Source organism: Ruegeria sp. BF8, assembly GCF_056538625.1.
This window is the reverse complement of the sequence record NZ_JBQFTL010000001.1, coordinates 55,543-113,213: the sequence shown is the minus strand read 5'-3', so window position 1 is coordinate 113,213 and position 57,671 is coordinate 55,543. Positions and strand designations below refer to the sequence as shown.

Annotated in this window: 46 protein-coding genes, 2 tRNA genes and 1 pseudogene (2 of these 49 only partly in view); 23 read left to right on the top strand and 26 right to left on the bottom strand. The window is 59.4% G+C overall.

Annotated features, from left to right (window positions below):
* Together ACR0LD_RS00515 and ACR0LD_RS00510 are read left to right on the top strand one after the other, a co-directional pair.
* A protein-coding gene (locus tag ACR0LD_RS00515) for an autotransporter assembly complex protein TamA (protein ID WP_480635243.1) crosses the window boundary here: on the top strand, positions 1 to 464 show its 3' portion. It extends 1,219 nt beyond the left edge of the window; 464 of the gene's 1,683 nt are visible here — the last part of the coding sequence; the start codon falls outside the window, past its left edge; the stop codon is at positions 462 to 464.
* The gene (locus ACR0LD_RS00510; protein WP_480635241.1) at positions 461 to 4,552 is read left to right on the top strand and encodes a translocation/assembly module TamB domain-containing protein; all 4,092 of its coding nucleotides are present in this window, start codon (positions 461 to 463) and stop codon (positions 4,550 to 4,552) included. Before ACR0LD_RS00515 ends, ACR0LD_RS00510 begins: the two co-directional genes overlap by 4 nt.
* A gap of 20 nt (positions 4,553 to 4,572) precedes the next feature.
* On the opposite strand, the gene dnaE is transcribed toward ACR0LD_RS00510, so the two are convergent.
* The gene (dnaE, locus tag ACR0LD_RS00505; RefSeq protein ID WP_480635239.1) at positions 4,573 to 8,073 is read right to left on the bottom strand and encodes a DNA polymerase III subunit alpha; all 3,501 of its coding nucleotides are present in this window, start codon (positions 8,071 to 8,073) and stop codon (positions 4,573 to 4,575) included.
* A gap of 345 nt (positions 8,074 to 8,418) precedes the next feature.
* Here dnaE and xdhA point away from each other — a divergent pair, with 345 nt between their 5' ends.
* From xdhA to ACR0LD_RS00470, 7 genes are all read left to right on the top strand, one after another.
* Entirely contained in the window at positions 8,419 to 9,780 is a 1,362-nt protein-coding gene (gene xdhA, locus ACR0LD_RS00500; RefSeq protein WP_480635237.1) for a xanthine dehydrogenase small subunit, read from the top strand.
* Positions 9,777 to 12,179: a xanthine dehydrogenase molybdopterin binding subunit gene (xdhB, locus tag ACR0LD_RS00495; protein ID WP_170443590.1), complete on the top strand. Its 2,403-nt coding sequence runs from the start codon at positions 9,777 to 9,779 to the stop codon at positions 12,177 to 12,179. The genes xdhA and xdhB overlap by 4 nt, the downstream gene beginning before the upstream one ends.
* On the top strand, positions 12,179 to 13,114 hold the full coding sequence (xdhC, locus tag ACR0LD_RS00490; RefSeq protein WP_170366695.1) for a xanthine dehydrogenase accessory protein XdhC: 936 nt from the start codon (positions 12,179 to 12,181) through the stop codon (positions 13,112 to 13,114). Before xdhB ends, xdhC begins: the two co-directional genes overlap by 1 nt.
* Complete coding sequence (locus ACR0LD_RS00485) at positions 13,111 to 14,628, top strand: ABC transporter ATP-binding protein (protein WP_170370916.1); 1,518 nt, start codon at positions 13,111 to 13,113, stop codon at positions 14,626 to 14,628. The genes xdhC and ACR0LD_RS00485 overlap by 4 nt, the downstream gene beginning before the upstream one ends.
* Before the next feature lie 62 nt (positions 14,629 to 14,690).
* Positions 14,691 to 15,773, top strand: coding sequence for an ABC transporter permease (locus ACR0LD_RS00480; RefSeq protein WP_170337792.1), 1,083 nt, complete (start codon positions 14,691 to 14,693; stop codon positions 15,771 to 15,773).
* A 2-nt stretch (positions 15,774 to 15,775) separates the two neighbouring features.
* Positions 15,776 to 16,696 (top strand): ABC transporter permease, encoded by a 921-nt coding sequence (locus ACR0LD_RS00475; RefSeq protein ID WP_170337474.1) that lies wholly within the window; start codon positions 15,776 to 15,778, stop codon positions 16,694 to 16,696.
* 32 nt (positions 16,697 to 16,728) lie between these two features.
* On the top strand, positions 16,729 to 17,802 hold the full coding sequence (locus ACR0LD_RS00470; RefSeq protein ID WP_170337473.1) for a BMP family ABC transporter substrate-binding protein: 1,074 nt from the start codon (positions 16,729 to 16,731) through the stop codon (positions 17,800 to 17,802).
* 53 nt (positions 17,803 to 17,855) lie between these two features.
* Here the strand turns inward: ACR0LD_RS00470 and ACR0LD_RS00465 are convergent, their stop codons facing one another.
* The 3 genes from ACR0LD_RS00465 to ACR0LD_RS00455 form a co-directional block, all read right to left on the bottom strand.
* Entirely contained in the window at positions 17,856 to 18,476 is a 621-nt protein-coding gene (locus tag ACR0LD_RS00465; RefSeq protein WP_480635234.1) for a CDP-alcohol phosphatidyltransferase family protein, read from the bottom strand.
* Positions 18,477 to 18,546: 70 nt separating this feature from the next.
* The gene (locus ACR0LD_RS00460) at positions 18,547 to 19,779 is read right to left on the bottom strand and encodes an HlyD family secretion protein (protein ID WP_480635232.1); all 1,233 of its coding nucleotides are present in this window, start codon (positions 19,777 to 19,779) and stop codon (positions 18,547 to 18,549) included.
* A gap of 3 nt (positions 19,780 to 19,782) precedes the next feature.
* Complete coding sequence (locus ACR0LD_RS00455; RefSeq protein WP_409233602.1) at positions 19,783 to 20,184, bottom strand: hypothetical protein; 402 nt, start codon at positions 20,182 to 20,184, stop codon at positions 19,783 to 19,785.
* A 126-nt stretch (positions 20,185 to 20,310) separates the two neighbouring features.
* On the opposite strand from ACR0LD_RS00455, the gene ACR0LD_RS00450 reads away from it, so the two are divergent.
* The 4 genes from ACR0LD_RS00450 to ACR0LD_RS00435 all read left to right on the top strand — a co-directional run bounded on the left by ACR0LD_RS00450 (position 20,311) and on the right by ACR0LD_RS00435 (position 23,371).
* Positions 20,311 to 21,252 carry an aldo/keto reductase gene (locus ACR0LD_RS00450; RefSeq protein ID WP_480635230.1) on the top strand — a complete coding sequence of 314 codons (942 nt, stop codon included), beginning with the start codon at positions 20,311 to 20,313 and terminating at the stop codon, positions 21,250 to 21,252.
* Complete coding sequence (locus tag ACR0LD_RS00445; RefSeq protein WP_480635228.1) at positions 21,249 to 22,313, top strand: NAD(P)/FAD-dependent oxidoreductase; 1,065 nt, start codon at positions 21,249 to 21,251, stop codon at positions 22,311 to 22,313. The genes ACR0LD_RS00450 and ACR0LD_RS00445 overlap by 4 nt, the downstream gene beginning before the upstream one ends.
* On the top strand, positions 22,313 to 22,966 hold the full coding sequence (locus tag ACR0LD_RS00440; protein WP_170358090.1) for a DUF938 domain-containing protein: 654 nt from the start codon (positions 22,313 to 22,315) through the stop codon (positions 22,964 to 22,966). Before ACR0LD_RS00445 ends, ACR0LD_RS00440 begins: the two co-directional genes overlap by 1 nt.
* A gap of 69 nt (positions 22,967 to 23,035) precedes the next feature.
* Complete coding sequence (locus tag ACR0LD_RS00435; protein ID WP_170362836.1) at positions 23,036 to 23,371, top strand: carboxymuconolactone decarboxylase family protein; 336 nt, start codon at positions 23,036 to 23,038, stop codon at positions 23,369 to 23,371.
* A gap of 40 nt (positions 23,372 to 23,411) precedes the next feature.
* Here the strand turns inward: ACR0LD_RS00435 and ACR0LD_RS00430 are convergent, their stop codons facing one another.
* The 4 genes from ACR0LD_RS00430 to ACR0LD_RS00415 form a co-directional block, all read right to left on the bottom strand.
* Positions 23,412 to 25,919, bottom strand: a complete 2,508-nt coding sequence (locus ACR0LD_RS00430) for a GcvT family protein (protein ID WP_480635226.1) — start codon at positions 25,917 to 25,919, stop codon at positions 23,412 to 23,414.
* A gap of 176 nt (positions 25,920 to 26,095) precedes the next feature.
* Positions 26,096 to 27,493, bottom strand: coding sequence for an FAD-binding oxidoreductase (locus tag ACR0LD_RS00425; protein WP_170443604.1), 1,398 nt, complete (start codon positions 27,491 to 27,493; stop codon positions 26,096 to 26,098).
* An 89-nt stretch (positions 27,494 to 27,582) separates the two neighbouring features.
* The gene (ggt, locus tag ACR0LD_RS00420; RefSeq protein ID WP_480635225.1) at positions 27,583 to 29,376 is read right to left on the bottom strand and encodes a gamma-glutamyltransferase; all 1,794 of its coding nucleotides are present in this window, start codon (positions 29,374 to 29,376) and stop codon (positions 27,583 to 27,585) included.
* Between the two features lie 138 nt (positions 29,377 to 29,514).
* Complete coding sequence (locus ACR0LD_RS00415) at positions 29,515 to 30,501, bottom strand: 2-hydroxyacid dehydrogenase (protein ID WP_170337463.1); 987 nt, start codon at positions 30,499 to 30,501, stop codon at positions 29,515 to 29,517.
* A gap of 182 nt (positions 30,502 to 30,683) precedes the next feature.
* On the opposite strand from ACR0LD_RS00415, the gene ACR0LD_RS00410 reads away from it, so the two are divergent.
* A complete protein-coding gene (locus ACR0LD_RS00410) occupies positions 30,684 to 31,157 on the top strand; it encodes an SH3 domain-containing protein (RefSeq protein WP_260066315.1) in 474 nt (157 codons plus the stop codon).
* An 8-nt stretch (positions 31,158 to 31,165) separates the two neighbouring features.
* On the opposite strand, the gene ACR0LD_RS00405 is transcribed toward ACR0LD_RS00410, so the two are convergent.
* On the bottom strand, positions 31,166 to 32,074 hold the full coding sequence (locus tag ACR0LD_RS00405; RefSeq protein ID WP_480635223.1) for a haloalkane dehalogenase: 909 nt from the start codon (positions 32,072 to 32,074) through the stop codon (positions 31,166 to 31,168).
* An 89-nt stretch (positions 32,075 to 32,163) separates the two neighbouring features.
* Between ACR0LD_RS00405 and ACR0LD_RS00400 the strand changes: the two genes are divergently transcribed.
* Together ACR0LD_RS00400 and ACR0LD_RS00395 are read left to right on the top strand one after the other, a co-directional pair.
* Entirely contained in the window at positions 32,164 to 33,153 is a 990-nt protein-coding gene (locus ACR0LD_RS00400; RefSeq protein ID WP_480635221.1) for an NADPH:quinone reductase, read from the top strand.
* A 91-nt stretch (positions 33,154 to 33,244) separates the two neighbouring features.
* Positions 33,245 to 33,319 (top strand) — tRNA-Gln (locus ACR0LD_RS00395).
* Positions 33,320 to 33,483: 164 nt separating this feature from the next.
* Here the strand turns inward: ACR0LD_RS00395 and ACR0LD_RS00390 are convergent.
* Positions 33,484 to 33,672, bottom strand: a pseudogene (locus ACR0LD_RS00390) (DUF6538 domain-containing protein); the annotation flags it as partial.
* An 829-nt stretch (positions 33,673 to 34,501) separates the two neighbouring features.
* Between ACR0LD_RS00390 and ACR0LD_RS00385 the strand changes: the two are divergent.
* Genes ACR0LD_RS00385 through ACR0LD_RS00370 form a run of 4 tightly spaced genes read left to right on the top strand, consistent with a single transcriptional unit; the run spans position 34,502 to position 41,971 of the window.
* Positions 34,502 to 36,010, top strand: coding sequence for an ATP-binding protein (locus tag ACR0LD_RS00385; protein WP_480635220.1), 1,509 nt, complete (start codon positions 34,502 to 34,504; stop codon positions 36,008 to 36,010).
* Positions 36,011 to 36,022: 12 nt separating this feature from the next.
* Positions 36,023 to 38,878, top strand: coding sequence for a Z1 domain-containing protein (locus ACR0LD_RS00380; RefSeq protein ID WP_480635218.1), 2,856 nt, complete (start codon positions 36,023 to 36,025; stop codon positions 38,876 to 38,878).
* Positions 38,875 to 39,882 carry a PD-(D/E)XK motif protein gene (locus ACR0LD_RS00375; RefSeq protein ID WP_480635216.1) on the top strand — a complete coding sequence of 336 codons (1,008 nt, stop codon included), beginning with the start codon at positions 38,875 to 38,877 and terminating at the stop codon, positions 39,880 to 39,882. Before ACR0LD_RS00380 ends, ACR0LD_RS00375 begins: the two co-directional genes overlap by 4 nt.
* Position 39,883: 1 nt before the next feature.
* On the top strand, positions 39,884 to 41,971 hold the full coding sequence (locus ACR0LD_RS00370) for an AIPR family protein (RefSeq protein ID WP_480635215.1): 2,088 nt from the start codon (positions 39,884 to 39,886) through the stop codon (positions 41,969 to 41,971).
* A gap of 22 nt (positions 41,972 to 41,993) precedes the next feature.
* On the opposite strand, the gene ACR0LD_RS00365 is transcribed toward ACR0LD_RS00370, so the two are convergent.
* Complete coding sequence (locus ACR0LD_RS00365) at positions 41,994 to 43,550, bottom strand: DNA cytosine methyltransferase (protein ID WP_480635213.1); 1,557 nt, start codon at positions 43,548 to 43,550, stop codon at positions 41,994 to 41,996.
* 67 nt (positions 43,551 to 43,617) lie between these two features.
* Between ACR0LD_RS00365 and ACR0LD_RS00360 the strand changes: the two genes are divergently transcribed.
* Positions 43,618 to 44,061 (top strand): very short patch repair endonuclease, encoded by a 444-nt coding sequence (locus tag ACR0LD_RS00360; protein ID WP_480635211.1) that lies wholly within the window; start codon positions 43,618 to 43,620, stop codon positions 44,059 to 44,061.
* Between the two features lie 116 nt (positions 44,062 to 44,177).
* Positions 44,178 to 45,104 (top strand): HNH endonuclease, encoded by a 927-nt coding sequence (locus ACR0LD_RS00355; protein ID WP_480635210.1) that lies wholly within the window; start codon positions 44,178 to 44,180, stop codon positions 45,102 to 45,104.
* Positions 45,105 to 45,689: 585 nt separating this feature from the next.
* Here the strand turns inward: ACR0LD_RS00355 and ACR0LD_RS00350 are convergent.
* The 10 genes from ACR0LD_RS00350 to ACR0LD_RS00305 all read right to left on the bottom strand — a co-directional run bounded on the left by ACR0LD_RS00350 (position 45,690) and on the right by ACR0LD_RS00305 (position 53,173).
* The gene (locus tag ACR0LD_RS00350; RefSeq protein WP_480635208.1) at positions 45,690 to 47,696 is read right to left on the bottom strand and encodes a Hint domain-containing homing endonuclease; all 2,007 of its coding nucleotides are present in this window, start codon (positions 47,694 to 47,696) and stop codon (positions 45,690 to 45,692) included.
* A gap of 119 nt (positions 47,697 to 47,815) precedes the next feature.
* The gene (locus ACR0LD_RS00345) at positions 47,816 to 48,022 is read right to left on the bottom strand and encodes a helix-turn-helix transcriptional regulator (protein WP_480635206.1); all 207 of its coding nucleotides are present in this window, start codon (positions 48,020 to 48,022) and stop codon (positions 47,816 to 47,818) included.
* A 97-nt stretch (positions 48,023 to 48,119) separates the two neighbouring features.
* Positions 48,120 to 48,698 (bottom strand): hypothetical protein, encoded by a 579-nt coding sequence (locus ACR0LD_RS00340; protein WP_480635205.1) that lies wholly within the window; start codon positions 48,696 to 48,698, stop codon positions 48,120 to 48,122.
* Positions 48,685 to 49,899, bottom strand: a complete 1,215-nt coding sequence (locus tag ACR0LD_RS00335) for a tyrosine-type recombinase/integrase (RefSeq protein ID WP_480635204.1) — start codon at positions 49,897 to 49,899, stop codon at positions 48,685 to 48,687. The genes ACR0LD_RS00340 and ACR0LD_RS00335 overlap by 14 nt, the downstream gene beginning before the upstream one ends.
* 150 nt (positions 49,900 to 50,049) lie before the next feature.
* A tRNA-Phe gene (locus tag ACR0LD_RS00330) sits at positions 50,050 to 50,124 on the bottom strand.
* A 79-nt stretch (positions 50,125 to 50,203) separates the two neighbouring features.
* Positions 50,204 to 50,386 (bottom strand): DNA gyrase inhibitor YacG, encoded by a 183-nt coding sequence (locus tag ACR0LD_RS00325; protein WP_170337460.1) that lies wholly within the window; start codon positions 50,384 to 50,386, stop codon positions 50,204 to 50,206.
* Positions 50,383 to 51,405 (bottom strand): ribonuclease E/G, encoded by a 1,023-nt coding sequence (locus ACR0LD_RS00320; protein WP_480635203.1) that lies wholly within the window; start codon positions 51,403 to 51,405, stop codon positions 50,383 to 50,385. The genes ACR0LD_RS00325 and ACR0LD_RS00320 overlap by 4 nt, the downstream gene beginning before the upstream one ends.
* Positions 51,402 to 51,980 (bottom strand): Maf family protein, encoded by a 579-nt coding sequence (locus tag ACR0LD_RS00315; RefSeq protein WP_170337458.1) that lies wholly within the window; start codon positions 51,978 to 51,980, stop codon positions 51,402 to 51,404. The genes ACR0LD_RS00320 and ACR0LD_RS00315 overlap by 4 nt, the downstream gene beginning before the upstream one ends.
* An 11-nt stretch (positions 51,981 to 51,991) precedes the next feature.
* Positions 51,992 to 52,210 (bottom strand): translation initiation factor IF-1, encoded by a 219-nt coding sequence (gene infA, locus ACR0LD_RS00310; protein WP_005978431.1) that lies wholly within the window; start codon positions 52,208 to 52,210, stop codon positions 51,992 to 51,994.
* Positions 52,211 to 52,297: 87 nt separating this feature from the next.
* Entirely contained in the window at positions 52,298 to 53,173 is an 876-nt protein-coding gene (locus tag ACR0LD_RS00305; protein WP_480635201.1) for a carbon-nitrogen hydrolase family protein, read from the bottom strand.
* 195 nt (positions 53,174 to 53,368) lie between these two features.
* Here ACR0LD_RS00305 and ACR0LD_RS00300 point away from each other — a divergent pair, with 195 nt between their 5' ends.
* Positions 53,369 to 54,544, top strand: coding sequence for a S41 family peptidase (locus tag ACR0LD_RS00300; RefSeq protein WP_480635199.1), 1,176 nt, complete (start codon positions 53,369 to 53,371; stop codon positions 54,542 to 54,544).
* Positions 54,545 to 54,599: 55 nt separating this feature from the next.
* On the opposite strand, the gene ACR0LD_RS00295 is transcribed toward ACR0LD_RS00300, so the two are convergent.
* The 5 genes from ACR0LD_RS00295 to hisD form a co-directional block, all read right to left on the bottom strand.
* Positions 54,600 to 55,193 carry a GNAT family N-acetyltransferase gene (locus ACR0LD_RS00295; protein ID WP_480635198.1) on the bottom strand — a complete coding sequence of 198 codons (594 nt, stop codon included), beginning with the start codon at positions 55,191 to 55,193 and terminating at the stop codon, positions 54,600 to 54,602.
* Positions 55,186 to 55,584: a ketosteroid isomerase-related protein gene (locus ACR0LD_RS00290; RefSeq protein ID WP_170443646.1), complete on the bottom strand. Its 399-nt coding sequence runs from the start codon at positions 55,582 to 55,584 to the stop codon at positions 55,186 to 55,188. The genes ACR0LD_RS00295 and ACR0LD_RS00290 overlap by 8 nt, the downstream gene beginning before the upstream one ends.
* Positions 55,581 to 56,039, bottom strand: a complete 459-nt coding sequence (locus tag ACR0LD_RS00285) for an arsenate-mycothiol transferase ArsC (protein WP_170358064.1) — start codon at positions 56,037 to 56,039, stop codon at positions 55,581 to 55,583. The genes ACR0LD_RS00290 and ACR0LD_RS00285 overlap by 4 nt, the downstream gene beginning before the upstream one ends.
* Positions 56,040 to 56,042: 3 nt before the next feature.
* Positions 56,043 to 56,522, bottom strand: a complete 480-nt coding sequence (locus ACR0LD_RS00280; protein WP_093962859.1) for a UPF0262 family protein — start codon at positions 56,520 to 56,522, stop codon at positions 56,043 to 56,045.
* A gap of 94 nt (positions 56,523 to 56,616) precedes the next feature.
* Positions 56,617 to 57,671: the 3' portion of a histidinol dehydrogenase gene (gene hisD, locus ACR0LD_RS00275; protein ID WP_480635195.1), read on the bottom strand. Its footprint extends 247 nt past the window's final position; 1,055 of the gene's 1,302 nt are visible here — the last part of the coding sequence; its start codon lies off the right edge, out of view — the gene reads right to left on this strand; the stop codon is at positions 56,617 to 56,619.

Below are 57,671 nucleotides of genomic sequence, written 5' to 3'. Positions count from 1 at the left end.
TGTTTTTCGACGGTCGCGCCTATACCAGCCTGGGCACTGGCGGCCGGATCGTGCTGGCCGGGCGGGTGCAACTTGGATCGATACTCGGCCCCCCGCCGGATGGTGTCACACCGGATTTCCTGTTCTTCTCCGGCGGCGCGGGCACCGTTCGCGGTCAGCCCTATGAAAGCCTTGGTGTCCCCGTCGGCACGGGCATTGCCGGCGGCAAGTCCTTTCTTGGCCTGTCGGGCGAGGTGCGCGGCAAGGTCACCGAAAAGCTGTCTCTTGTTGGGTTTTACGACTACGGTATCGTGGACACGTCTTCGTTCATTGGCAGTGGCGCCGAGTACCACGCGGGCGCGGGCCTTGGCGTTCGGTACGATCTGGGCGGCTTCGGCCCGCTAAGGCTGGACCTGGCGGTGCCTGTGCAAGGTGACACGGGCAACGGGCTGCAGTTCTATATCGGGATCGGGCAAGCATTTTGAGGCGTTACCTTTCATATCCTCTGACGGTCGGGGCAACCGCCTTTGCCCTGTCCGGCCCCGTGGCCGCGCAAGAGGAAGAGAGCGGCGGTCTGCTGACCGATTTCCTGCAGAACACGTTATCCGGAGACAACCGAAATATCCGGGTCATCGGCTTGGAGGGCGCGCTGAGCTCTCGCGCACGCATCCAGGAGATCACGGTGGCCGACGACGAAGGAGTCTGGCTGACCATCAAGAACGCCGAGCTGGATTGGAACCGGCTGGCCCTGATCCGCGGCCGGTTTTCCGTGAACGCCCTGACCGCCGAAGAAATCGACATCGCACGCGCACCCGGCAAGACCACCACGGACGAACCGGCCGCCACCGCCGAGACCGAACCCTTTCAACTGCCAGAACTGCCCGTGGCGATTGAGATCGGTGAACTGCGCGTCGACGAGTTGTCCCTGGGCGAACCGCTGATCGGCGTTGCAGCAGACCTTTCAGTGGACGGAAACCTGAATCTTGCCGATGGCGCGCTGGACACCAAGCTGGATATCAATCGGTTGGACCGGGCCGGCGATCAGATAAATCTTGTGGCCGGTTTCCAGAACGAAAGCCGGCAAATCGACCTGGACCTGACCGTCTCCGAGGCGTCAGGTGGGCTGATTTCGACCGCATTGAATATACCGGACAGCCCACCCATCGGCCTGACGGCCAAAGGGTCCGGTCCGATCACCGACTTCACGGCGGATATCGGGCTGAGCAGTGACAATGTCGACCGCGTCTCGGGCCAGGTGCGCCTGCGCGGGATAGAGAATACGGAAGGGGCGGCAGACGAAGGCATTGCCTTTACCGCCGACCTGGGCGGCGACCTGACCCCATTTCTGGCCGCCAACATGGATACCTTCTTCGGTACGGATACACGTCTGTATGTCGATGGCCGTACCGGAGCCCAAGGTGCGCTGGAGATTACCGCGGCGGACATCACGTCCGAAGCTTTGAAACTGGAAGCGCAGCTCAGCCTTGGAACAGGCGGGGCGCTGCAACTGGCAGCCGTCCAGGCACGGATCTCGCCGCCGGCCGGGGACGACGTGGTCCTGCCATTCGGTGGAGGAGACACATCCGTCAAGGCCGCACAGCTCTCTGCCCTGTTCGACCACGAGAACGGCAATCATTGGGACCTGAGCCTGACGACCGAGAATGTTGTCACACCCCAAGTCCAGATTGCGCACACTCGGTTGACCGCACAGGGCACCCTGGCTCAGATTGGCGGCCTGGACCTGACCGGGGATCTTCAAGCCTCTCTGGATGGTTTGGACTTGGCTGACCCTGCTCTGAACACAGCGGTGGGCGATCGCGTCACCCTTGATGGCCTGTTCGAATACGGACGGGACAAATCGCTCCGACTCTCGGGTTTCGAACTTGGGGGAACCGACTATTCAGCGACCGCCGATGCGGTCGTCAGCGGGCTTGAAAGCGGTCTGAAAATTGACGGATCGGCAACGGTGCAGGCGTCCGATCTGTCTCGTTTCTCTGAGGTCGCCAAATTGGATCTGGGCGGCCGGGCATCGGTCCGGGTCGAGGGGGCGGGCTCGCCTTTGGAGGGCAGTTTTGACGGCAAGCTGGCCGTTTCCGGACAAAACCTGTCCACTGGTCGGGACGACATCGACCCCATCATCGCGGGCGAGACGGACATCACGCTGGACGCCAAGCGGGATGCAACCGGCATCTTGATCCGCGCTTTCACCATCGACGGCGAAACCCTGAACGCACAGGCGGATGGCGTGGTCACCACTCCGAACGGCAATCTGACCATCGACGGCCAGGCCCGCGTCAATGCCTCTGACCTTTCGGTATTCTCCGGCCTCGCCAAGCGCGACCTTGCGGGGGCTGTTCAGGCCCAGGTGGATGGCAAAGGCACCGTGCAGACCCTTGAGTTTGATGGCACTGCGCAGGTGACGACTACAGACCTGCAAACCGGGCTAGATCAGGTGGATCCGCTTGTGACCGGGCGCGTCGTCCTGAACTTCGACGGCGCGCGCACCGGTGACCGGATCGAAATCCGCAAAGCGACCGTTGACGCAACCGCGCTGAGTGCCCAAGTCGCGGCAACCATCGACGATCCGACCGGAAACCTGGCCTTTGACGGTCAGGCGCAGGTCGATGCCCCCGACCTGTCCGTCTTTTCCGGACTGGCAGGCCGTACGTTGGCGGGCGCGGTCACGGCGGATGTGACCGGTCGAGGGGCCCGTGGCAGCAAAGTCTTCGACGTGCAGGGCAAAATCAATGCAGAGGACATCCTGACCGGAATCCAAGCGGTGGATGCGCTGATCCCCGGACAGACGACGCTGACAGTCGACGCATCGAACGGCGAGGAAGGGTTGAACATCCGCAACTTCCGGCTTGCAGGGACAGCCTTGTCCGCTAACGCATCCGGCATCTTGAGCCGCGAAAGCGGAGGGCTGAGCTTCTCCGCCGCGTTGGACGACCTCGCCCGGGTTTCACAGACCCTGACGGGACCGCTGAAGGTGAACGGGAATGTGGCCCCCACATCCAGCGGTGTCGAGGGCACGGTCAGAGTGACCGGCCCGGAGACGTCCTATGCCAATCTTGTCGGCAGCGTAAATACGGATGGCTCGGCTGACCTGGACTTTGACGCCAAGTTTGATCGGGTCGAACGTTTTGCGCCCGAGTTTCCGGGCAGCTTGACGGCGAAAGGCAATGCAACGCGCCAGAACGGCGTGTGGACCATTGATGCCAATACCGCCGGACCGGCCGAGATCAGCAGTGCAGTCAAGGGAACCTACGACGAAGCCTCGGGCAATGCCGACATCTCCGCACAGGGCGGCGTCAATTTGGGCATTGCAAACATCTTCATCACGCCCAACAAGATCGACGGATCGGCCCGGTTCGACCTGGCGTTGAAGGGCAAGCCGGCGCTGGAGTCGCTGAGTGGTCAGATCACCACCTCAGGGACGTCGATGGCGATCCCCAGCGTTGGGCAGACCATCACCGATATCGGCGGAACTGTAGACCTTGCCAACAGCCGAGCAACGATTTCGATGCGCGGCGGCATGCGCGCCGGAGGCGGATTTACGGTCAGTGGCCCGGTCGACCTGACACCGCCGTTCAACGCGCAGATCACAACTGCAATCAACAATCTCGTCCTGACCGACAATCTTCTGTACGAGACCACGTTGAACGGCCAGATCGCTATGACGGGCGCCCTGGCAGGGAACAGTTCGCTGGCCGGGCAGATCACGTTTGGCGAGACCAACATCAACCTGGCCGCGGCATCTGGCGCGGTGGGGGCCGCGCCGATCCCCAAGATCGAACACGTGAACGAAAGCAATGCCAGCTACGTCACTCGGGAACGGGCGCAGCTGGTAGAAAAAGAGAAAACGTCGCAATCGGACTCTCGCATCTCTCTCGACATCAACCTGTTGGCCCCCAAGGCGGTTTTCGTACGGGGCCGCGGTGTGAATGCTGAATTGGGCGGTGCGATCTTCATCAAGGGCACCACCAAATCCGTCATCCCATCGGGCCAGATCGAACTGATCCGCGGTAATCTGGACATCCTTGGCCGGAGGCTGGCGCTGACCAAAGGCGTGGTCAGCCTGCAGGGCGACCTGACGCCGTATATCGAGTTCGAATCCTCGGCCAGCACTTCGGATGGAACCGCAACGTTGGAAATCGCGGGCCCGCTGGATTCTCCGACAGTCGATGTGTTCTCGGACCCCGAACGCCCCGCCGAAGAGGCGCTGGCCATGCTGCTGTTCGGCAACCGCTTTTCCGAACTGTCCCCGTTTGTCATCGCCCAGATGGCCGCGTCGCTGGCCCAACTGAGCGGTGCCGGTGGCGATGCCACCAAGGGCGTTCGGGACGCCACGGGCGTAGATACCGTCGACGTCGGCGCGACCGAGGGCGGCGGCGGGCGTCTGGGCGCCGGCGCTTATCTGAGCGACAACCTGTACACCGATTTCACCGTGAACACCGAAGGCGACACCGAGGTGAACCTGAACCTGGACGTCAGCGACAGCGTGACGGTGCGCGGCACCGTAGATGGGCGCGGCGATACCGGCATCGGGATTTTCTTCGAGCGTGACTACTAGGGTTGGGCGGGACCGCCACCCTAGACCTCTTCGACGGACAAGACCCCATCCAGTGATTTGATGGCACCCTTGATCTGGGGATTGATCGGGAATTCCTGCCCCAGGTCCATCTCGACCTCTCCCGGCAAGCCCGGATCCAGAAGACACAAATGGATCGGCCCTTTCGAGGCGTTTTTGGCCGCCCCCGCAGCATCCGCAAGAACGCTGGCGACCGTCGACAGCGCCTGTGATTGGTCCAAAAAGATACGAAGCCCGGTCGCGCCGGCCTCGGCCACGACTGAATCCGCCGGCCCGACCGAGCGCGCCAGCAGCTTCAGCTGGTCAGCCTCCATCGTGGCTTCGGCCGTCAGCACGACCTGCGCGCCGGTTTCCAGATATTCGCGTGATTTCTCTAGGGTTTCCGAGAACAGCGTCACCTCGTACGCCCCCGTCGGGTCGGACAGCTGTGCAAAGGCGAACCGGTTGCCTTTGGCCGATTTCCGTTCCTGTCGCCCGGCGACCACACCGGCCATCTTGGCGATCAACGGACCCGAGCGTGCCTTTTCGGTAACCTCGTCCAGCGTCATCACCTGCTTGCGTTTCAGCGCGGGCATATAGTCGTCCAGCGGGTGGCCGGACAGGTAGAAGCCGATGGCCTTGAATTCCTCGCTCAGCCGTTCGGCGGGTAGCCAGTCGGGCGATTTCGACAGGCGCGGTTCGGGCAGGTCGTCGCCCGCCTCGCCGAACAGCGAGACCTGGTTCGAGTTCTTCTGTTCGTGGATCGCGGCGGAATACTGCACCAGCTGTTCGAGGCTTTCGAAGACCCGGCGGCGGTTCTTGTCCAGCTCGTCAAAGGCGCCCGCGCGCGCCAGCATCTCCAGCGGCCGTTTTCCGACCTTCTTCAGATCGACCCGGCGGGCAAAGTCAAAGAGGTTGACGAACGGCTTGTCGCCCCTGCCCTGCACCACGAGGTTCATCGCCTCGACGCCCACGTTCTTGAGCGCGCCCAGCGCATAGACCAGCTTGCCATCCACCACATCAAACGTTGCCTGCGACCGGTTTATGCAAGGCGGCACGTAGGGCAGTTCCAAACCCTTGCGGACCTCTTCGAAATAGATCGCCAGCTTGTCGGTCAGATGGATATCGCAGTTCATGACACCGGCCATGAATTCGACCGGGTGGTTCGCCTTCAGCCAGCCGGTCTGATAGCTGACCACCGCGTAGGCCGCCGCGTGAGATTTGTTGAAGCCGTAGTTGGCGAATTTCTCCAGCAGGTCGAACACCTCGGACGCCTTCTTGGCATCTACCCCGTTCGCGGCTGCCCCGGCCTCGAATTTCGGGCGCTCGGCGTCCATCGCCTCTTTGATTTTTTTACCCATCGCGCGGCGCAGCAGGTCGGCGCCGCCGAGGCTGTAGCCCGCCATGACCTGCGCGATCTGCATCACCTGCTCCTGGTAGACGATGATGCCTTGCGTTTCTTCCAGAATGTGGTCGATCAGCGGGTGGACCGAGGTGATCTTGCGCTGGCCATTCTTGACCTCGCAATAGGTCGGGATGTTCTCCATCGGGCCGGGACGGTAGAGCGCGACCAGCGCCACGATGTCCTCGATGCAGGTGGGTTTCATGCGCTTGAGCGCATCCATCATGCCCGAGCTTTCAACCTGGAACACCGCCACGGTCTTGGCCGCGGAATAGAGCTTGTAGGTGGCCGGGTCATCCAGCGGGATGGCGTTGATCTGGTTCTCGGCCCCCTCGGCCGGCTCATAAAGCTGCCGACCGTCGGCCGCCACGTGCAATGGCCGTCCGGACTTGAAGATCAGGTCCATGGCGTTCTGGATGACCGTCAGAGTCTTGAGGCCCAGAAAGTCGAATTTCACCAGACCGGCCTGTTCGACCCACTTCATGTTGAACTGGGTGGCAGGCATGTCCGAGCGGGGGTCCTGATAGAGCGGCACCAGCTCGTCCAGCGGCCGGTCGCCGATCACCACGCCGGCGGCGTGGGTCGAAGCGTTGCGCAGCAGCCCCTCGACCTGCTGGCCGTAAGTCAGAAGGCGGTCGACCACCTCTTCGTTGCGGGCCTCTTCGCGCAGGCGCGGTTCGTCTTTCAGGGCCTTCTCGATTGACACCGGCTTGACGCCTTCGACCGGGATCATCTTGGACAGGCGGTCCACCTGGCCGTAGGGCATCTGCAGCACCCGCCCGATGTCGCGCACCGCGGCCTTGGACAAGAGCGCGCCGAAGGTGATGATCTGGCCAACCTTGTCGCGGCCGTATTTCTGCTGAACATACCGGATCACCTCTTCGCGGCGGTCCATGCAGAAGTCGATGTCAAAGTCGGGCATCGACACCCGTTCGGGGTTCAGGAAGCGTTCGAACAGCAGGCTGTAACGCAACGGGTCAAGGTCGGTAATCGTCAGCGCATAGGCCACCAGCGAACCCGCGCCCGAGCCACGGCCCGGACCGACGGGGATGTCATGATCCTTGGCCCATTTGATGAAGTCCGCAACGATCAGGAAGTAACCGGGGAACCCCATGCCCTCGATGATGTCCAATTCGAAATCCAGACGCTTCTGGTATTCCTCGGGTGGGACAGCGTGCGGGATCACCGCCAGTCGGGCCTGCAGACCCTCGTTGGCCTGGCGGCGTAGCTCCTCGACCTCGTCATCGGCGAATTTCGGCAGGATCGGATCCCGTTTGTAGGCCATGAAGGCGCAACGTTTGGCAATCTCGACCGTGTTTGCGATCGCCTCGGGCAGATCGGCAAAGAGCGTGGCCATTTCCTGCGGAGATTTGAAGTAATGCTGCGCGGTCAGGCGGCGACGACCTTCCTGCTGGTCGACATAGGCACCCTCGGCAATGCAGATCAGCGCATCATGCGCCTCATACATATCCGAGGTCGGGAAATAGACGTCATTCGTGGCCACCAGAGGCAGGTTCTTGGCATAGGCCATTTCCACATGGCCGCGCTCGGTCAGGCGCTCGGCCTCGGGCTGGCCATCCTCGCCGGGATGACGTTGCAGTTCGATATAAAGCCGATCGGGGAACATCGCGGCCAACCGATCTACCAGCAACTCGGCCGCCGGACGCTGGCCCTGCTGCAACAGGCGGCCCACGGGCCCATCCGGTCCGCCGGTCAAGCAGATCAGCCCATCGGAATGCGCAGCCAACTCCTCAAGCGTGACCTGCGGCAACTGCCCGCCCTTGTCCACATACAGGCACGAGCTGAGCTTCATCAGATGCTCATACCCCGTCTCAGACTGTGCCAGCAGTACAATCGGCGCAGGGGGCTTGGGTTTTTCCCCCGGCTGCGCCCGAACATACGCCAGATCAACCTGGCAGCCCATGATCGGCTGCACACCCGCACCGCTTGCGGTGACCGAGAATTCCAGCGCCGCGAACATGTTGTTGGTGTCTGTCACCGCAACTGCGGGCATGTCCATCTGCTCGCACAGCGTTGGCAGTTTCTTCAGGCGCACCGCCCCCTCAAGAAGGGAGTATTCGGTGTGAACTCGGAGGTGGATGAATCGAGGAGTACTGCTCATACGAGGCAGGCTATCGCACTCGCGACCCGGGAAAAAGCCGGAACAGTTAGGGCTGATTGCTGAAAAAATAGTCGCGCATTATTCGGAGATTCCAGAAGGTGCTTCAGTCGACGCCGCCGGAGTTACACCAAAATCTCTTTCAATTCAGATGCCTAGATAATAATGACGTGGTGCATATCAAGGCATGGGATCGGGAATGGTACATTCGGCAGGCAGTTTTTCTTGCCAGCGCGCACAGGCTGTTTCTAACATCTTCAGGCAAGCTACAAGCCCGCTTCTTTCTCTACGTCGCATCGAGACAGGAGCACCCATGGGCGCAACCGGGTAAGGCGACGGGTTTCAAGAATGAACATCACGTTTCTTCTGAACGGAGAGACAGTGGAGCTGGCGGATGTCGATCCGACGGCCACATTGCTGGACTGGCTGCGCGAGGATCGCGGTCTGACCGGCACGAAGGAAGGCTGCAACGAGGGCGATTGCGGGGCCTGCACCGTCATGGTGACGGATGAGGCCGGCGCCAAGGCGCTGAATTCCTGCATTCTTTTTCTGCCTCAGCTGCATGGCAAGGCAGTGCGCACGGTCGAGGGGGCGGCCGGGCCCGACGGCGAGCCCCATCCCGTTCAGCAGGCGATGGTGGACCTTCATGGCTCGCAATGTGGATTCTGCACGCCCGGTTTCGTGATGGCGATGGTGGCCAGCCACGCCAACGGCGCGACGGATCATGACACGCAACTGGCCGGCAACCTGTGCCGCTGCACCGGCTATGCGCCGATCATCCGCGCGGCAAAAGCCGTTGAAGACCAGCCGGTGCCGGTCTGGGTCAAGGACAAGCCGGTTGCAGCCAAGCCGGCCTCACCCCTTCTGCCGAAGTCCTCCGACGAACTGGCCAAGGTCTTTGCCGCCCATCCCGGTGCAACTTTGATCGCGGGTGCCACCGATGTCGGCCTTTGGGTCACCAAACAGCTGCGGAACCTTGACCCGGTGATCTTTCTGGGCGGCTGCGACGATCTGAAGGAAATTTCGATCACCGAAGACGAGGTCCACATCGGCGCGATGGTGGACATGAACCGCCTGGGCGCGGCGATGGCCGATCTGCATCCGTCCTATGCCGAGATGATCCGGCGCTATGCCAGCGTTCAAGTGCGCCATGCGGCCACGGTGGGCGGCAACATCGCCAACGGCTCGCCCATCGGGGACAACCCGCCCGCGCTGATCGCGCTGGGGGCCACGCTGCATCTGCGCAAGGGCGACGAGCGCCGGTCGATCCCTCTTGAAGACTTCTTCATTGACTATGGAAAGCAGGATCGCGCGCCCGGCGAGTTCGTGGAAGCGGTCAGCTTTCTGCGTCAACCCGACCGGCTGAAATGCTACAAGCTGAGCAAACGGTTCGATCAGGATATCTCAGCCGTATGCGGCTGTTTCAACATTATCGTTTCGGACGGCGTCGTCTCGCAAGCCCGGATCGCCTTTGGCGGAATGGCCGGTGTGCCGAAACGCGCGACTCGGGTTGAGGCCGCGCTGACCGGTCGCCCGTGGACGGCGGAAACCGTTCAAAGCGCTTTGCCGGCCTTTGCCGAGGACTATTCCCCGATGAGCGACATGCGTGCCTCGGCCCGCTACCGGCTGGAGACCGTAAAGGCCCTGCTCGAACGCTATTTCCTAGAAGATCAAGGTGAGCTGACCAATGTGCTGGAGGTGTCGGCATGAGCGTGACCAAGCCGCTGCCCCATGACGCCGCACCCCTGCATGTGTCCGGCGCCGCCCGTTATGTTGACGACATTCCGACGCCCAAGGGCACGTTGCATCTGGCGTTCGGCCTGAGCCCGATCGCCAAGGGCCGGATCACGGCGATGGACCTGTCGGACGTCCGCGCGGCCCAGGGGGTCGTGATGGTGATGACCGCCGAGGACCTGCCCTTTGCCAATGACGTCTCGCCCTCGATCCATGACGAACCATTGCTGTCCGACGGCACCGTGAATTACGTGGGCCAGCCCGTGTTTCTGGTTGTCGCCACCAGCCACTTGGCCGCCCGCAAGGCCGCGCGGTTGGGCAGGATCGACTATGCCGAGGAAACGCCGATCCTGACGATCGAAGAGGCTCTGGCCGCAGACAGCCGGTTCGAGGACGGCCCCCGCATCTATGCGAAAGGCGATGCAGAAGCCGCCATCGCGCAGGCGGCGCATGTGGTCGAAGGCACGTTCGAGATCGGCGGGCAGGAGCATTTCTACCTGGAAGGCCAGGCCGCGCTGGCGGTGCCGAATGAAGGCAGCGACATGCTGGTGCATTCCTCGACCCAGCACCCGACCGAGATTCAACACAAGGTGGCCGACGCTTTGGGCGTTCCCATGCACGCGGTACGGGTCGAAACCCGGCGGATGGGCGGCGGGTTCGGTGGCAAGGAAAGCCAGGGCAACGCGCTGGCCGTGGCCTGCGCAGTTGCGGCACGGGCAACCGGTCGAGCCTGCAAGATGCGCTATGACCGGGATGATGACATGACCATCACCGGCAAGCGCCATGCCTTCCGCATCAGCTACAAGGCCGGCTTTGACGAAAACGGCCACATTCAGGGTGTTTCTTTCCTGCACTACGCCATCTGCGGTTGGGCGCAGGACCTGTCGCTGCCGGTCGCCGACCGGGCGATGCTGCATTCCGACAACGCCTACCTGCTGCCCAATGCGCGGATCGAGAGCCATCGGCTGAAGACCAACACACAGTCCGCAACCGCCTATCGCGGCTTTGGCGGGCCGCAGGGCATGGTCGGAATCGAGCGCGTGATGGATCACGCCGCGCATGTGCTGGGTCTGGACCCGGTCGAGCTGCGGCGGCGGAACTACTATGAACCGGCGCACGCAGGCGTTGCAGAACCGGTGCGGGACAAGCCGCTGGGCCACCCGGATCCGCATGAGGATCTGACCAGCCGCGGCGCGGTCGAAACCGGCCGCTCGGTGGTGCGCCCTGTGCCCGCGGGTGGGAACACCACCCCCTATGGCATGGAAGTCACCGATTTCGAGCTGCATCCCATGACCGAAGCCCTGCTGGACTCCTGCGACTACGCGGCCCGCAAGGCGGCGATCGAGAAGTGGAATGCCGAAAACCGCGTGATCAAGAAGGGCATCGCCTTTTCACCGGTCAAGTTCGGGATTTCCTTTACGCTCACTCACCTGAACCAGGCCGGGGCGTTGGTGCATGTCTATCAGGACGGCTCGGTGCATCTGAACCATGGCGGCACCGAGATGGGCCAGGGCCTGTTCCAGAAAGTGGCGCAGGTAGCGGCCGCGCGGTTCGGCATTCCGCTGGAGATGGTGAAGATCACGGCGACCGATACCGCCAAAGTGCCCAACACCTCGGCCACGGCGGCCTCGTCCGGCAGCGATCTGAACGGGATGGCGGTCAAGGCCGCCTGCGACACGATCCGCGACCGGATGGCCGCCTATCTGGCCGAGCGGCATCAGACCGATCCATCGGCGGTCGTCTTTGCCGATGGCCGGGTCAGTGTGGGCGAGGAAAGCTACAGCTTTGCCGAAGCCGCGGCGCTGGCCTATCAGGGGCGTGTCAGCCTGTCGGCAACCGGGTTCTACAAGACCCCCAAGATCGAGTGGGACCGGATCGCCGGACGCGGGCGCCCGTTCTTCTATTTCGCCTATGGAGCTTCGGTGACCGAAGTCGCCGTAGACACTCTGACCGGCGAGAACCGCATCCTTCGGACGGATATCCTGCATGATGCGGGTGCTTCGCTGAACCCTGCGCTGGATATCGGGCAGGTCGAGGGCGGCTATGTGCAAGGTGCGGGCTGGCTGACGACCGAGGAACTGGTCTGGGACGACAAAGGCCGGCTGCGCACCCATGCGCCATCGACCTACAAGATCCCCGCCTGTTCGGACCGACCGGGTGTGTTCAACGTTGCGCTTTGGGATGGTCAGAACCGCGAAGACACCATCTATCGCTCAAAAGCAGTGGGCGAGCCGCCTTTCATGCTGGGCATCTCGGCCTGGCTGGCGTTGTCGAACGCGGTTGCGGCCTGCGGCGACGGGTATCCTGCGATCAATGCCCCGGCCACCGCCGAAGAGGTCTGGACCGCCATTCAACGCATGCGTGGAGGTACCTGATGGGATTTGACCGGGAGACTTTGAGGGAGGCGGTCAAGACGCATGGCAAGGTGACCCGCGTGGTCATTGCCGCAATCCGAGGCTCGTCCCCGCGCGAGGTCGGCGCCGCGATGCTGGTCTGGAAGGGCGGGCAATCCGGCACGATCGGGGGCGGCACGCTGGAGTATCAGGCGACTGAGGCCGCCCGGGTCCAGCAAAGCCCAACCTGCCTGTCCCGCCATGCGCTGGGTCCCGACCTCGGGCAATGCTGTGGCGGTGCCGTAACGCTGCTGAGCGAGGTCTATGACCTGAAATCCATCGAGGCCCTGGACGATACCGTCATCGCACGCCCGACTGCCGGTGGTGACATGCCATTGTCGGTCAAGCGGCTGCTGGCAACCGCACGCGCACAGGGTATCGCGCCTGACCCACAATTGCTTGACGGCTGGATGATCGAGCCGGTGCACACACCGACCCGCCAATTGTGGATCTGGGGGGCCGGTCATGTCGGACGGGCGCTTGTGGATGTGCTGTCGCCTCTCCCCGATCTTGCCATCACCTGGGTGGACACCGCCGCCGACCGGTTTCCAGCTGACATCCCAGCAGGTGTAACCGTGGTTCCGGCAGCGAACCCGGCCGACCTCGTGCGCCACGCACCGGTCCAAGCCGAGCACTTGGTGCTGACTTATTCACACAATCTGGATCTGGAACTGTGCAACCGGCTATTGACGCACGGTTTTCACTTTGCCGGGCTGATCGGCTCGGCTACGAAATGGGCGCGATTCCGTTCGCGCCTGGCTGCGCTGGGTCACTCACCGGCTCAGATCGCCCGGATCACCTGCCCGATCGGTGACCCATCGTTGGGCAAGCACCCGCAGATGATCGCAGTTGGTGTGGCAGCGCAAATTCTGCGCCCCGCCCGACAGAACGACTTGAAGAAGGACCAGAGCGCGTGACCACTCCACTACTGAGCTTGCAGGGGCTGACCAAGGCCTATCCCGGCGTCGTGGCCAACGACCACGTGTCCTTTGACATCGGTGAGGGCGAAGTTCACGCCCTCCTGGGCGAAAACGGCGCGGGAAAATCCACGCTGGTGAAGATGATCTACGGGCTGGTCAAGCCGGACAGCGGCACGATGCTGTTGCGCGGCCAACCCTATGCGCCGGCCGAGCCGCGTGCGGCCCGTGCCGACGGCATCGCCATGGTGTTCCAGCATTTTTCGCTGTTCGACGCGCTCAACGTGGCCGAAAACATCGCCCTGGGCATGGAAAGCCCGCCGCCGATGGGTGATCTGGCATCGCGTATTCGCGAGGTCTCGGAGACCTATGGCCTGCCGCTGGATCCGTATCGTCGGGTTGGTGACCTGTCCGCCGGTGAACGCCAGCGAGTTGAGATCATCCGCTGCCTGCTGCAGGACCCAAAGCTGCTGATCATGGACGAACCGACCTCGGTCCTGACCCCGCAGGAGGTAGATATCCTGTTCGAAACACTGAAAAAACTGCGGTCGGAAGGAACTTCGATCCTGTACATCTCGCACAAACTGGAGGAAATCCGCACGCTGTGCGACCACGCCACCATTCTGCGGCTGGGCAAGAACGTGGGTGAATGCACACCCAGCGAAACATCCGCCCGCGACATGGCAGAAATGATGGTGGGATCAGCCCTTCAGACTCCTGAACGGTCCGGGCGCGAGTTCGGACCCGTCGCGCTGGATGTTTCCGGGCTTTCGGTTCCGTCCCCTTCCGAATTCGGGACCGCGCTGAAGAACGTGCACCTGACCGTCCGCAAGGGCGAAGTCCTTGGCATCGGCGGCGTGGCCGGCAACGGTCAGGACGAACTGCTGGGCGTTCTGTCCGGTGAAATCCTGACGGACGCGGATGCGATCCGCTTCAACGGCCAGCCGATCGGCAAACTGGGCCCGACGGCCCGGCGCAGACTGGGTGTGCTGACGGCCCCAGAAGAGCGGTTGGGACATGCCGCGGCGCCGGACATGAGCCTGACGGAAAACGCTCTGCTGACCGGCTCGGTGCGCGAGTCTCTGGAGAAGAATGGTTTTTTGAAATGGGCCGACACCCGCGTGTTTGCGGAGAAGATCATTCAGGCATTCGACGTGCGGACCCCGGGGCCGGAAAACGCCGCGCGGTCGCTGTCGGGCGGCAACCTGCAGAAATTCGTCATCGGCCGGGAAGTCCTGCAAAACCCCGAAGTGCTGGTCGTGAACCAGCCGACCTGGGGCGTCGACGCCGCCGCAGCCGCTGCGATCCGTCAGGCCATTCTGGACCTTGCGGCCAAGGGAACGGCGGTGGTCTGCATCAGCCAGGATCTGGATGAACTGATGGAGATTTCCGACAGTTTCGCCGCCTTGAACGAAGGGCGCCTCAGCGCTCCGCGACCCACAACTGGCCTGACCGTCGAAGAGATCGGTCTGATGATGGGCGGCGCGCATGGGATGGAGGTGGCCCATGTGTAGCCTACGGTGCCGCCTCTGGCGCAATAATCCAAAAAAGACGAAGACTTTGGGGGGATGAGCAAATGATAGTGTTGGAGAAACGGCCACAGCCGTCCAAGGCGTGGTCTTATGCCACCCCTCTGGTCGCAGTGCTGGCGACCATGGTTTTCGGCGGGTTGCTGTTTGCAATTCTGGGCAAAAACCCGGTGGAAGCGATCGGAACCATCTTTTGGGAACCCCTGTTCGGCGAGTTCTCATTCTACTACCGACCGCAACTGCTGGTGAAGGGCGCACCGTTGGTTCTGATCGCCATCGGTCTGTCGCTGGGCTTCCGCGCCGGCATCTGGAATATCGGCGCCGAGGGCCAGTACATCATGGGCGCTATCTTCGGCGCCGCGGCCGGCCTAGCCTTCTACCCGCTGGATGCGTGGTACGTCTTTCCAATCATGGTGATCGCCGGCGCGTTCGGCGGCTGGATCTGGGCGATGATCCCCGCCTTGCTCAAGGTTCGGTTTGGAACCAACGAGATTCTCGTTTCCCTGATGTTGGTTTACGTGGCCGAGCAGTTTCTGGCCTCGATGTCGCTGGGTCTGCTGAAAAACCCTGAGGGGTTCGGGTTTCCCGGCTCGCGCAACCTGCAGTCCTATGAAAGTGCCCACAATGCCGAACTGTTTGCCGGAACCGGCATGCACTGGGGCGTCGTCGCGGCCTTTATCGCGGTGATCTTTGCCTATGTCCTGCTGAACCGGCACATGCTGGGATTTCACATCCGCCTTACAGGCGAAGCTCCGCGCGCGGCACGATTTGCCGGCGTGAATCCCCCGCGCCTGATACTGTTTTGCTTGGGGCTGTCGGGCGCGTTGGCCGGTCTTGCCGGTATGTTCGAGGTCTCGGGCCCGTCCGGCGTGGTCAGCATCGACTTCAACGTGGGTTACGGCTTTACCGCGATCATCGTGGCGTTTCTGGGCCGTCTGCACCCGGTGGGCATCCTGCTGGCCGGCGGCCTGATGGCGCTGACCTATATCGGTGGCGAAATCGCACAATCGCAGCTGGGGCTGCCCGCTGCGGCCATCCAGGTGTTCCAGGGAATGCTTCTGTTCTTCCTGCTGGCCTTCGATCTTTTGACCAACTACCGCATCCGTGCGGCCCGTAGCGAGGTGGCGTGACCATGGACCTTGGAGAAATCAATCCCGTTCTTTTGCTGGCCTCGTTGATGGTTGCCGCAACCCCGCTTCTGCTCGCGGCGATCGGAGAGCTTGTCGTCGAAAAGGCCGGCGTTCTGAACCTCGGCGTCGAAGGCATGATGATCGTGGGCGCAATCAGCGGATTTGCGATCTCGGTCGAAACAGGCTCGCCATGGCTCGGTTTTGTCGCGGCGGCCGTCGGCGGTGCGCTGTTGTCGCTGCTGTTCGTTCTGCTGACCCAGTTCGCGCTGGCGAACCAGGTGGCCAGCGGTCTTGCGCTGACGCTGTTTGGCTTGGGCTTCAGTGCCCTTCTGGGCCAAAGCTATGTGGGCATCAAACCGCCCAGCATGGGGGACATCCATATCCCGCTGCTCAGCGATATTCCGGTCATCGGCCCGATCCTGTTCCAACATGATCCGATCCTCTATGTCGGGATCGCGTTGACGGCAGCGGTATGGGCCACTCTGAAATACACCCGCGTCGGGCTGATCCTTCGTGCGGTGGGTGAGAACCACGATGCCGCGCATGCTCTCGGCTACAAGGTCATCAAGATCCGCATTATGGCGATCCTGTTCGGCGGGGCCTGTGCGGGGCTTGGCGGTGCATATATCAGCCTGATCCGGGTCCCTCAGTGGACCGAAGGCATGACCGCCGGAGTCGGCTGGATTGCTCTGGCTCTGGTGGTGTTTGCCAGCTGGAAACCGTGGCGTGCCTTGCTGGGTGCCTATTTGTTTGGCGGAATCACGGTCTTGCAGCTTAATCTGCAGGCAGCGGGCGTTGCCATACCTGTCGAGTATCTGGCAATGTCGCCCTACATCATCACGATCCTTGTGCTTGTGATCCTTTCGGCCGACAAGAGCAGCGCACCTGCCTCACTGGGCCGGACCTTCCACGCCTCGCACTAGGGGCCAACTGTACCAACTTGGGGAGTAACTAAATGAAATTCACTTCACTTCTGGCAAGCGCCGCCATGGCACTTGGCCTTGCCACGGGCGCCGTGGCCGAGGACAAGACAAAGGTCGGTTTCGTCTATGTCGGCCCGGTGGGCGACGGCGGCTGGACCTATGAACACGACAAGGGCCGTCAGGCCGTCGAAAAGCACTTTGGCGACAAGGTCGAAACCGTGTACGTGGAATCGGTGCCCGAAGGCCCGGATGCCGAGCGCGTCATGACCCAGATGGCGCTGGAAGGCGCTGACCTGATCTTCACCACCTCGTTCGGCTACATGGACCCGACCATCAACGTGGCCAAGAAATTCCCGGACGTGAAATTTGAACACGCCACGGGCTACAAGACCGCCGACAACGTGTCGGTCTACTCGGCGCGTTTCTATGAGGGTCGCGCTGTCCAAGGTCATATCGCCGGCAAGATGACCAAGTCGAACATCATCGGCTACATCGGTTCGTACCCGATCCCCGAAGTGATCCGCGGCATCAACTCGGCCTTCATCCACGCCAAGAAGGTGAACCCGGATGTCGAGTTCAAGATCGTCTGGGCCTACACCTGGTTCGATCCGGCGAAAGAGGCCGACGCGGCGAAGGTTCTGATCGAACAGGGCGCAGACGTGATCCTGCAGCACACGGACTCGACCGCACCGCAGGCGGCCGCACAAGAAGCCGGCAACGTGATCACTTTCGGCCAGGCCTCGGACATGAGCGAATATGCTCCGATGCCGCGCGTCAGCTCGATCATCGACAACTGGGCGCCCTACTACATCGCGCGCACCCAGGCCGTGATGGACGGCACCTGGGAGTCGGTGAACACCTGGGACGGCATCAAGGAAGGCATGGTTGAAATTGGCGAGATTTCCGACGCCGTTCCGGCCGACGTCAAAGAAGAGGCGCTGGCCCTGAAAGCCGCGATTGCAGATGGCAGCTATCACCCGTTCACCGGGCCGCTGAACAAGCAAGACGGCAGCGCCTGGCTGGCCGAGGGTGAAGTGGCCGATGATGGCACTCTGGCCGGCATGAACTTCTATGTCGAAGGGCTGGAAGGCGACATCCCGCAATAAGCGGGACATGTACTGTCAACAAACCCAAAGCCCGCCGGAAACGGCGGGCTTTTTCAGTTCCCGGAACGGTTGCCGAAACTGCTCGCTGCCAACACGATCCGGGATATGGCGGTCAGGAAACACAAGCTGCCGAATATCCACGCCAAGGCGGCAAACGCATCTGGCACCAGACACAGAAGAACAAGGAAACCGATCGTTTCGGCCCCCTCCAGCAAACCACCGGAAAAATACAGTGCCTTCTGCCCTCTGGCGTCGGTCTTCAAACCGTGGCGGTCCGCCAGCAGCGAAAAGCCCAGAAAACTGGTGCCGTTGAAATAGAAGGACAGCAGAAGGAAAGCACCGGCCACGCCATTGGAGGCCGGGTCAGCCAGAATAAACGCGAACGGTATCGCGCCGTAGAACAGAAAGTCGCAGGTGATATCCAGATAGCCACCAAAATCGGTGCCACCCCGGGCACGCGCGACAGCACCGTCCAGGCCATCCGCGAGGCGCGACAGCAGTAACGGCACCAGCGCCCAGTACGTCGCGCCAGCCACGATCAGGCCCGCTGCGACCAAACCAAGAGCCAGCCCAATCAGCGTCACCTGGTTTGCCGTAAAGCCCAACCGCGCGAGAAAACGGCCCTGAGCGTTCAGGGCCGGGTCGATGATCGGGCGGATTTGCGCATCAAACATGTGCGGCAGTTAACCGGGGACAGGCACCATTTCCAGACACAATAGCGCGAGAACACTCACGTTCCCGCCATCAGTGACCGCTTAGAACCAGCGTGTTCACAGGCATCAGGATCAGACGCAGTCGCAAGCCTGCCGCATGAACCACACCGATCGTGTCCACGACAAGCAGGAATGCCCTTTCCCAGAAACCCAGATCTTCGTGTTCAAGCCTGTCGTGATTGTCGGTGTAGACATTGGCAAGACAGTTGCTGCCCGGGGGAACCTTGTCTGCCAGCCCTTCATAAAGCGGCTCGAGATACACGAGGATTGATCCGGGGGTTGTGTTCTGTTGAACGTCGCGCAATTCGTCGGTGGGCCGGATCTGTCCCGAAGGGATCACATCCTGCACCTGGACCACAACGACCGGAATCACCGTGAATGGCCGCGTCATACAGCCCAGCTCTCCGATCATTCCCGGTTTGATCACCTGCGCAGACATCTGGTTGAAAGCCGCCTGAAACCGGTCGCGCCCGGAATCCGTCGGAACCAGAATCCCCGCCGGGCGCATCAGCGGGCTGATAAAATCGCCGACCCGTAGCCCGAACTGTTCGACACGGCCCGTCACACCGGCGCTGATTGTCGTCTTGTCCAATTCGGCCAGAGCGGCATCCAGCTGCGCTTCGGCGCTGGCCAACTGGGCAGGGATCAGTTCTTCGATCTTCTGAACAACGGCCGCCTTTTGGGATTGCGCGGCCAGAACCTTTGCCTCGCGCTCGGCGACAAGGTTCTCCAGTCGCTCGATCTCGGTCAGGCGGACTGCGCTGGATCCCTGATCGCGCAGTGTCGTGTTGCGCTCCAAATCCTCGAGCGCCTGCGCCAGCGCCGCCTGCGCGCCTGCAATGCCGGCTTCGGCCTCGGCCAGATCCGTTTGCGCAACCTTCAGCGAGGCCTGTATCTGAGCAATCTGGGCATGTGCGGCTTCGACCTGTGCGCGCTGGGTGAAATCCTCGATACGGAAGATCGGCTGGCCCGCGGTGACCAACTGGTTGTTGGTGACATAGACCTCGGACACGCGCCCACCCAGTTGCGGAAGAATCGTCACGGTCCGGAAATAGGACGCCGCCGTTTTGCTTGCCGGATGGAAGTAGAACAGCGTGGTAATCACCGTCAGCGCAAGGATTGCGCAGGCGGTCAGCCCCCAGCGCAGTTCGTACCACATGGTGAACAGCGTGATTTCGTGACCAATCCGTTTTCCCTGAACGAAGCGTCGGAACAGAAAGTCGGGCAGAACAGTGACCAGTGCGCAAAGAAATGTTTCGATCATGCGTCAGTGCTCCTGCGGAGCGGTGGGCTCAGGGTCCGGCTCGGCGGGCGGAGGAGACGCCCCGGGTGCCAGCGACCGAATTGCATCTGCAATCGCGCGCAGGGGCGCAGCAAAGTCAGGAAACTGAAAACCTGCAACCAGGATGGCGGCAACCCAGAATAACCCATTGTGCGTAAACAGGGCCAACAACGCCAGGATGCCAACCAACTGAAACTGCGGGTGGTTGTTCTCATGGGCCATCTTCTCGGGGATCGAATGCAACGTAAAATACGCGACACCGATCAGCAGGATCAGACCAACTGTGAAGATTACCATGAAATTGAAGAGAAAATCGCTGCCATCCGCCTGGGTCACATATGACGGAATGTGCCCTGTGGCCATTGGGTGTAGGTCTGCGGTGGTCACCCTGCCCTCCTGCGTTTTTGGTTGTGAATGTTTGGAAGGGTTGATGCTCAAATTCAACCCTGATTAAAACTTGGGACGACAATTGATCAAAGTCCCCCGTTCGCCGGGCTCATTTCAGGCACTCTCATGACACTCAGGCTTTCCAATCCCGACGGCACTGACATTGGCCGTTTCACTTTTGGCACGATGCAGTTCGGGGGCCGCGCCGATGCCGAACAAAGCCGGGCCATGTTCGACGCCTGTCGCGCGGCCGGCATCACGCATTTCGATACAGCTTATGTCTATACCGACGGTGCGTCGGAAACGTTGCTGGGCCAGATGATCGCGTCTCAGCGCCAGCAACTGACGATCGCCACCAAAGCGGGCTACACAGGCGGCGCCGGCGCGGCCAACATCCGTGCGCAGTTCGACATGTCCCGCAAACGTCTGGGTCAGGACATGGTCGACCTGCTGTACCTGCACCGGTTCGATCCGGACACCGATCTTGCCGAAACGATGGAGTGCTTTGCCCAGCTCAAAGACGCGGGCAAGATCCGCTATGTCGGCTTGTCCAACTTTGCCGCCTGGCAAGTGATGAAAGCCGTGCGCGTCGCCGCGGATTTCGGCCTGACCATCGACGCGCTGCAACCGATGTACAATTTGGTCAAGCGACAGGCCGAGGTCGAGATCCTGCCAATGTGTGCGGATCAAGGCATCTCGGTTTTTGCCTACTCGCCGCTGGGTGGCGGATTGCTGACCGGAAAGTATTCCCGTGGCAGTGCAGCCGGCCGGCTGTCCGAAGATGACCGATATGCCAGCCGCTATGGAGCTGAGTGGATGGCCGAAACAGCTGCCGAGCTGGCCCGCTTGGGACATCAGGCTGGCGTGGATCCGGCGACGCTTGCCGTCGCTTGGGTTGCCGCCAGCCCGTTTGCCCCGTCGCCGATCATATCGGCCAGATCTGCCGAACAGCTGGCACCGTCGCTGGCTGCTCTGACGTTCGACCTACCGGCCGAGCTCTATGCCCGCATCACGGCGCTCAGCCAGACACCGCCACCGGCGACGGACCGGCTGGAGGAGGTCCAGTGATTGATTTTCTGATCATCGGCGGCGGCATTGCCGGCCTAAGCGCCGGCGCGCGTCTGTCCGAGCATGGGACGGTAACCGTACTCGAGGCCGAGGACGCGCTGGGCTATCACGCCTCGGGGCGATCGGCGGCATTGTTCGAAGAAGGTTATGGCCCACCTTCGGTCGTGGCTCTGAACAAGGCCAGCGCCGAGTTCTTTTTTACGAACGACTATCTGACCCCGCGCGGGTTGATGCTGGTGGCCAAAAGTGATCAGGCCGAGCAGTTCCGCAAAGACCTGAGCGAGCTGGGAATGGCCGAAATCTCGGTCGCCGATGCGTTGGTGCGTGTTCCGGTCCTGAACCCGGAATCCGTCGCATACGCAGCGCTGAGTGAGGGCGCTTACGACATCGACACCGACCGAGTTCTGCAGGATTTCGCCCGCACCATTCGCGCCAACGCGGGATCGGTAAAGACCCGCCAAAAAGTGGCGCGGATCCGCAAGGACGGCCATTGGCTGGTGGAAGCGGCCGAGGTCTTTCAGGCGCGCACCATCGTCAATGCCGCTGGTGCGTGGGCGGACGAGGTCGCAAGGATGGCCGGGATCGCACCGATCGGAATCACGCCGCGCCGCCGTTCCATGGCCCGGCTGCCGGCACCCGGTGGCCATGATGTGAAAAACTGGCCGATGATGCTGGGCGCGGGTGAGACCTGGTACGCCAAACCGGATGCCGGCAAGCTGTTGGTGTCACCGTCCGAGGCCGACCCGGTTGAACCGCATGACGCCTATGCCGACGATATGGTGCTGGCGGAGGGCCTGGCCCGGTACGAAGAAATGGTGACCAACCCGGTCACCCGTGTCGAGACCAATTGGGCCGGGCTGCGCAGCTTTGCCCCGGATGGCACGCTTGTTCTGGGTCCCGACCCGTCGGATGAAAGTTTTGTCTGGTCTGCCGGTCAGGGAGGGTACGGGTTTCAAACCGCCCCGGCCGCGTCGCGATTGGTTGCTGATCTTGCGCTTGGCCGCGCGCCCGAGTTGGATGCTGCGATGGTCTCCGCGCTGGCCGTGTCCCGGTTACGCTGATGGGCGGGCGGAAACTGCCTCCGACGGCAAGCGTCGCCTCTCAGGGTGACGGCGCCAAGATGATCGCTCCTGCGGCCAGCCGAAATACGGACGCCCTGTGCGCGTTGCTGGCCGAGATGCCCATCGCAACTGGAAACGCATTGGAACTGGCCAGCGGCACGGGCCAACACGTCGCCGCATTTGCCCGTATCTTTCCCGACCTCACTTGGCAGCCGAGCGAGATCGATCCCGCCCGCCGGGCCAGCATCGACGCCTATGGGGAGGACCTGCCAAACATCATTCCCGCCGTCGAGCTGGACGCAACCCTGCCCGGGTGGCACCACAACTTTGGCAACCAGAACCTTATCATTCTGATCAACCTCCTGCATCTGATCAGCTGGAAAGAAGCCCGGAATGTTCTGTCCGAGGCCGCATTGGCCCTTGGCCCCGGGGGGCGGTTCGTTCTCTACGGACCGTTCATGCGCCAGGGCAAGCTGATCAGCGACGGCGACCGACGCTTTCATGCCGACCTGACCCGGCGAGACCCCGAGATAGGCTACAAGGACGACAGCCAGATCAGCAACTATCTGGAAAGCACAGGGCTGCGAGTTGTCGGAGTGGTTCCAATGCCTGCGAACAATCTGGCTTTTGTCGCAGAAAAGCCCTCGATCTGATCAAGATCAAAGCCGTTCCGACGCCGCCGATACATATGCAAGATGTAATATGTAAAAGAGGCACAAGACATGACCTGGTCAGACAAGCTTGCTGAAACGCGCAGCGGATTGCGCAACCTGAACGGAGCCATACCAGATACCGCCCGCGCTTTCGGCGCGCTCGGGAAATCGGTCAAGGAAGGCGGAACACTGGACTTCAAGACCAAGGAGTTCATCGCCTTGGGCATGTCCATCGCAGTACGGTGCGAACCCTGCATTTCGTTGCACACCGAAACACTGGTCAAGGCGGGCGCTTCGCGTGAGGAATTCTCGGACGTTCTGGCCATGGCGATCCAAATGGGTGGCGGTCCGTCGATGATGTACGCAGCCAAGGCGCTGGAGTGCTTCGACGAACTCAGCGCATAGCCAAAAAAAGGCCCCGGAGTTGTCCGGGGCCTCTGTCCGATCAACCGTCCTTGCGGATGGTCTCGTTCTTGGGGTCATAGGGGCTGTCGCATGTCACGACCGCATCCCACAGCTGGTCCAGCATTTTGACCTTCAGTTTGGTACCTTCCACGGCCAGATCGGGCTTTACATAACCCATGCCGATGGATTTCTTGAAAGCCACCGAATACCCGCCCGAGGTCAGACGCCCCACGCGCTCACCTTCGGACGTATACAGCGCCTCGCGGCCCCACGGGTCGGCATCCTCGGGCCCGTCGATCAGCAGGGTACAGCATTTCACCCGTACGCCGGTTTCGATCAGCTTGTCCTTGCCGTGGAACTCCTTGTCCAGATCGACGAAACGCGGCAGGTCGGCCTCGAGCGGGGTGGCGTCGCGGCCCAGTTCGGTGCCGAAGGCGCGATAGGATTTCTCCTGCCGCAGCCAGTTCTGGGCGCGGGCACCTACCAGCTTCATGCCGTGCTTCTCGCCGGCCGTCTCCAGAAGGTCGAACAGGTAGTTCTGCATCTCAATCGGATGATGCAGTTCCCAGCCCAGCTCGCCGGTATAGGCCACGCGGATCGCGTTGACCGGGCACATGCCCAGTTCGATCTGACGTGCCGACAGCCACGGGAAGCGCTTGTTCGACAGGGCGGTTTCCGGCTCGGCGTCCTTGATGACCTCTTTCAGCACATCGCGCGATTTCGGTCCGGCGATGGCAAAGACGCCCCACTGGGTGGTCACGTCCTGGATCTCGATGTAGCCGAACTCGTCCATCTTGTCCTCGGCCGCCTTGCGCAGGAAGTCGGCGTCATACTCGGTCCAGGCACCGGCCGAGACGAGGTAGTACTCGTTCTCTTTCAGCCGCACGATGGTGTATTCGGTGCGGGTGGTGCCGTGGTCTGTCAGCGCATAGGTCAGGTTGATGCGGCCGACCTTGGGCAGCTTGTTGCAGGTGAACCAGTCGAGGAACTGCGTGGCGCCGGGGCCCTTGACGACATGCTTGGTGAAGGCTGACGCGTCGATCAGGCCGACACCGTTGCGGATCGCATTGGCTTCTTCGACGGCATACTGCCACCATCCACCACGGCGGAAACTGCGGCTTTCCTTGTCGAAGTTGTCGGAGGCATCGACCGGGCCAAAATAGTTGGGGCGTTCCCAACCGTTAACCCACCCAAACTGCGCGCCACGGGCTTTCTGACGATCATAAGCCGGAACGGTGCGCAGCGGACGGCAGGCCTCGCGCTCTTCGTCCGGGTGGTGCAGAATGTAGACGTGCTCGTAGCACTCTTCATTCTTGCGCGCGGCGAATTCGGTGGTCATCCAGTTGGACGAATAGCGTTTGGGGTCCAGCGAAGCCATGTCGATCTCGGCTTCGCCATCGACCATCATCTGCGCCAGATAATAGCCGGTGCCGCCGGCGGCGGTGATGCCAAAGCTGAACCCTTCGGCCAGCCACATATTTCGCAGGCCCGGCGCCGGGCCGACCAGCGGGTTGCCATCAGGCGTATAGCAGATGGGACCGTTGAAATCGTCCTTCAGGCCGGACTCGGCACAGGACGGGACACGCTCGGCCATGGCCATGTACTGATCGGCGATCCGGTCCAGATCCAGAGGGAACAGGTCAGCGCGGAAACTGTCGGGCACACCGTATTCGAAGCGTGCCGGGGCACCGTGCTCGTAGATGCCGAGGATCCAGCCGCCGCGCTCCTCACGTGCGTAGGATTCGTTGTCGGCGTCGCGCACGACCGGGTGTTCCGGATTGCCGGCTTCACGCCATTTCACCAGTTCCGGATCCTTGTCCATGACAATGAAGGTATGCTCGACCGGGATCGCGGGCATCTTGATGCCCAGCAGCTTGGCGGTACGCTGGGCATGGTTTCCCGAAGCGGTCACCACGTGCTCGGCGGTGATGACCACCTGCTCGTCGCTGGGGACAAGGTTGCCGCCCTTTTCGACCATCTTGGTGCAGGTGACTTCCCAATGGGTTCCGTTCCAATGGAACGCATCGGCCTGCATCTTGCGCACGATCTCGACACCGCGCTGGCGGGCACCCTTGGCCATCGCCTGGGTCACGTCGGCCGGATTGATGTAACCGTCCTCGGTATGGTAAAGCGCGCCCTTCAGATCCGAGGTTTCGATCAGCGGCCAGCGCTCCTTGATCTGCTCGGGCGTCAACCATTCGTATTTGACGTCGCAGGTCTCGGCAGTCGAGGCATAGAGCATGAACTCATCCATGCGGTTCTGCGTCTGCGCCATGCGCAGGTTTCCGACCACCGCAAACCCGGCATTCAGGCCGGTTTCCTCTTCCAGCGTCTTGTAGAAATCCACCGAGTATTTGTGGATATGGGTCGTCGCATAGGACATGTTGAACAGCGGAAGCAAACCCGCAGCGTGCCAGGTCGAACCGGAGGTCAACTCGTCCCTCTCGATCAGCATGACATCATCCCAGCCCGCCTTGGCCAGGTGATAGGCTATCGAGGTCCCAACGGCGCCGCCGCCGACGACCAGTGCTTTGACTTGGGTTTTCATACGCCCGCTCTCCGGATTGAGTCTGTTTGGCAAGGTTTATGCCGAACAAGACCAATCAGCGCCAAGTCCATCCGACGCAAAACGGCGCAAAACCGACCTGCCGTACACGTTGGGACGCGAATCCGCGAACAGGCACGCACCAACAGCCGATGGTTGCGTGCGCTTTCCCGGCCTGGTCAGACGATCTTGCCGGGGTTCATGATGTTGTCAGGATCCAGCGCGGCCTTGATCGCCGCCATGTACCGGGTCGCATCCCCAAGTTCCCGGACCAGATACGGTTTCTTGCCCTGCCCGATTCCATGCTCACCCGTGCAGGTCCCGTCCATCGAGATCGCCAGATCATTGAGCCATCCGACAAACTGACTGGCCCGCGCCACTTCGTCGGCATCGTCCATGTCGATCAGCACCAGCGTGTGGAAGTTTCCGTCACCGACATGACCGACGACCGGGGCCAGCAGGTCCAACTCGGCTGCCTTGTCCTGAGCCTTGGTGACGCATTCGGCCAAGCGCGAGATCGGGACGCAGACATCCGTCGAGATTCCGCGCGCTCCGGGCCGAAGCTGGAGGGACGCCCAATACATGTCGTGCCGCGCCTGCCAGAGCTTGGACCTTTCTTCCGTGCTGGCCGTAGCGACAAAGCCGGTGCCGCCAAAATCCTCGGCGATTTCGCCAAAGGTTTCGGCCTGCTCCGCTGCGCCGGCCTCCGAGCCATGAAACTCGAGCAGAAGCAACGGCGTTTCCGGCAGCTTCAGCCCGGAATACGCGTTGGCCGCCTTGACCGACATCGCGTCCAGCAGTTCGATCCGGGCAACCGGAACGCCGAATTGAATGGTCGTCATCACGGCCTGACAGGCCGCATCCACCGTCGGGAAAGAACACCGGGCCGAGGTAATCGCCTCGGGGATGCCGTGCAGTTTCAGAGTCAGTTCGGTAATGATGCCCAGCGTGCCCTCGGCACCGACAAGCAAGCGGGTGAGATCGTAGCCGGCCGAAGATTTTTTGGCCCGGTGACCGGTACGGATAATTTTGCCATCGGGCATAACCGCCTCGAGGCTCAGGACATTGTCCTTCATCGTTCCATAGCGAACCGCATTGGTACCCGACGCTCGGGTCGCCGCCATCCCGCCCAATGAGGCATTGGCTCCGGGATCAATCGGAAAGAACAGCCCCTTGTCGCGCAGATGGGTATTCAAATCCTCGCGGGTGACCCCGGGCTGCACAACGCAATCCAGATCACCTTCGTTCACGGCCAAGACCCGGTTCATCTGGCCAAGATCGATGCAAACGCCGCCGGCCGGCGCGTTCACGTGGCCTTCCAGCGACGTTCCGGTGCCGAAAGGGATCACAGGAACCTTGTGCGCCGCACAGGTCTTGACGATGTCCGAGACCTCTTCGGTCGAATTGGGAAAGACCACCGCGTCCGGGCTTTGGTTTTCAATCCAGGTCGTGGTGTGCCCGTGCTGCTCGCGGACCGAAGCGCCGGTCTGCAACCGGTCCCCGAACCGCTGTTTCAGAATGCTGATGGCGGTGTCGATCCCCGCCGCATTGCGGAACAATGCTGTCGCTTCAACCATGGCAACCCTCCCTTGGCGCAGTGGCGCAGGCCCAGACAATGACTAGAAGGCCCACGCCACAGGAGCAATACCCATACGCTCCGACGTGATCACTCGCCCAGTGCGATCCCTTCTCGACGGGGATCGGCTCCGCCGTGCAGACCGTCGCGGATTTCGATGGCATGAAGGCCCGAGGTCAGATCCCGCGCGTTCACTTCAAAGCCCAGCTCGCCCAACATGTCCGCAAAGACTTCGGCGCTTGTGCCGACCTCGACATCATAGGTCCCGAAACGGTTCACCAGATGAGGAAGGGCGACCGCCTGCTGGACGTCCATACCCCAGTCCGCCCAGGCAATGATAGACTTTGCGACATAACCGATGATCCGGCTGCCACCCGGAGACCCGATCGCCAGAATCGGAGACCCGTCTTGCATGACAATCGTCGGACTCATTGAGGAACGGGGGCGTTTGCCCGGTTCGATCCGGTTGGCAATCGGAACCCCGTCCCTGTGGGTCCGGAAGGAAAAGTCGGTCAGTTCGTTGTTCAGCAGAAAGCCGTTGGTCATCAGACGCGAACCAAAACCGTTCTCGATTGTCGTGGTCATCGAAAGCACGTTTCCATAGGCGTCCACGATCGAAATATGGGACGTCGACGGCAGTTCGATCGAAGCATCGTCGGCCCAGTTCAGCGCGTGGTCAAACTCAGGATTTCCCGGCGCAACCTCGGTCAATGCCCCAGCGTCATTCAGCAACGCGGCACGCTCGGCCAGATAGGCCGGATCGATCAGGCCCTGCGTCGGCATCGGAATGAAATCACTGTCGGCCATGTAGCGACCGCGATCCGCGAAGGCCAGGCGCGAGGCATCGCCGATCAGCCGCCACGCTTCGGCGCTTTCGGGACCCATCCCCGCCAAATCGTAATTGTCGAGAATGCCAAGGATCTGCCCAACCGTCAGCGCGCCCGAGGACGGCGGACCCATCCCGCAGACCTCATAGCTGCGATAGGTGGCACAGATCGGCTCGCGCTCAATCACCTGATACAACGCCAGATCAACTCCGGACAGAACCCCCGGGTTACCCGGAGCGTTTCGGACAGTCCGCACGATGTCAGCCGCGATCTCTCCTCCATAAAAGCCCGCAGCCCCTTCGGACGCCAGAACGCGCAGGGTTTCGGCATAGTCTGGGTTGGTGAGGCGCTGACCCTGGGCCAGCGGCTCGCCGCCCGGCAGGAAGTAGTTGGCCGTGTCCGGGAAGCGTGCCAGACGTTCAGCGTCGGCCTGAATCAAGCCCGCCAGCCGGGGTGAAACGACAAACCCCTCGTCGGCCAATCGGATACCATCCTCGAACAGACCGGGCCAGGGGCTACGCCCCCAGCGCCGATGGGCTTCCTCCAACAATGCAGGCGTGCCGGGTGTCCCGACCGAAAGCCCGCCAACAACCGCGTCGAAGAATTTGAGCGGCTCGCCGTTTTCGTCTTGAAACAGGGTCGGGCTTGCCTCTCTCGGCGCGGTTTCTCGCCCATCCAAGGTGGTCAGGCGTCCGCTGGCCGCGTCGTACCAGACCAGAAAGGCACCCCCGCCCAAACCCGAGGACTGCGGTTCGACCAGGCCCAAGACAACCTGAACGGCGACCATTGCATCCGCTGCCGTTCCACCGGCAGCCAGAATCTTGGCACCCGCCTCGACGGCAAGCGGGTTGGCCGCCGCAACCATCCAGGTTTTAGCTTTGACGGGCACACCGTCGGCCTTGGCCTTCAGCGCGGCGATCACCTCGTCGGTCAAGGCCTGAACCTGGCCGTCGGATGCACCCTCGGGCGCGACCTCATCGGCGGTTTGCTGGGCAAACACTGGGCTCGCCAGGGTCAGCGCGCAGGCCACAACAGTAGGGAACCAATTGGAGCACATAATAAACCTCCTTATCCAAATACTGATTCTGACAGTGCACGGCACCGTACTGCCCCGCAACCATGTGCGGGGACGACCGCCAAAGACGGCAAAGCTCTGCCTTGCAAACAGCAGGAGCCCGTATGCCTTGGCGTGTTCTTACAGCATCGCGGGAACGACCTGATCAGGCGGCCGGTGCCCGTCTTCAAACGTCTTGATATTGATGATGACCTTTTCGCCCATCTCGATGCGACCCTCGAGCGTCGCCGACCCCATATGCGGCAGCAGCACGACATTCGGCAGCTGCCGAAGTCGAGGATTCACGTCGGTGCCGTGCTCGTAGACGTCCAGCCCGGCCCCGGCGATCTCGCCCGCCCGGATCATCCGGGTCAACGCGTTTTCGTCCAACACCTCGCCCCGCGACGTGTTCACGATGACCGCCGTCGGCTTCATCAGCTTAAGACGTCGCGCGTTCATCAGATGAAATGACGACGGCGTTGATGGGCAGTTGATCGAGATCACGTCCATACGCGCCACCATCTGATCGAGACTTTCCCAATAGGTCGCCTCAAGATCCTGTTCTATTTCGGGACGCAACCGGCGACGGTTGTGGTAGTGGACCTGCATTCCGAAGGCCCGGGCGCGGCGCGCGACGGCCTGTCCGATCCGCCCCATACCCAGAATGCCCAGACGCCGGCCTCCTATCCGCCCGCCAAGGAATGCCGTCGGTGCCCAGCCGGTCCAGTCCCCCTTTTGCATAACCGACAGACCCTCGGGAATCCGACGGGTTACGGCAAGGATCAGCGCCATCGTCATGTCGGCGGTATCGTCGGTCAGAACACCCGGCGTGTTCGAGACCAGGATGCCGCGCTGACGGGCCGTCGCGACATCGATATGGTCGACACCGGCGCCATAATTCGCAATCAGCCTCAGCCGCTCTCCGGCTTGGCCCAAAACACCCGCGTCGATCGTGTCCGTGATCGTCGGAACCAGCACATCGGCCTGTTTGACCGCCTCGACCAACTCGTCGCGCGTCATCGGTGTGTCGGTGTCCCGCAAACGGACGTCGAACAACTCGCTCAGACGTGTCTCGACCACTTCGGGCAACCGTCGCGTTACAACAACACTCAGACGTTCTCTTGGCACTTCAGCCCTCCTACCGCTTTGCATTCCGATGCGCGTCATGGCATCGTGGCGCAGGATCAGTCGGGGCACAAGAACCCCATGGGCATCGCTCCAACCTTTTTTGAAACACGGCAGACAGGCAAATCAGCGGGCAGGCAGTGAGTGCTTTCTTGAGGGCGAAACGCCCAGTTCTGGCATTTCTAATCACGCTTCTGTTCCTGACAGGCGCAATCGCGCACGCGCAGGAAAAACGTGGGCAGGTGACGAACCTGCCTTTGCCGCGCTACGTGTCGATGAAGGCGGCCGAGGCGAACGTACGCCGCGGCCCTTCGCTGACCCATCGTGTTGACTGGGTGTTCAAGCGTCGCGGCATGCCACTTCAGGTGACGGCCGAATACGGCAACTGGCGCAAGGTCCAGGATCGCGACGGGGCCGGCGGATGGGTCCACTACGCTTTGTTGTCAGGTGTCCGCACGGTTCTGATTGAATCGGACATGCTGCCGGTCTATGCCAGCCCCGATCCCAAATCCCCTGTCAACGCACATTTCGAGACGGGCGTCGTGGCTCGCTTGGGCACCTGCACGGTGGATTGGTGCCGCATTTCGGCCGGTGGCTATCGCGGCTGGACCCTCAAAAGCAATCTTTGGGGCGTGGAGCCCGACGAAATCCGGGAATGAGACCCCGCTCAGGCCGTCTCGCGGATGAAGGCCAGAACCGATTCCGCAAGTTCCTGGGGCACGTCCTCCTGAAGGAAGTGACCGGCTTTCGGCAGCACAACATGGTTCTGTCCCGCCGCACCAGGACAAAGTTTGTGAAAAACCCCGTCCACCCCGGCCATGATCCTGTCCTCAGCACCAAAAGCCGTCAGGACAGGGGTTTGCAGACCGCAGATAACGTTCCAAGCCTGTCGGTTCGGTTCCGACTCGGGGTCGTCGGGGCGGTCAGGCACCAGCATCGGAAACTGTCGCGCCCCGGCCTTGTAACGATCATCAGGGAACGGCGCATCATAGGCGGCGACCTCGACCTCGGTCAGCTTTGAAACCGTTCCGCCGTAGACGATGCGCCCGGCGCGAAAATCCGGCACCTCCTGGCTGAACTGTCGCCAGGCGGCAAACGCCTCGCCCAAGGGCTGGTCCCCGGTTGGCAAGGCCGTGTTGGCGACAACGACCCGGCCGAACCTGTCTGGCATCTCGGCCCATAGGCGCAACCCGATCAATCCGCCCCAATCCTGACAGACCAGGGTGATGTCCCGCAGATCGAGTTGACGCAGGACCTCACCCATCCAGAAGACATGCCGCGCATAGGTATAGTCGTCGCGGTCGACGGGTTTGTCGGATCTGCCGAAACCCACAAGGTCCGGAGCGATGACCCGGTGACCCGCGGCAGCGACTGGCGGGATCATGTGACGGTACAGATAAGACCAACTGGGCTCGCCGTGCATCATCAGTACTGGAGCTGCCGCGCGCGGCCCCTCGTCCAGATAGTGGACCCGCAACGCGCCGCCTTCAGTATCATCCACCTCAAGGTAGTTGGGTGCGAAATCATAGTCGGGCAGATTTTGGAACCGTTCGTCCGGTGTGCGCAATGCCTTCATACTCTGATCTCCCATGGTTTTTTGACAGGCTAGCATTCCTGGCCCGCGACGATAGGGTGAACGTCACGACGCGACAAACCGGAGCCGCCATGAAAGCCGTCACCTACCAGACATTTGGACCCGCCGCCGATGTTCTGTCCATTCAAGAACTACCGGATACACCCCCGGGCCCGGGCGAAGTGACCGTTGCGCTGGCCTATTCCGGAGTGAACCCTTCGGACGTGAAGGCACGTGCGGGGGCACGGCCCGGGATCACCAAACCGCCTTTCCCGGTGATTGTGCCGCACAGCGACGGATCAGGTGTCATCTCGGCTGTCGGGCCTGGGGTTCCGGACTCGCGGGTGGGTCAAAGGGTCTGGATCTGGAACGGCCAGTGGGGTCGTGCGTTCGGGACGGCCGCAACCCAAATCACCCTGCCCTCGGAACAGGCTGTTCACATGCCCGACACGGTCGCGCTGCAAACCGGTGCCGTCCTCGGCATTCCCGGCCTGACCGCCAGCCACACCGTGTTTTCCGGAGGCCCGGTATCGGGTAAAACCCTGCTTGTTCACGGCGGTGCAGGAACGGTCGGATTCCTTGCCGTCCAGTTGGCCAAATGGGGCGGAGCAAAGGTGATGGCAACAGCCGGTCCACGCAACTTCGAACGTGTGACAAAGGCCGGAGCCGATGCGGTACTGGATTACACGGCGCCCGATTTGCCCACACAGATCCTGGACGCCAATCAAGGGCTTCCGGTCGATCGCATCGTCGATGTGGAGTTTGGCCAAAACGTCGAAACCAACGTTGCAGTTATCGCCGAAAGCGGAAGAATCAATGCGTATGGCTCGGCCCAGAATATGACGCCGTCGCTTCCGTTTTACCCGCTCATGTTCAAATCGGTGACGTTGGAAATGGTTCTGGTGTATCTGCTGCCGACCGATCTGCGCAACGAAGCGGTTGCGAACCTCCACCAAGCGCTGACCGACGGCGCGCTGAAATGCCCGATCCAAAAGGTCTATTCGATGGAAGAATGCGCCGCCGCACACCGCGCGGTCGAGGCCGGAAACCGAACCGGAGCGGTGCTGTTGGAGACCAAATAGATCGCCCGCAAAAAAATTTTCACGGGTTTCGATTTTTTGCGGGAAAGCACTTGAACACCGTCACCAACAATCGTAGATAGCCGCTCACCGTTGGGGTGTAGCCAAGTGGTAAGGCAGCGGTTTTTGGTACCGTGTATCGTAGGTTCGAATCCTACCACCCCAGCCACTGAATCTTTGGAATTTCAGATAGACTGATACGGCTTCTGAGAGCTTTACAGCGTCAGCGCTGGCTTGATCGGTGCATGACATCGAGGACCCAAGCTCGGCGGCAGTTCCCATCCTCAGGAGATGCTTGCACGGTGGGTCTACGTTTTGGATGCGTAGGTGGTACCAGTGTTCATCAAGTTGCTGAGCAGCTCTTTGCGCTCGGGACTTTGCGACCGCCGCTGATCTTGTCCGTAGCGAGAACGATATTTTTCCGGTGGTATAGTGGTGATCGAGGTCTTTCGGGACTCGTCGTGTGAAGTAGAAAACCCCTGCTTTCACAAATGAGAATGGGACGGTTTTGTTCTCCAGCATGTACTTCGCCCTTGGCCAGCTCCAGTTAAAGCTGAAGGGAAACAGTAGCTTACTTGTTGGGAATGGTGCCGGGGGCGGCACCATACTCGTTAAAAAATATTACTACCAACAATGGCTTATTCTAATTTATCTTTGATGAATACCAATAAATATACCAACGGAACCGAACAATGTGTTTTTGGAACCGAACCGAAGGCATATCCACGAGTTCAGGCTGCCTATTGACGCAACTTCCGAAATTCACACCACTTTTTACAAAGACGCTCAAACGCCGCCCTTGCGGCCGCTCGTGCTTGCTCACCGCACACGGGTTGAGGTCCTGTAATCATCGCAGCTTCCATAATTGCCCACGGCAAGGCCTACCTCATCATTCTACCATGGGGATGACCGTCCCTAGGATTTACAGCAGTGGCTCGCATGTCGGCTCTTTCCGCTTCGTCTTAGTGCTCACTGGATAACTAGCATTGTGCAGTCCCGCTCCGCTTACCTTGAACTCTCGAGATAGGATTCGACACGCTGCAGATCGACTAGCGCCGTTTTTGGCTAGTTGATCCGCACGTTGTATCAGCTGCGTCTAAAGTGGGTGTTCGTTCAACGGGATTACTCTTGGAAAGTCGGACTTCTCTGCCGCGCAATAAGGGCGCCCACAGTGGGGGGCTCACTTCAATGCGCGCCCGCAAAGTCCCAACATGTTGGGCAATATTTTGGCCTTGTGACAAAACCGTCCGAGAGGTGCGTTTTCGAACAAGTAAGCGTAGGCGTCCCGCTTTTCGCCTTTAGTTTAGTAACCCCGTGTGGTACTTGAGTTTATAAGATCTGAACGTTCTATTTGTCGGAAATTGTAGAAGAATTGCAAGACTTCGAAGACGCACCGCCACCGGCCGACGCACTAGTAGAATCGCTGCGTGGATTTGGCTACTTTACCGAAACCGCCATTGCCGACATCATTGACAACAGCATTACCGCGCATGCGAAGAACGTGCGAGTGCAAGTCGCGCTTGCCGCGCCCAATCCCTTTATCAGTATTCTGGATGATGGTGACGGCATGGATGAAGAAACCTTGCGCAATGCAATGAGGCTGGGCTCCCAGAATCCACTAGTTGCAAGAGCTGCAACTGATCTTGGGCGCTTTGGATTGGGACTGAAAACTGCCTCCTTTTCGCAAGCGCGAAGCCTGACCGTGGCTTCGAAGAAGAGAGATGGCGAAATCAAAGTTCGTCGCTGGGACCTCGATTTCCTTGCCGAGGCGAAGGGACGTTGGCGGTTGTTGACCAGTGCACCCGACGGTTCTGAGAAGCACCTCGAAAACCTTGAAAACATTGCTAGTGGAACCCTTGTGATCTGGCAGAAACTGGACCGGGTCCGACCACGCCTTGGCAGCACAAGCGATGGGGCAAAGTCCCAACTGATAATGGAGCAGATCGAGCATCACCTGGCTATGGTATTCCATCGCTACCTTGAGGGCGTCCGGCCGCGCATCAGGCTGTTCGTCAATGAAGCCAGCATCAAGCCTTGGGATCCGTTTCTAAGCAACCATGCTGCCTGCCAAAAGAGCCCAGAAGAGAGTATTAATAGTGGTGCAGCTCAAATACGGGTAAAGGGATACGTCCTTCCTAACAAGGACATGTTTGATGACGAGACAGAATATGAACTCGCAGGTGGCAGTGAAGGTTGGGTAACCAATCAGGGGTTCTACATCTATCGTAATGACAGATTGTTGGTCGCTGGCGGTTGGCTTGGCCTCGGAAGGACAAAGCCATGGGTTCGCGACGAAGCTCACAAGCTTGCCCGGATACGCATCGATCTGCCAAATTCGGAAGATGCTGCTTGGCAAATTGATGTCAAAAAGTCGGATGCAAGTCCGCCCGAGATCGTTCGGACGCGACTTAGGGATCTCGCTCTCAACATAAGGCAGCAGGCCCGCTCGGTCTTCGTATTTCGAGGAGAGTACGGCAAGCGGCCTGCAGTGGCGGACCTCGAACGTCCTTGGAAAGCCGTGAGGATCGGCGATCAATCAGCATACCGAATTGAACGGTCACATCCTATCGCGTCTTATGTTCTTAACGAACTGGACGATGACGATCGCTCGATCGCATCGTTCTTCAAATTGCTCGAGAACACGGTGCCAGTTGAAAAGATCTGGATTGATACTGTTGAGCAAGGCGAGCTGCCAGCTACCCCATTTTCCGGGGAGTCGCGCGAGAAAATAAAAGGACTTGCGCGAAACTTGCTAGCCAGCCTGATGCATGGTGGAGGGCTAACTGCAAACGAGGCACGGGCAAAGCTGCGACGCCTTGCTCCTTTTGATCAGCACGTCGACATAATTGATGAAATTTAGATGGGCGGGACGATGACAGACACTATTGCGACGAAGATCCGTGGTCAGGTGATGGGAATTCTCGAGGAAATTAGAAAGACCGAGACCATAACCCGTGAGCGGATCGAACAGGTCGTCGACGCCGTCTGCATGATGTTCCCTAATATCCCCCCCGATCTCGACCGGAATGACTTGCGAGAATCGATAGAAGAACGCATCAGCATTTGGATCGGCGACGCCCAGGAACTGGTAAACAATGAAGACCATGTGGAATGGCTCGCCGCGAGAAAGCCAAAGATAGAGTGGAACTACTGGGATCGGTATCGTACCTTTATTCTTCCGGACATCGGGCTAGACCCGACGACGAAGCTCGATAATGTCACCGACCGTATACTTTCCCATCTTGAGGACCCAACACGGGAAGGCCCGTGGGATCGAAGAGGCCTTGTTGTAGGTCATGTCCAGTCCGGAAAGACAGCAAACTATACTGGTCTGATCTGCAAAGCTGCGGACGCTGGGTACAAGATCATCATAGTTCTCGCCGGCATTCACAAGAACCTGCGCTCGCAGACCCAAATTCGCATAGAGGAAGGATTTCTGGGCTATGACAAAAACCGAAGGCCTGACGAGGGTTTCAAGGCCGTTGGAGTCGGGCTCGTCGATCCGGATCCTCGGCTGAGACCCGATTCCGTAACCAATCGTGCAGACAACGGCGATTTCAACACCAATCGGGCGCAGACCTTCTCCATCAACCCGGGTGGTCGTCCGCTCGTCTTCGTGATCAAGAAACAATACACTGTCCTCCAAAACCTAATCGATTGGGTCAAATGGGCACATACGTCCATTGATCAAGAAACTGGAAGGGAAAGCGTAGCAGGCATTCCTCTGCTCGTGATTGATGACGAAGCGGACCATGCTTCGGTCGATACAAAGGAAGGTGCCTTCGACGAGAACGGCGTACCGGATCCTGAGCATGACCCCTCCAAGATCAATAAGCTCATCCGTCGTCTGCTTACGCTTTTCCAGCAAAAGGGGTATGTTGGATACACTGCAACACCCTTTGCGAACATCTTCATCCACGAACAGGCCGAAACGGCGGAAGAGGGTCCTGACCTATTTCCTAGTAGCTTCATTGTCAGTCTGCCGGCTCCTTCTGACTATTTCGGCCCTGTCAATGTTTTCGGCGGAGAAGAAGAGGAAGACGCCGAGATCGATGCGGCGCAGCATCGCTATGTTCGCGAGATCGAGGATCACGCCGACTCGCTGAGCCTCAATGAAAGATCAGGATGGGTTCCGCCCAAGCACAGGAATGGTTGGGTGCCGCGATACATGGGAGAGCTGAGGCTTCCCCCGTCACTAGTGAGAGCAATTCAGTCTTTCCTCATCGCCACGGCAGTCCGCAGGGCCCGTGGGCAAGAGAACTCACACAACTCGATGCTTGTTCATGTCACGCGTTTCACGAGTGTGCAGAACTTGGTCAAGGAACAGATCGAAGCCGAGGTCCAAGCCGTTAAACGGGAATTCCGCTATGGGGAAGCAGAGGGCGAGCGATCCATACGCCAAGAGCTTGAAGATCTCTTTAACGCAGATTTCCGCCCTAGCCTGAAAACCGAATACAATCCGGGCGGGGAAACTCTCGAGTGGAAGGATATCGAAAAATACGTGCTAAATGCAGTCTCGCAGATCGATGTGAAGGAAATCAACGGGAGTGCTGGAGATATTCTAGACCAGGAGGGACAAGGCTCCGAGCACACTCTGACCATCGCCGTTGGTGGCGACAAGTTGAGCCGGGGCCTAACGCTCAAGGGCCTAACAACTAGCTATTTCCTTCGTGCTTCTCGCATGTACGACACACTGATGCAGATGGGGCGATGGTTTGGTTACCGCAGTGGCTATGAGGATGTCTGCAGGCTTTTCATGACTGCAGATCTGCGCGAATGGTTCGAGAAAATCACCATTGCCTCTGAAGAGCTTCGAGAGGAGTTCGATCATATGGCTGCAGTCCGAGGGACGCCGCGCAACTATGGTCTGCGTGTGCGATCACATCCTGCACTAATGATCACGTCGCGAGTGAAAATGCGCTCCGGAACGCCAATGAAGCTAAGTTTCGCGGGCACAATATCAGAAACGGTAGTCTTCCATTCATCAGAGGAAGTCATCAGATCAAATCTCGCGACAACGGAGACATTCCTTGAGGCAATCGGCGGGCAGTACGAAGCTAATCCAGCCAGAGACCGCCCGGACGGAGGCAAGCACCAGTGGGCGAACTCGTTTTTCTGGGCGAGCGTTGATGTGTCTTACATCCAGGCGTTCCTGAGCGGTTACGCGACGCATGAGGACTCGGTTAAGGCGAACAGCAATTTCCTGCGTCAGTTCATTGAAAAGCAAACCGAGCGCGGAGGCCTTCTGAAATGGGATGTCGCACTCCTGTCGGGCCGCGGACCTACAAAAACGATCGCTGGTTTTGACATTCCAATGGTTCAACGCAAAGTGTTGACACGATCTACCTCAATTCAAGACCAGATCTATGCCCAAAAGTACATCATTGGGCGTCTGGTTTCGCCTCGTGACGAGGCCATAGATCTAGATGCTGCTGACTATGCCGCGGCTCTCGAACAGACGCGTATAACTTGGCATGAAGACGCAGCACGAAACCGGGCGAAAGGCAATATTCCTGATGAACCAAGTGGGATTTCCATCCGAGAAATAAGGTCACAGGGTAAAGGGCTTATGCTGCTTTACCCGCTGGATCCGGACAACGACATCACGAGAGGGAAAATCGACATCCCGATCATGTCGATGGCACTGAGTTTTCCGACTAGTTCTAATGCGACGGCCATCGACTACGTCGTCAACAATGTCTTTGCCCGAACGGAGAATGAGCTGTGACAGGCGACGAAATAGAAAAAATCTGGAAATCCATTGAGGCCGAGGGCGCATCAAGAACAGGCTGGCACGTTCGCAAAATATCGCGTGGATCGCCTCACGACTTGCTCGCTGGGCGGAAGATGCCATCTGGCGCTGTTGGGCTATTGTACGAGCTCGACACAAGTTCCGTACCGGCCGGTACGGAATGGCCCGACGGAAAAGGGTTCCGAACTGACATCGATGTGGTCGAACCAGGACCGAACGGACGGTTGCGTGTGGCGCTCGAACTCTCGGGCGCTCAATACCGGGACGTATTTGCAGCGCTGTGCGGTGACATCTCCGGTGTAGTCAGGGAACAGCCGCCAGGTCGGTTGGGCTTCCGGGCTTTCCTTAGGAGATTGCAGGCATGGCAACGCTTCATGCAGCTGCACACGGACCGAGGTCTGTCCAACGAGCAGATCCGGGGGCTATTCGGAGAAATCACGGTGCTTGAGCAAATTCTGTTTCCCACCGTCGGGGAAGTTGAAGCGACTGCAGCTTGGCAGGGTCGTCATGCACTTCATGACTTCATTCGACTTGGACACGCCTTGGAGGTTAAGAGCAGTACAGCAAGCGCGGATCCAGTGATGAAGGTCTCTCAGCTAGATCAGTTCGACGAAACGACCGTACAAAGCCTCCACGTCTGCTTCGTCCCCCTAAAAGAAGATGGCGCCAACGGAGTGAGTCTGCCCGAGTTGGTTGCCCGTACAAGGGATCGTCTAAAGCCCCATCCCAGCTCGCTTCAGCGTTTCGAGGACCTACTGGTGGCCGCCGGATACCATGACTCGCGCGCAGCGAATTACTCGGAACCATGCCTTAGGGCATTCGAAATACGGCTCTTCCGGGTAGACGGGGCCTTCCCAAGGCTTCGGCGCGATGAGTTGCACACAGGTATTGTGGCTGGAAAGTACTCTGTTTCAGTGGGAGCATGTTCAGAATTTGAGACCGATGCCGTAGCCTTCCAGAGCTTCTTTGCTGGAGATTAAAATGTCGTCGACTGATATCGATATCGCTACTTTCCGCAGCAGCCTCCTCGCTGAAATAAATGAAGCGAGAACCGGCGGCTCGGCAGCTGTGCCTGATTTCTCAGAGAATATTTTTGCAGATATCTGCACCAACTGGCTTTCTGAAGTAGCCGTCACCGAGAATCCGGAAGTCTGTCACTTCGAGCGCAGCTTCGGTACTACAACCGCCCGATCGAACGGATATGCCGTTAGTGATGACGAAACCATCATCGATGTCTTCGTCGCTTGCTTCAGCGGGAGCGAGCATATCGGATCCATCCCGCCTGAAGATGTCAGGCGAGCCAGCCGACAGGCCCGTATCTTTCTTGAGAAGGCGAGGGGCGACTTGCTCAACTCACTGGACCCTGCTGCGGCAGATTACGGGATGGTGGAAAGAGTCAGGCAAACACGAGGAATAGCCGAAAAGTACAGGATTTTCATTCTCACTGATTCAAGGTGTTCGCTTACCGCGATCGAAGCTAGTGAAATTGATGGAATCGCGCTGTCTTTCGAAGTCATTGACATCGAGAGGCTCTACCGCCTCGTCCAAGCCGGTCTGCCGCGGGACGAGATACTTGTTGATTTTACAGACTATGTGCAGGACGGTCTAAGTTGCCTTCATGCTCCCGAGATATCTGCTGACTATGACGCCTATCTTGCGCTGGTTCCGGGCGAGATACTCCACCAACTCTACGACCGATACGGTCCACGCTTACTGGAAAAAAATGTACGTTCTTTCCTGCAGGCGAGGGGAAAGGTGAATAGAGGAATACGCGATACGCTTCGCTCGCGGCCCGATAGGTTCCTCGCATACAACAATGGTATCGTTGCTACTGTTGACGAAATCGAGGTTCGACATGATCACGATACAGGCGCGCGCCACATTACACGAGTTCGGGGATTACAGATAGTGAATGGTGGTCAAACTACTGCATCGATCCACCGGGCAAGGCGCGACGACAAAGTAGACCTTTCTTCCGTTTATGTACCAGCAAAGATTTCATTGATCGATGCAAGCAAGATCGACGAGATCGTGCCAGCCATTTCGCTATACGCGAATTCCCAGAACAACATCCAAATGGCGGACTTCTCCGCCAACGATCCGTACCACGTCGAGATATCAAGGCTGTCATCGCAGGTATGGTGCCCTGGCGAGCAGACGCGCTGGTTTTACGAACGCACGCGCGGTGAGTATGAGGTCGAAAAATCGCGTACGGCCAAAACGCCTGCTCAAGTACGACGCTTCAACGAGAGGACCCCGCGACAAAGGAAGTTCGATAAGGTTGAGCTTGCAAAGTTTTTGCTGTCTTGGGATCAGAGACCAGACAAGGTCAGCTTAGGGGGGCAAAAATGCTTTGCTTGGTTCATGCAGGATCTCTCCGAAACGCACGCAAAGGGTTGGTTGCCGGACGAGTCCTATTATCGGCGTACCATAGCGAAGGCTATTCTGTACAAGCAGGCGGTCAGCATTACTCGCAAGGAGGCCTTCCCGGCCTATCGCGCTCAAGTTGCGACCTATGTCGTTGCCTATCTTTCGCACAGGACCGGAAGGCAAATAGACCTTGAACGCATATGGAGGGCACAGGAAATTTCAGATGAACTTGTCCAGCTGATGCGAGTATGGTCTTATGAAATTCGCGATGCAATCGTCGATACAGCCAACGGAAAAAACGTTACCGAGTGGTGTAAAAAGTCTGATTGCTGGAAAGCCATTAGGGCGCTTCAGTTAGAGCTGCCTAGCTCGCTCCCGCGCGAAGTCGGCAGCGTCGAAACGAGGTCTGATCAAGTCAGGAACGCCGATTCTGATCTGACGCCAGCGGAACTAGATGCCATGCACAGATGTCAAGGGGTTTCAGCTCAGGACTGGATTGCTATCAGTCAATGGGGCGCTGAAACAGGTCACCTCAAGGACTGGCAATCGGGCATCGCGGCCACGCTTGGCGGCTACGCAGCGCGTGACTGGATCAAGGCCCCTTCGCCAAAGCAAGCTAAGCGAGGTGTGGAGATACTACAGATTGCAGAGGCTGAGGGTGCGCCGTTGGGCAATAGTGGCGCCGCCGAACAGGTTTAGCAGAGTTTTTCCGAGCCTCACTTTAATGAGTCTGCTTCCTCTTGTTCCCTACAAGAAGTTCAAGAAGCAGAAAAGCAATCTGTCGCGCTAAATAGGGCGGCACGGCGTTCCCTACTTGGACATACTGTTGTGTCCGGTTCCCGAGAAAAAAGTAGTCATCTGGGAATGTCTGCAGCCGTGCTGCCTCGCGCACGGTTAAGCTGCGGCATTGTATTGGATCAGGATGGATGAAGTAATGCCCATCCTTTGAAATATGGCTGGTTACTGTGGTCGCTGCCGCGTCGGCCAGTTGCACGCGAAACCGGTCATTAAAAACACCGCTATGCCAGTTTCGGTGATCCGGGCTGAGCGCGAGCGGAAAATCGGCAGACTTGGGGCTGAAGCCGCGCACTGCTCCGAACACAGCGGCGAACAAATACCGTCCAAGATCCGAGGGCATGTGCCCGCGCGTTTCGTGCTGGGCAAGAGAGCGTAGTTCTGGCCGTTCAAGCCAGCCAAGCAATTCATCGTTTGAAGTGCCGTAGGCATCCGGCAGGCATGACGCCGATCGGCGGCTAGGCGCCTCATATTTCATTCGCTTTGCAACGGATGAGAATTCCTCCCGAAGTGGAGCGTTCTCTTCTCCCTTGTGCGTTTTGACCAGTAGTTTCGCCGCTTTCACAATCTCATCTCGCCAAACCAATGAATCGTCTCGACCACGACTAATGCCGCTGCGTAGTTCGGGCATCGTCGCGATCACGTCGCTGACCGTTCGCATCATGCCCGGGATGGCATGCTCGGCGCGTGCATTCTTAGCGGCAACGTCGGACCGGATGCCGACGATGATTACTCTATGGCGTCGCTGAGGAATGCCGAATTCTTCGGCTCGAACTATGAAATCAGACGGTCGCGCTGCTTCTTGCAAACAGGCTTTTCCATCTTCCACCCGGACCGCCCGCAGACTGTACTGATGACCTTGGCCCGTTCCAAGCGAAGAAAGGTCCTCCATCAACATCTCGAAGACCAGGCGGCTTTCTACCGTTGAGGACAGCATGCCCTTGACGTTTTCCATTACAAAAGCGGCGGGGCGAAGTTTGTCCAGCACGCGAATGTACTCTCGGAAAAGGTAGTGCCGCTCATCTTCTTCAGGAACATAACCGATCTTACCCTTCGCTCGGGCACGTCCCACGAGGGAATAAGCTTGACAAGGCGGTCCGCCGATCAGGATCGTATCGTCATATTTTTTGCGTAGCTTCTCGATGGCATCATCAATCGCCGTCGCGGCTGCTTCAGTGCCGAGTTCGAGTGCACGAGCCTCATCAGTGGCAAGCTGCCACGCTTTGGCGTCGACAGCTGACCAATCCGGCTCAGGGATGTTTCCTGCATGGAAGTCTATGAACTGATCGGGCAAGGCGCCATGCCGCGCTTTGTATTCACGTAGGAAAGCGCGCAGCGTTAGGGTGCGATGGGCCGATGCTTCTTTCTCGACCGAGATGCCGATCCGGAACGGTGTGTGTCCATCTTCCACGAGGGAGGCAAAACCCTCGCCAAGTCCACCAGGACCAGCGAAAAGATCTACAATACCGAAAGTGGCTGACAAACTAAGCTCCTAACCAACTTCATTCAGTCGGTGTATACCAGGTTCCAGAACGAAGACCAGGGCGCATGTGACCGATATTGTAGATAAAAAAACTCGCTCCCGGATGATGGCCGGGATTAAAGGGAAAGATACGAAGCCCGAACTGGTTCTTCGCAGAGCACTTCATGCGCGCGGGTTCCGCTATCGACTGCATGCCAAGAACCTACCCGGGCGCCCTGATCTCGTGTTTCCAAAGCATCAAGCAATCGTCTTCGTACATGGCTGCTTCTGGCATCGCCACGAGGGATGCCGATACACAAGCACTCCAGCGACTCGTCCAGAGTTCTGGAAAGCGAAATTCGATACGAACGTAGAACGGGATCGGGAGGTTCAAAACATGCTCTTTACTGCAGGATGGCGGGTGGCAATAGTTTGGGAATGCGCGCTCCGGAAACCTGAGGAAATCAAAAAAGCTGCGGATACACTGTCTGAATGGCTTTTAAGTATCGAAGGCAAAGTCAGTATCGGTTGAGGGGAAAGCAACGTTAAGCCTGTGAAGGAGTGCCTAAGAATTTGGAAACTCAGTTCTTTTGTGTAGTTTGATTGGTGACAGTTTCGGGTTGTCTTAAGTTTGGAGGGCCAATGTGAATGGCGAATTTTCTTTTACCGAAGGACGAGAAAGGTCGTGAGCTAGACGCAAAATTCGCGCTTGAAAAAACAAATGATGGTTTCGCTTTGACTGTCGAGTCTCGGGGTGGGTCGGATCACGGACCCAACCGTAGCCGCAATAAGGAATACGCAACTGGAATGCGTATGCATCTAATGCGCATGGCGGAAAACAAGATGACTCTTCTTGAGATCCAAGTCGCCAGTGCGAAGGCGCTAAACCTACCAGAATCTGATCGCGTGGTCGTACCAAGTGGTTATGCACTACCTCTTCAGATGAACAAAGTGAGCGACTTCGAGCGATTGAGGTTGGCCATCGGACGGGAATCTGCCGCGTTTCAAAACACATCCAAGTCCACCGGCAACAACACAAAGAAGATGCGTTTGATCGTTGGCTGGCCGAATGCAGCAGCCATGTCGCAGCAAGAGTTGGAGAAAATCTTCACTGGCCAAGCGGGCCTGTTCAATTGGACTGAGCAACCGACCGGCGACGAAGAAGAACTCCGAAGGCGAGTACACAGAGCACGCCGTGAGGCGCGGATGAAACGCGGCTCGATTTTTGAAACGCCGAAGGGTCAGAAGAAGGTCAAAAAGATTAGCGGCGCTTCAAACCGATTTGTTCGCGACCCGAACGTGATTGCTTGGATCTTGGAAGAGGCTGGCCGAACATGTGAAGCATGCGGTCAGAATGCGCCATTCGAGCGTGAAGACGGCGACCCATATCTAGAAGTTCACCATGTTCGGCCACTTTCAGAGGGTGGGCCTGACACGATCGACAATGCCCTCGCTTGTTGCCCCAACTGTCACCGCGAACTACATTTTGGCCGGCAACGTCATCAATTGAGATCGGACGTCGTCCGCCGTATCAATAGGCTCCGGGATTGGCCCGCGAAACAACGCTTGCCTTGATCTTTGTAACGTTGCCAAGGCATTTGAAGTTTGAGCTTTCTCGCTTAAACAACAGTTCGTCACTCTTATGCATCAGGATGAGTAAGCATTGCTGAGAAGAACTCAGCGCGACGTGCTTGGTCTTTTGAGGTTGCTTACTCCTGCTGAGGTTTGTCTTCAAAATGTTGCAGAGATGTTGCGGAAAACAAAAGCCGCCCCTAGGGGCAGCTTGTTAATCTGTTATTATGTAATAGAGATTTCGGCTCCGGCGGCAGGGATCGAACCTACGACCAACAGATTAACAGTCAAGAAGTTGAGGCGCGCAGCGTTCACGCCAACGGGTGAGCAGCCAGACCCGCAATGCTTCAGTCTCATGCTCTCTACGGGAAACCTGTGCAGCGCCGGTTATTGGTCTAAGGCCTGAGCTGATGGGACATTCCACTGAGGCGACACATCTACTCCAACATCAAAATTACACTATCGAAGATCACGACTAGTGAAATTAAATGTTTAAAAACAATTACTTAAATATATAGCAGCTGAGATGCAGCCGAGCACTATCTCAGCCGCACCTCGAAGGTTTTGCAGCGGGTTGCAATGTTGGGGCTATCCGCACCCTAAGCAACTCGTCACCAAGAAATCGTCGGTAATGTACCGTTGAGACCCGCATTCCAGCGTAAAACCGAACACAGCAGCCTCTCCCACTCGCTCAACCTCAAACCTCGAATTGCGCGGGTTTTTCCATGCCATGACGCGAGTTTCGCGCCGCTTGTGCTCTAAAAAGGTCGGGATAATGTGTTCCGCAGTCGAATAGTGCACAATGTAGCTTTTGTAAGGTTCACCTTTGTAGCGGGTAGTCTTGTCCCGCACCTGCGCGGTGCCGCCAACCGAGTAGACCAGTTTTCGGAAACCCTCGGCCAACTCCTTATTCGTCGAGGAAAAGGCCTCAAAGGTCCCGTCCGTATCAACCAGCCCCGCGAGCAGAGCCAAACGCTGCTGAAGGCTACCATGGTGATACTGGTCAGGGATGAACTTGGTGTGGCTGTTTTTACGGACCAATCCCAGTTCTCGCAGCCCCTCTTTGACCGGGCCGTCCGGGATGTAAATGCGGCTGGAGTTGCGGTCCGGCAGCAGGCTCGGCAGCCCCCAACCGTGAATATTTGCGAGAAAGTTGAGAAGGGGATACGGAGAGACGATGGATGCACTGTAGCCAGTCGAGTATCCAAGATCGAGATCGAACCCGCCACGGTAATCCAATTCCGTCAGACACCCGTCACCGAGGATGACGCCCAGAGTGTAAGGGTCCACCGGAAATTCACGCTCCGGCAAGTCATACGCCGGAGTGGTGTAAACCTTCGCCTTCGAGCGCCAGTCTTTGCCACGCGCCATGAAGTCGCAAAGCGGTATGTCCTTGGCACTGGTGACGCGCTTGCGGACCTTTTGCGACGACCCAGGGCGGTCCATCACCCAAAGAGCCAAACGGTGGCCGTTCGAGCAAAGGTAGGATTTACGCCCGGAACGACCCGTCGTCGAGACTTTATAAATCGGTGCGGATGTGCTTTCACGGGTGTGCACCACGATTACAGGGAGAACCGATCCGTCCGTCTGAGGAGACAGAACGGCGTCGCCGATAGCCACGTCTTCGATCCGTTTCCATCCCCCATCAGCCATAAGAACTTTTGAACCGGAAGGCTGGCACCCATTCTGCCCGGTGCCCGGCGGTCCGAACAGGCCAACGCCTTTCGGGGCCTCGATGCCGAAATTGCGGGCCTCTTCGGTGAAGCAACTGCGACGGTCGGCCACCCACTCTTTCAGGTTTTCCAGACCACCCACCTGATCCATTCCCGTGGTCGGCATGACTTCCAGAACCTCGGAGCGTTTGACCACTTCGGTCTTCACCTTCATCACCTCTTCGATCACCTTGGCAATCGGCACGTTCGGCAGATGCTGGCGGTAGGTCACGATGGCCCGACTGACTGCGGTCTCGAACTCCTGCTGCGACATGCCCATGCCTGCGGCCACGATCCCGGCCCGACCGTCCTCGTCGATTTTCGGGGCCTTGGCACCAAAGCTGTTTTCGATGAGGTAGTCGAGGCTGGCCCGCAACTCGGCGTAGCTGGGCGCATCGAAATCCAGCACCACGATCTCTTCCGAGATTTCAGGCGGCAGCGACGTGCCGAGCGGTGCGATCAGGACCAGACGCCGCTTGCCCTCGGAGAACATGCGGACATATTCCTTGAGCATGAAGATCATCGGAATACGTGCGGCTTGGTTCTTGTCCATCCAGAAGTGTGGCAGCATCATCGTATAGAAGCCGTTGGCAAAACCGTCGCCCCCGCCATCGCCGATGCCACCCACTTTCGCCAATGCGCCAACGGGTGATTTCTCGCCGTCCTGCTGCGGTGCGGCCAACGGGTTCGCGCGGTCGTATTTCTCCCAGCCAAAGAGCGGGGTCCAGTTGGCGAAACTCATGTTGTCGCGGCTGAAAGCATAGGCTTTGATGGCTTCGATGGCGCGGTGCGGCTCACGGGTGCGGCACAGGATCACGCCGACTGCGGCAGCGTCCAGCGTGCGCAACTTTTCGTTGAATACGTCTGCGTGATGCGTTTGCACCTGCGGGTGGTTATTGTGATCGCTTTCATTGGGTCGCGTCCTATTTCAAAGGATTGGAATTGCAACCCGCTGCAACGAAGCGCGACTGGCACCTCCCATTGCAACGGGTTGCAACCAGTTTAGCTGATGCCGTTTTCAATCAGGCGTTCGATATCTTCGGCTCGCCAGACGGTGATGCGGGGGCCGAATTTGACAGGTTTAGGAAAGCGCCCGCTCTTAACACCCTCCCACCAAGTGGACTTGCGAACAGGGATGGGGCCTTCTGGCTCAATGATCTCACGCAGGCGCAAGAGACGTTTGAAAGGCCGGGGTTTGTCGGTTTTCACTGGACTTCTCCAATCTGTTTCAGATGGAGGCGGTCTAATTCGGTCCGATGTGCACAAACCTGAACTCAGGCTTTAGCTACCTGAATTCAGGTGGATTTCAGCTTTTTCCATCGCGATCGAGTAGTATGTCTTTCTCAACTTGACCCAACTCCAACCAAGTCTCTTTCAAGAACTTTCGTACCGTACCCTCGTCAACCGGAATACCTTTTCGAACAGTGACATCCGAAATCTGTCGGGCAGCGCCGGAACGCATGTCAGGTTTGTAGTCGAACTTGTCCACGGCCACCGCTATAAGGATCTTCTTCAGGCTATTCAGTTCCTTGGTTGTCGCGTTTGATGGACGTTCGCGGGGCGCCTCGGCCCTTTCTCTTTGTTCCACTGCCTCTGCCAATCGCCCAGGTAGTTGGACACCAGCACGCGAAAGCAAGTCCTTGGCCTTTTGAGGGCTAGGTCGCCTCGATTGTTCAGTGCCGTCAAAATACACGTCTAGGACGTCCTGAACTTCCTGAACCAGCGATCTTTGTTCCTCGGACAGCTCAGGCGTCACGCCTTTGCGCATGACCCTTTTGGGATCGTACCCCAGTGCCAGCCAGCAAATTTCATCAATGCTCCAGCCAGGAGCATCTGCCCACATTTCGACCCTGATCGCGAAATCTACTGGACTACTCTTGCGCAAATGACCCCTCCGTTGCAGCCCGTTGCAATTTTTCCAGTTTGTCGGCCCACCATTGCGCCATCTCGACCCGTTCTTCCCAGAATGCCGCGCGGTTGTAGGCCCGCCTAACCTCGTTGCTATCCACGTGGGCCAATGCGCGTTCGATAGCGTCCGGGTTCCACTTGCCGCTTTCATTTGCAAGGGTTGAAAACGTGGCTCGAAACCCATGCGCGGTCATTTCCTCTTTTGGGTAGCCCATCATGTGCAGCGCCTTGTTGAACGTATTCTCGCTCAATGGATCAATGCGACGTCTCTGAGAAGGCAGCACCATTCCCTCTGGATGTGAAATACACTGAAGTTCGCAAAGTATTTCGATTGCCTGAGCTGGCAGAGGGGCAACATGAGGCTGGCGCATTTTCATCCTATGTGCCGGAATAGTCCACTTCCCCGCCCTCAAGTCGAATTCGTCCCACGTCGCAAACCTGAGTTCACCCGGGCGGACATGTAGTAACGCGAGCAAACGAAGACCAAGAGCGACCACACGGTACCCCGAGTAGCTTTCAATAGAGCACAGCAACTCGCCCAGCCGTTCTGGGTTGGTTATCGCGGAGCGAGACCGTGGCCTCTTCTGTGCGAGCGCACCTTTCAGGGGAATGGTTGGGTCGTTTTCAGTGAGCCCACAGGCGATGGCGTATCGAAAAACCTCGCCGATTGTTGTCCGCAAGCGACTGGCAGTTTCCAAGTTACCGGCCTTTTCCTGCTTCTTGAGAACGGCCAACACGTCGCTTGGGGTGATCTCCATGACGGAGAGGTTTCCAAGGTCCTTGTTGGCCATTTCGATCAGCCAAGTTTTTTTCTTCAATGTCTGCTCGGCTCTTCCTTCGGCGCGGTTTTTCTCCAGAAGCTCTTCAGCAAGGATATCAAATCGGCCTCGTTGTGCCCGCTCAGAGGCCAACTTCCTCTCCTTCTTGACGATCATCGGATCAATGCCGTCTATCAGGAATTTGCGATCCCGATCTCGCTTTTCTCTCGCTTCCTTGAGTGAAATCAGGGGGTAAGGCCCATATGACATCACTTTCTGCTTGCCTAGGAAGCGATAATGGAGATGCCAGTGCTTCGATCCGTTCGGTTTTACCAGGATATACAGGCCATGTGCATCGGAGCGCTTATACGCCCTTTCTGAAGGTTGCATATTTTTCAGTGCGATATCCGTCAAGGGCATCACAAAATCCACCAAATTGATCACACCTATTATACCAACACTTTTGTTGGATGGAATTGGACAAATGCGGAACAATGCAGACTCACAAAAGTGGAAAATTTTGCAAAAACAGACACATCACACAATCTTGGAAAAACTTGGAGGTTGGTATGGTGCCCGGGGGCGGAATCGAACCACCGACACGAGGATTTTCAATCCACTGCTCTACCCCTGAGCTACCCGGGCACGGGAACGGCGTTTGCCGTTGGGTGCAGGCCTTCTATGACTTGCCAAACGCGGTGTCCAGAGGCTTTTTCAGATTTTTTCAGTGCGGGCGATCCTTGATTTCGACGGCATCCTGAATCTCATCATCAAGGTCATCCTCGCGCTGCGACGGAACCGCATAGGAGCCGTTCAGCCACTTGGCCAGATCGATATCGGCGCAGCGTTTCGAGCAAAACGGACGAAACTGTTTGACCGTATCTTCTCCGCAGATCGGGCAGCTCATCTCAGGACCTCCGACAATGGGATACGGCCGCGTTTTCGCTGCAATTCGAAATGCCCCAGCGGCGTCCAGCCGGCGAGGATCGTTTCTTCGCTGTCAGCCCTGAAGGCAGCGCGGAGTGCGGATTCGAATCCGCGCCGGTCTTTTTTGGGCATCGGCGCAAGGTCGAGCGTGATCTGCCCGCCCAGCCCGCGCACGCGCAGGGCGCGCGGCAGTTCCTTGGCGCAGGCGAAATTGGCCTTTGTTCCCGCAGCCAGCGAGCCATCCGAACCAGTGTTCACATCCACGGCCACCAACGCCCGGGTGGGTTCGATATACATATGCGCCCCACCCGCCAAAGGATGGGATGCGCCACGTGCGGCGTCCAGCGCCTCGAGCACGCCATGGTCCGCGAACCCGCCCGCCTGGGTCGAGACCTCGGCCGGCTCCACCCATTCGCGCCAGGCGAGAACATGCGGTCCGTCGCCCTCGGACAGCGTTTCCGGTGCGTCTCCGGTGTCGTACACGACCTGCTCGGCCAGCGCCCGCATGGCGGCGATGTCTTCGGCAATTTCATCGGCATCCGCGCCCCAGCAACCGGAGCGCAGGATCAGACCGAAGGGGCTGCCGTCCATCTGCTCATGGGCAATCACCAGCAGCCGGTCGCGCTCATCATCATCGCGGATCGAGCGGGAGATGTTCAGCCCGGGCGCGTCCGGCGTGACGATGGCATAGCGGCTTTTGAACAGGATGCGGTTCGTCACTGGCAAGGCTTTGCCCGGTTCGGCATAACCCGTGACCTGCACCAGCAGCATCTCACCCTGCGCCAACCCTTTGACCTGCCGAAGGAAAGCCGGACCATCCGGCGTTGTCAGGAACATCCCGCCCTGCCCTTTGATCGCCCGCTCGGCCCGGGCCCGGTAGATGGTTCCGGGGGCGGGCGCATCGGCAGCGATCAGGAAATCATCCAGTTTGCCATCCACCATCAGGGCCGCGGCTTCTCGGCCTTGAATGTGATCCAGAATGATCGTTCGACCTTTCATGATGCCTCGCGATACAGGGGGTAACCGATGCCTTGCAACAGTCCTGCGGTTTCAGACAAGGGCAGCCCGACGATACCGGTGAACGAGCCCGAGATCCAAGGAATGAAGGCGCCCGCGGGCCCTTGGATGGCATAGGCACCGGCTTTGCCCTGCCAATCGCCGGTAGCGAGATAGGCGTTGATTTCCACGTCCGAAAGTCGCTTGACCTTGACCTGGCTGACCACGTCACGCTGCAACATCCGATCGCCGCGACGCACCGCGACCGAGGTGATCACACGGTGGCGACGTCCTGAAAGGGCATGCAGAAATTCGGCTGCCTGTCCCGCACCCTCGGGCTTGCCCAATATGCGTCGACCCAGCGCAACCGTCGTGTCGGCGCACAGGACGATATCGTCCGGGGCCGCCTTCACGGCATGCACCTTCTCGCGGGCAATGCGCGCGCAATACGGCAGCGGAAGCTCGCCCCTTTGGGGGTCTTCGTCAATGTCAGGGGCAGAAATGGCGTCGGGCTGCACGCCAAGCTGAGCCAGCAGGTCCAGCCGTCTGGGGCTGCCCGATCCTAGAATGAACGCCATTGCGGCAGGCGTTACTTGAAGCGGTAGTTGATCCGACCCTTGGTCAGATCATAGGGGGTCATCTCGACCTGAACCTTGTCGCCGGCCAGAACACGGATGCGGTTTTTGCGCATCTTGCCTGCCGTATGTGCGATGATCTCATGGCCGTTTTCCAGCTCGACCCGAAACGTCGCATTAGGCAGGAGTTCCTTCACGACACCGGGAAATTCGAGCGTATCTTCCTTGGCCATGTTGTCTCCATCTTTGCGTTGCCCTGCAGAATCCGCAGGTGGCGCTTAAATGAGCCTATTTCGGCCTTATTTCAAGGGTGGAATCACTTAAAGACGCGACATTGTGACCGATTCGACTCGGGGCGTCTGCTCGGTCCAGTGGGATCGGTTCAGGACATGGCCATCCGCCCGAACCTCGGCGATCGCCGACAGATCGACGTCTGCGTAGGTCCAGCCGGGCTGGTTGAGCACGCCTTCCGAGAGCACGCCGGTTTGTGGAAAGCCCTTGTCCGGCGGGCCGAAAACGCCTCCGGTCCCAGTGTTCGCGTCTACGGACTGGGACCATTCATTGTTACCCACCAGCGACGCCATGACCGTAACGCATTGATTCTCCAACGCACGCGCCATCACGCCGATACGAACCCGCCAATAGCCCGACAGGGCCTCGGTGCAGGACGGCACAAGGATCACGTCGGCCTCTGACAGGGCACGGCCCAGCAGGGGAAACTCGCTGTCATAGCAGATCAGAACGCCGATCCGACCCAGCGCCGTCTCGAAGATCTTCAACGGTCCGCCCGGTGCGATGTCCCAATCTTCGCGCTCGAACCGGGTCATGATCTGCTTGTCCTGATGATCCTGCGCGCCTGAGGGGGCGTAGAATTCGGCGCGGTTCACCGGGCGAACTGGGCCGGCCTGAACCGGGGCGGACGCACCCAGAATGTACACACTGTATTCGGCCGAGAGGCGCCGATGCAGGATTTGTACATCTTCCATCCGCTCGGACACCGCCCGGATCGAGCGTTCGAGATCCCCCGCAACCTCGGCCCCGGCCAGCGTCGAAAGCTCCATCGCGCCGTACTCGGGAAACACCAGCAGTTCAGCCCCCTGCAACGCGGCCTGCGAAACCCAAGCGTCCAGCTTGTCTTCGTACTGCGCCCAGCTGTCGAGCCAGTCGAGATTATAGGCGGCGGTGGCGATTTTCATGATGCGGGTTCCAATGCTGTTCTTGCGAAAAAGTAAATAGCTGTTGTTGCCCGGTGTACAGGCCAATCGGGCTGTGCGCTGCAACAGAAACTTTTGGCTCGATGCTTAGCCTTTCAAAGCAAGGGTCCGGGCCGGGAGAGCGCCGGACCCGCACCCGATCTGGACATTGCCGATCGTCCATGCGCACGGTGACCCATGTCGCTGATCGATGACCTCGAGCTCATTCTGGAGACTGTCCTGCCAAACGACCCCAGCTTTCGGCGGATCGAAAGGGCGGCGATAGACAGCTGTGTCAGCGACAGTCGGCGATACGCACTTGAGGGCTCGGTCGAAGCATTTCTGCTGTCGGCGATGCGCCTTCTGGCACTTCCCAACAACGGGCACACAAGGCTGATCCCGAATGATGCAATCTCGGTGTTGCCTCTGCGGTTCGTAAGCCTGGGGCGTTCCGTCCAAGTCCTTAGGTCGGCATCGGGGGTGATCGCCAAACAAGGCAAGCTGCTTACAGTCAATGGCGCTGCTGTAAGCGAAATCGAGGCGGCGGCGGACAAATTTCTGGCGGGAACGCGCCAGAGGAAACGGGTCATCGGTCCGATTATTCTGGCTTGGCCGCACGCGTTGGAACGGTTGGGATTTTCGTCCGACGGCGGTACGACCGAGTACCATGTGCAGGACGAAAACGGGCAGACAACCAATCTGAAAGTAGCAAATGGAAACACCGTTCCTGCGTCGACGCTCTACCCAAGAAACGAGCACGGCAAACCCGATCCAGCATGGGAACCCGAGAGCTTTGTGGAGATTGAGGATTGGCAGGCACTTGGGCTTTCAATTCAACTGCCGAGTTTCTTTGACCCGGGCAGAGATGCGCTGCGCAAAGCCATATCCGAGGCAGCGGATCGCGTGCGCGCTTGCTCTGACAAAACACTCTTTATTGACGTTCGCGGAAACACCGGCGGTGATTTTCTTCTGACGATGCCTTTGATCGACGCAATCGCGCAAAGCGCAAGTCAGCGGGTCGTCGTACTTGTCGATAAATTCACGTTCTCCGCCGCGATCGTGTTTGTCGCCATCCTCAAGCATCGCTTGGGTGACAGGCTCAAACTCATCGGGGAAGAAATGGGAGACGGACTGACGTTCTTTGCCGAAGGTGGGTTGCTTGACTTGCCAGCGAGCGGAGCGGTCGTTCGATACTCCTCCGCCTTTCACGATTGGAGGACGGGAACGTCTGACGAAACGACACCGCCCGAAATCGCGCGGCAAATCGTGCCCGTGGGAGAATTGAACCTGGATCGGGAATGTGTCGCAGGACCATTGGGCGCTGGAGCACGAGGAGCGTTCTATCGACGGATCCTCGAAGATTTTCGCGGCTAGACGAACGGCTGTCGGCGCGCGTGCCAGCGGGCACACACAACGCGTTGCGGCGGGTTCACAAATCCCTGATCCAGAACTGCAACGGTTTGAGCGTTTCCGAGTCCTCGCCCAGGTCCTTCCACGAAAATCGGGCGATCACGCCGGGCAGGGGCGCATAGCCCCGCGCGCGCCAGAACGGGTCGAGCGGCCGATAGTCGGCCGGCCGCATCGGGTGGCCGGCCGGGCGCTGAACGCCGCAAAAGGCGCATTGGGCAAAGCCCAGCGCCCGCGCGTGCCCCTCGCGCAGGTCAAAGAACGCATGTCCGACGCCTTGTCCGCGATAGTCGGGCAGCAAAACGGATTCGGCGCAATAGAAGATCTGCGACAAGTCCAGCCCGGTGCCGTCGAAAGCGGCGGCGAAATCCTCGGCATGGTCGGCCAGCGGCGCGCCGGTCGCGGCCCCTACCAGCCGCTCGCCGTCAAAGGCGCCAACCACGATCGCCCGGTCGCTGTCGCGGTAGGATTGCAGGTATCCGCGCTCATAGTCCAGATCGCCGTCATAGAGATAGGGCCAGTCGCGGAACACCGCGATGCGCAGGCGCGCCACGTCGTCCAGCGCCGCCGACAGGGCCTCGCCGGTCAGGGCGCGGACGGCCGTGACCTCAGCCACCCGACACCTGTTTCACCCAGTCAGCCAGATTGTAATAAGTGGTCACGCGGGTGATCTTGCCGTCCTTGAGGTCAAAGAACGAGCCGGCGGGCAGGCGATAGGTTTGACCCGAGGCCACGGGCAGGCCGGCATCGGTTTCCAGATAGGTGCCGTTGACGATGTATTCGGCGGCCGCGCGGGTGCTGCCCTCGGCCTCGAAGATCACCATGTCGGTCAGGGTCTCGCGATAGCAGCGGTTCATATGCGCGCAGAATTCGGCGAATTTCTCTTTGCCGACGCGGATCTTGCCTTCGTTCACGTGATGGGCCACGTCGTCGGACAGGCAGGCCAGCATGCCGGCCACATCACCGGCGTTGAAGGCATCGAAATAGGCTTGGATGGTCTGGGTCATGCGATCTCCGTAGGTTCCCCCCAACGATCCTTCAGGTGTTTGATGATCTGATCGCGGGTCTGACGGTAGTGGTGTAGCTTTTCCTCGCGCGTTTCGCCCAGTCCGGTAGGGTCCATTATTGGCCAATAATCGACATCGAGGTGAAAAACCCGCGTCAGCTCCAGCGCTTTGCGCTGGCTGGCAGGCGACAGGGCCACGATCAGGTCGAATGATCCCAGGTCATCCCCCCATTCCTGCATCTCGTCGAACGACCGCGACCGGTGGCGTGACAGTTCCACGTCGATCTCCTGGCAGACGGCGATGCTGAACCCGTCGATTTCCAGGTCGTTGTGTACCCCGGCCGACTGCACATATGTGCCCGTGCCGTAGAATTTCTTCATGATGCCTTCAGCCATGGGCGAGCGCACCGCGTTGTGGTCGCAGCAGAACAGGACCGAATGCGGCAGAGGCTTCACCCGTCAGCCTCCGAAATGAAGCACGCAGATCAGCGTGAACAGGCGGCGGGCGGTGTCGGTGTCGATCTCAGCCTTGCCCTCGAGCCGTTCCTGCAGGACCCGGCTGCCTTCGTTGTGGATGCCGCGCCGGGCCATGTCGATGGTTTCGATCTGGCTGGGCGGCAGGGTCTTGACCGCATCGAAATAGCTTTCGCAGATCTGGAAGTAGTCCTTGACCACCTGCCGGAACGGACCCAGTGACAGATGGAACTCGGCGGCTTTCTGGCTGTCTTCGGTGGTGACGTCGAACACCAGCCGCTTGTCGCGGATCGACAGTTGCACGTGATAGGGGCCGTCGGGCACCAGCCGGTCGTCACGTTTGGGCAGGGCAAACGAATTTTCCTCGAGCAGGTCATAGATCGCAACCTTGCGCTCCTGCTCGATCTCGGGCGTCGGCGGTGGCAGGTTTCGATCGTCCAGTTCGATATGCGAAATGCGGGTCATGGTCATCGACTTCCGTTCAGGTCAGGCCAGACCTAGCGCACCTATGCCCGCGGGACAACGCGGGAAACGGGCCAGACGCAAGGTCAGATGGCCGTCAACCGTTCAGCCGCTTGAGCCGAGCACCCACGGATAGCCCGTGCGCCTCCAGGCTTTCCGACCGCGCCAGCTGCTCGGCCGCCGGGCCGATGGCGCGCAGAGCCTCGGGGGTCATGTGGCTGAGCGTGGTGCGTTTGAGGAAATCCATCACGCTGAGCCCCGACGAAAACCGGGCCGAGCGTGCGGTGGGCAGAACATGGTTCGGCCCGCCGACATAGTCGCCGATGGCCTCGGGCGTGTACTGGCCCAGAAAGATCGCGCCGGCATGGATGGTCTTGCGGCTCAGCGCCGCCGGATCGGCCACGCACAGTTCCAGGTGTTCCGGAGCGATGCGGTTCGACAGCGCAGCGGCCTCGTTCAAGTCGCGCACGGTGATCACCGCACCATAGTCGCGCCAGCTCGCTCCGGCGATCGCGCGTCGTTCGAGCGTCTCCAGCCGTTTTTCCACCGCCTCGGCCACCGCGCGGCCGAAACCGGCGTCATCGGTGATCAGGATCGACTGGGCGCTTTCGTCATGTTCGGCCTGGCTGAGCAGGTCCAGCGCGATCCAGTCGGGGTCGTTGTCCTTGTCCGCGATCACCAGAATTTCGGAGGGGCCGGCGATCATGTCGATGCCCACCTTGCCGAACACCCGTCGTTTGGCCGCCGCCACGAAGGCGTTGCCGGGCCCGGTGATCTTGTCCACCGGCGCGATGGTTTCCGTGCCATAGGCCAGCGCCGCAATCGCCTGCGCGCCGCCGATACGATAGATCTCGTCGACGCCCGACAGGCGCGCGGCCAGCAGCACCAGCGGGTTGACCTGCCCGTCCGGCGTGGGCACCGCGATGGCCAGCCGTTCGACACCGGCCACTTTGGCCGGAATGACATTCATCAGCACAGACGACGGATAGGAAGCCAGCCCGCCGGGAACGTAAAGCCCCGCGGCAGAGACCGCCGACCAGCGCCAGCCCAGCGTGGCGCCCGCCTCGTCGGTCCATTCCTGATCCTGCGGCATCTGGCGCTCGTGATAGGTGCGGATGCGCGCGGCGGCCAGTTCCAGCGCCGCGCGGTCAT

Excerpts from the sequence above, each read along its gene's own strand:
- ACR0LD_RS00290 (WP_170443646.1), bottom strand. The coding sequence starts at position 55,584 with ATGACCCAGACCATCCAAGCCTATTTCGATGCCTTCAACGCCGGTGAT.
- ACR0LD_RS00465 (WP_480635234.1), bottom strand. The coding sequence starts at position 18,476 with ATGTTTGATGCGCAAATCCGCCCGATCATCGACCCGGCCCTGAACGCT.
- ACR0LD_RS00440 (WP_170358090.1), top strand. The coding sequence starts at position 22,313 with ATGGGCGGGCGGAAACTGCCTCCGACGGCAAGCGTCGCCTCTCAGGGT.
- ACR0LD_RS00380 (WP_480635218.1), top strand. The coding sequence starts at position 36,023 with ATGACAGACACTATTGCGACGAAGATCCGTGGTCAGGTGATGGGAATT.
- infA (WP_005978431.1), bottom strand. The coding sequence starts at position 52,210 with ATGGCCAAGGAAGATACGCTCGAATTTCCCGGTGTCGTGAAGGAACTC.
- ACR0LD_RS00370 (WP_480635215.1), top strand. The coding sequence starts at position 39,884 with ATGTCGTCGACTGATATCGATATCGCTACTTTCCGCAGCAGCCTCCTC.
- dnaE (WP_480635239.1), bottom strand. The coding sequence starts at position 8,073 with ATGAGCAGTACTCCTCGATTCATCCACCTCCGAGTTCACACCGAATAC.
- ACR0LD_RS00475 (WP_170337474.1), top strand. The coding sequence starts at position 15,776 with ATGGACCTTGGAGAAATCAATCCCGTTCTTTTGCTGGCCTCGTTGATG.
- ACR0LD_RS00280 (WP_093962859.1), bottom strand. The coding sequence starts at position 56,522 with ATGACCCGCATTTCGCATATCGAACTGGACGATCGAAACCTGCCACCG.
- xdhB (WP_170443590.1), top strand. The coding sequence starts at position 9,777 with ATGAGCGTGACCAAGCCGCTGCCCCATGACGCCGCACCCCTGCATGTG.
- ACR0LD_RS00460 (WP_480635232.1), bottom strand. The coding sequence starts at position 19,779 with ATGATCGAAACATTTCTTTGCGCACTGGTCACTGTTCTGCCCGACTTT.
- ACR0LD_RS00450 (WP_480635230.1), top strand. The coding sequence starts at position 20,311 with ATGACACTCAGGCTTTCCAATCCCGACGGCACTGACATTGGCCGTTTC.
- ACR0LD_RS00335 (WP_480635204.1), bottom strand. The coding sequence starts at position 49,899 with ATGCCCTTGACGGATATCGCACTGAAAAATATGCAACCTTCAGAAAGG.
- xdhA (WP_480635237.1), top strand. The coding sequence starts at position 8,419 with ATGAACATCACGTTTCTTCTGAACGGAGAGACAGTGGAGCTGGCGGAT.
- ACR0LD_RS00305 (WP_480635201.1), bottom strand. The coding sequence starts at position 53,173 with ATGAAAATCGCCACCGCCGCCTATAATCTCGACTGGCTCGACAGCTGG.
- ggt (WP_480635225.1), bottom strand. The coding sequence starts at position 29,376 with ATGTGCTCCAATTGGTTCCCTACTGTTGTGGCCTGCGCGCTGACCCTG.
- ACR0LD_RS00300 (WP_480635199.1), top strand. The coding sequence starts at position 53,369 with ATGTCGCTGATCGATGACCTCGAGCTCATTCTGGAGACTGTCCTGCCA.
- ACR0LD_RS00355 (WP_480635210.1), top strand. The coding sequence starts at position 44,178 with ATGGCGAATTTTCTTTTACCGAAGGACGAGAAAGGTCGTGAGCTAGAC.
- ACR0LD_RS00405 (WP_480635223.1), bottom strand. The coding sequence starts at position 32,074 with ATGAAGGCATTGCGCACACCGGACGAACGGTTCCAAAATCTGCCCGAC.
- xdhC (WP_170366695.1), top strand. The coding sequence starts at position 12,179 with ATGGGATTTGACCGGGAGACTTTGAGGGAGGCGGTCAAGACGCATGGC.
- ACR0LD_RS00430 (WP_480635226.1), bottom strand. The coding sequence starts at position 25,919 with ATGAAAACCCAAGTCAAAGCACTGGTCGTCGGCGGCGGCGCCGTTGGG.
- ACR0LD_RS00435 (WP_170362836.1), top strand. The coding sequence starts at position 23,036 with ATGACCTGGTCAGACAAGCTTGCTGAAACGCGCAGCGGATTGCGCAAC.
- ACR0LD_RS00425 (WP_170443604.1), bottom strand. The coding sequence starts at position 27,493 with ATGGTTGAAGCGACAGCATTGTTCCGCAATGCGGCGGGGATCGACACC.
- ACR0LD_RS00400 (WP_480635221.1), top strand. The coding sequence starts at position 32,164 with ATGAAAGCCGTCACCTACCAGACATTTGGACCCGCCGCCGATGTTCTG.
- ACR0LD_RS00315 (WP_170337458.1), bottom strand. The coding sequence starts at position 51,980 with ATGGCGTTCATTCTAGGATCGGGCAGCCCCAGACGGCTGGACCTGCTG.
- ACR0LD_RS00480 (WP_170337792.1), top strand. The coding sequence starts at position 14,691 with ATGATAGTGTTGGAGAAACGGCCACAGCCGTCCAAGGCGTGGTCTTAT.
- ACR0LD_RS00470 (WP_170337473.1), top strand. The coding sequence starts at position 16,729 with ATGAAATTCACTTCACTTCTGGCAAGCGCCGCCATGGCACTTGGCCTT.
- ACR0LD_RS00325 (WP_170337460.1), bottom strand. The coding sequence starts at position 50,386 with ATGAGCTGCCCGATCTGCGGAGAAGATACGGTCAAACAGTTTCGTCCG.
- ACR0LD_RS00320 (WP_480635203.1), bottom strand. The coding sequence starts at position 51,405 with ATGAAAGGTCGAACGATCATTCTGGATCACATTCAAGGCCGAGAAGCC.